Origin of the sequence: Micromonospora sp. NPDC047812, assembly GCF_040704175.1 — a bacterium.
GTDB lineage: Bacteria > Actinomycetota > Actinomycetes > Mycobacteriales > Micromonosporaceae > Micromonospora.
In genome coordinates, this window is the sequence record NZ_JBEYRY010000007.1 from 55,562 (window position 1) to 111,217 (window position 55,656).

57 protein-coding genes (2 of these 57 only partly in view) are annotated in these 55,656 nt (G+C 73.6%); 21 read left to right on the forward strand and 36 right to left on the reverse strand.

The genetic code is table 11. The features are described 5' to 3' along the window. From AB0883_RS23775 to AB0883_RS23805, 7 genes are all read right to left on the reverse strand, one after another. A protein-coding gene (locus AB0883_RS23775; protein WP_366643420.1) for an excinuclease ABC subunit UvrA crosses the window boundary here: on the reverse strand, positions 1-1,069 show its 5' portion. 1,319 nt of this gene lie to the left of the window's left edge; 1,069 of the gene's 2,388 nt are visible here — the first part of the coding sequence; it begins with the start codon at positions 1,067-1,069; its stop codon lies off the left edge, out of view. Between the two features lie 88 nt (positions 1,070-1,157). Then, positions 1,158-1,568 (reverse strand): VOC family protein, encoded by a 411-nt coding sequence (locus AB0883_RS23780; protein ID WP_366643422.1) that lies wholly within the window; start codon positions 1,566-1,568, stop codon positions 1,158-1,160. Positions 1,569-1,573: 5 nt separating this feature from the next. Then, entirely contained in the window at positions 1,574-2,023 is a 450-nt protein-coding gene (locus AB0883_RS23785; protein WP_366643423.1) for a helix-turn-helix transcriptional regulator, read from the reverse strand. Positions 2,024-2,147: 124 nt separating this feature from the next. After that, the gene (locus tag AB0883_RS23790; RefSeq protein WP_366643424.1) at positions 2,148-4,811 is read right to left on the reverse strand and encodes a DUF6493 family protein; all 2,664 of its coding nucleotides are present in this window, start codon (positions 4,809-4,811) and stop codon (positions 2,148-2,150) included. Next, positions 4,808-6,145 carry an SWIM zinc finger family protein gene (locus AB0883_RS23795; RefSeq protein ID WP_366643425.1) on the reverse strand — a complete coding sequence of 446 codons (1,338 nt, stop codon included), beginning with the start codon at positions 6,143-6,145 and terminating at the stop codon, positions 4,808-4,810. The genes AB0883_RS23790 and AB0883_RS23795 overlap by 4 nt, the downstream gene beginning before the upstream one ends. Before the next feature lie 98 nt (positions 6,146-6,243). Next, positions 6,244-6,984 (reverse strand): methyltransferase domain-containing protein, encoded by a 741-nt coding sequence (locus AB0883_RS23800; RefSeq protein ID WP_366643427.1) that lies wholly within the window; start codon positions 6,982-6,984, stop codon positions 6,244-6,246. A gap of 50 nt (positions 6,985-7,034) precedes the next feature. Next, the gene (locus tag AB0883_RS23805) at positions 7,035-7,763 is read right to left on the reverse strand and encodes an SDR family oxidoreductase (protein ID WP_366643428.1); all 729 of its coding nucleotides are present in this window, start codon (positions 7,761-7,763) and stop codon (positions 7,035-7,037) included. Between the two features lie 105 nt (positions 7,764-7,868). Here AB0883_RS23805 and AB0883_RS23810 point away from each other — a divergent pair, with 105 nt between their 5' ends. Beyond that, entirely contained in the window at positions 7,869-8,330 is a 462-nt protein-coding gene (locus AB0883_RS23810; RefSeq protein WP_366643430.1) for a peroxiredoxin, read from the forward strand. A 71-nt stretch (positions 8,331-8,401) separates the two neighbouring features. Next, a complete protein-coding gene (locus AB0883_RS23815; protein WP_366643431.1) occupies positions 8,402-9,091 on the forward strand; it encodes a hypothetical protein in 690 nt (229 codons plus the stop codon). A 109-nt stretch (positions 9,092-9,200) separates the two neighbouring features. Here the strand turns inward: AB0883_RS23815 and cydB are convergent, their stop codons facing one another. Both cydB and AB0883_RS23825 read right to left on the reverse strand, forming a co-directional pair. Beyond that, positions 9,201-10,199: a cytochrome d ubiquinol oxidase subunit II gene (cydB, locus tag AB0883_RS23820; RefSeq protein ID WP_366643432.1), complete on the reverse strand. Its 999-nt coding sequence runs from the start codon at positions 10,197-10,199 to the stop codon at positions 9,201-9,203. Positions 10,200-10,215: 16 nt separating this feature from the next. Further along, positions 10,216-11,631: a cytochrome ubiquinol oxidase subunit I gene (locus AB0883_RS23825; protein ID WP_366643434.1), complete on the reverse strand. Its 1,416-nt coding sequence runs from the start codon at positions 11,629-11,631 to the stop codon at positions 10,216-10,218. Positions 11,632-11,818: 187 nt separating this feature from the next. Between AB0883_RS23825 and AB0883_RS23830 the strand changes: the two genes are divergently transcribed. Further along, positions 11,819-12,598, forward strand: coding sequence for a lysophospholipid acyltransferase family protein (locus AB0883_RS23830; RefSeq protein ID WP_366643435.1), 780 nt, complete (start codon positions 11,819-11,821; stop codon positions 12,596-12,598). A 31-nt stretch (positions 12,599-12,629) separates the two neighbouring features. Here AB0883_RS23830 and AB0883_RS23835 read toward each other — a convergent pair whose 3' ends face one another. From AB0883_RS23835 to AB0883_RS23845, 3 genes are read right to left on the reverse strand one after another with little or no spacing between them, the layout of a single operon-like run. Then, positions 12,630-12,986 carry a hypothetical protein gene (locus tag AB0883_RS23835; RefSeq protein ID WP_366643436.1) on the reverse strand — a complete coding sequence of 119 codons (357 nt, stop codon included), beginning with the start codon at positions 12,984-12,986 and terminating at the stop codon, positions 12,630-12,632. A gap of 21 nt (positions 12,987-13,007) precedes the next feature. Continuing rightward, entirely contained in the window at positions 13,008-14,732 is a 1,725-nt protein-coding gene (locus AB0883_RS23840; RefSeq protein WP_366643437.1) for a hypothetical protein, read from the reverse strand. A 1-nt stretch (position 14,733) separates the two neighbouring features. After that, positions 14,734-15,414, reverse strand: a complete 681-nt coding sequence (locus tag AB0883_RS23845; protein WP_366643438.1) for a hypothetical protein — start codon at positions 15,412-15,414, stop codon at positions 14,734-14,736. A gap of 148 nt (positions 15,415-15,562) precedes the next feature. Between AB0883_RS23845 and AB0883_RS23850 the strand changes: the two genes are divergently transcribed. The 3 genes from AB0883_RS23850 (at position 15,563) to AB0883_RS23860 (ending at position 18,508) form a co-directional block, all read left to right on the forward strand. Next, positions 15,563-16,324 (forward strand): glycerophosphodiester phosphodiesterase, encoded by a 762-nt coding sequence (locus tag AB0883_RS23850; protein WP_366643440.1) that lies wholly within the window; start codon positions 15,563-15,565, stop codon positions 16,322-16,324. A gap of 19 nt (positions 16,325-16,343) precedes the next feature. Continuing rightward, entirely contained in the window at positions 16,344-17,732 is a 1,389-nt protein-coding gene (locus tag AB0883_RS23855) for an MFS transporter (RefSeq protein ID WP_366643442.1), read from the forward strand. Positions 17,733-17,794: 62 nt separating this feature from the next. Then, positions 17,795-18,508, forward strand: a complete 714-nt coding sequence (locus AB0883_RS23860; RefSeq protein WP_366643444.1) for a thymidine kinase — start codon at positions 17,795-17,797, stop codon at positions 18,506-18,508. Positions 18,509-18,512: 4 nt separating this feature from the next. On the opposite strand, the gene AB0883_RS23865 is transcribed toward AB0883_RS23860, so the two are convergent. The 3 genes from AB0883_RS23865 to AB0883_RS23875 all read right to left on the reverse strand — a co-directional run bounded on the left by AB0883_RS23865 (position 18,513) and on the right by AB0883_RS23875 (position 20,687). Beyond that, complete coding sequence (locus AB0883_RS23865; RefSeq protein ID WP_121398318.1) at positions 18,513-18,971, reverse strand: hypothetical protein; 459 nt, start codon at positions 18,969-18,971, stop codon at positions 18,513-18,515. A 115-nt stretch (positions 18,972-19,086) separates the two neighbouring features. Next, complete coding sequence (locus tag AB0883_RS23870; protein ID WP_366643445.1) at positions 19,087-19,734, reverse strand: response regulator transcription factor; 648 nt, start codon at positions 19,732-19,734, stop codon at positions 19,087-19,089. Continuing rightward, entirely contained in the window at positions 19,731-20,687 is a 957-nt protein-coding gene (locus AB0883_RS23875; protein ID WP_366643446.1) for a histidine kinase, read from the reverse strand. The genes AB0883_RS23870 and AB0883_RS23875 overlap by 4 nt, the downstream gene beginning before the upstream one ends. A gap of 570 nt (positions 20,688-21,257) precedes the next feature. Here AB0883_RS23875 and AB0883_RS23880 point away from each other — a divergent pair. Together AB0883_RS23880 and AB0883_RS23885 are read left to right on the forward strand one after the other, a co-directional pair. Then, complete coding sequence (locus tag AB0883_RS23880; protein WP_366643448.1) at positions 21,258-22,556, forward strand: ArsB/NhaD family transporter; 1,299 nt, start codon at positions 21,258-21,260, stop codon at positions 22,554-22,556. 73 nt (positions 22,557-22,629) lie between these two features. Then, the gene (locus AB0883_RS23885; protein ID WP_366643450.1) at positions 22,630-23,115 is read left to right on the forward strand and encodes a TrkA C-terminal domain-containing protein; all 486 of its coding nucleotides are present in this window, start codon (positions 22,630-22,632) and stop codon (positions 23,113-23,115) included. Positions 23,116-23,174: 59 nt separating this feature from the next. Here AB0883_RS23885 and AB0883_RS23890 read toward each other — a convergent pair whose 3' ends face one another. The 6 genes from AB0883_RS23890 to AB0883_RS23915 all read right to left on the reverse strand — a co-directional run bounded on the left by AB0883_RS23890 (position 23,175) and on the right by AB0883_RS23915 (position 28,336). Then, positions 23,175-24,173: a tyrosine-type recombinase/integrase gene (locus tag AB0883_RS23890; protein ID WP_366643452.1), complete on the reverse strand. Its 999-nt coding sequence runs from the start codon at positions 24,171-24,173 to the stop codon at positions 23,175-23,177. 47 nt (positions 24,174-24,220) lie between these two features. Further along, the gene (locus AB0883_RS23895; protein ID WP_366643454.1) at positions 24,221-25,858 is read right to left on the reverse strand and encodes an ABC-F family ATP-binding cassette domain-containing protein; all 1,638 of its coding nucleotides are present in this window, start codon (positions 25,856-25,858) and stop codon (positions 24,221-24,223) included. A gap of 304 nt (positions 25,859-26,162) precedes the next feature. Further along, a complete protein-coding gene (locus tag AB0883_RS23900; RefSeq protein WP_366643456.1) occupies positions 26,163-26,594 on the reverse strand; it encodes an Hsp20/alpha crystallin family protein in 432 nt (143 codons plus the stop codon). Positions 26,595-26,694: 100 nt separating this feature from the next. Further along, entirely contained in the window at positions 26,695-27,177 is a 483-nt protein-coding gene (locus AB0883_RS23905) for a GNAT family N-acetyltransferase (protein ID WP_366643457.1), read from the reverse strand. A 61-nt stretch (positions 27,178-27,238) separates the two neighbouring features. Continuing rightward, positions 27,239-27,757, reverse strand: coding sequence for a DUF2087 domain-containing protein (locus AB0883_RS23910; RefSeq protein ID WP_366643459.1), 519 nt, complete (start codon positions 27,755-27,757; stop codon positions 27,239-27,241). Positions 27,758-27,838: 81 nt separating this feature from the next. After that, positions 27,839-28,336, reverse strand: coding sequence for a MarR family transcriptional regulator (locus tag AB0883_RS23915; RefSeq protein WP_366643460.1), 498 nt, complete (start codon positions 28,334-28,336; stop codon positions 27,839-27,841). A 67-nt stretch (positions 28,337-28,403) separates the two neighbouring features. On the opposite strand from AB0883_RS23915, the gene AB0883_RS23920 reads away from it, so the two are divergent. After that, positions 28,404-29,645, forward strand: coding sequence for an MFS transporter (locus tag AB0883_RS23920; RefSeq protein ID WP_366643462.1), 1,242 nt, complete (start codon positions 28,404-28,406; stop codon positions 29,643-29,645). Between the two features lie 19 nt (positions 29,646-29,664). Here AB0883_RS23920 and AB0883_RS23925 read toward each other — a convergent pair whose 3' ends face one another. Beyond that, positions 29,665-30,057 (reverse strand): LuxR C-terminal-related transcriptional regulator, encoded by a 393-nt coding sequence (locus tag AB0883_RS23925; RefSeq protein ID WP_366643464.1) that lies wholly within the window; start codon positions 30,055-30,057, stop codon positions 29,665-29,667. Between the two features lie 29 nt (positions 30,058-30,086). Here AB0883_RS23925 and AB0883_RS23930 point away from each other — a divergent pair, with 29 nt between their 5' ends. Then, positions 30,087-30,251, forward strand: coding sequence for a hypothetical protein (locus tag AB0883_RS23930; protein WP_366643465.1), 165 nt, complete (start codon positions 30,087-30,089; stop codon positions 30,249-30,251). Beyond that, positions 30,248-31,801: a glycosyltransferase family 39 protein gene (locus tag AB0883_RS23935; RefSeq protein WP_366643466.1), complete on the forward strand. Its 1,554-nt coding sequence runs from the start codon at positions 30,248-30,250 to the stop codon at positions 31,799-31,801. Before AB0883_RS23930 ends, AB0883_RS23935 begins: the two co-directional genes overlap by 4 nt. A 57-nt stretch (positions 31,802-31,858) precedes the next feature. On the opposite strand, the gene AB0883_RS23940 is transcribed toward AB0883_RS23935, so the two are convergent. Continuing rightward, positions 31,859-32,362, reverse strand: a complete 504-nt coding sequence (locus AB0883_RS23940) for a DinB family protein (RefSeq protein ID WP_366643587.1) — start codon at positions 32,360-32,362, stop codon at positions 31,859-31,861. Between the two features lie 155 nt (positions 32,363-32,517). Here AB0883_RS23940 and AB0883_RS23945 point away from each other — a divergent pair, with 155 nt between their 5' ends. After that, complete coding sequence (locus AB0883_RS23945; RefSeq protein ID WP_366643468.1) at positions 32,518-33,978, forward strand: hypothetical protein; 1,461 nt, start codon at positions 32,518-32,520, stop codon at positions 33,976-33,978. Positions 33,979-34,022: 44 nt separating this feature from the next. On the opposite strand, the gene AB0883_RS23950 is transcribed toward AB0883_RS23945, so the two are convergent. Beyond that, entirely contained in the window at positions 34,023-34,787 is a 765-nt protein-coding gene (locus AB0883_RS23950; protein WP_366643469.1) for an MBL fold metallo-hydrolase, read from the reverse strand. Positions 34,788-34,865: 78 nt separating this feature from the next. Here AB0883_RS23950 and AB0883_RS23955 point away from each other — a divergent pair, with 78 nt between their 5' ends. Beyond that, complete coding sequence (locus tag AB0883_RS23955) at positions 34,866-35,489, forward strand: ABATE domain-containing protein (protein WP_366643470.1); 624 nt, start codon at positions 34,866-34,868, stop codon at positions 35,487-35,489. A 168-nt stretch (positions 35,490-35,657) separates the two neighbouring features. After that, positions 35,658-37,508 carry an ABC transporter ATP-binding protein gene (locus tag AB0883_RS23960; RefSeq protein WP_366643471.1) on the forward strand — a complete coding sequence of 617 codons (1,851 nt, stop codon included), beginning with the start codon at positions 35,658-35,660 and terminating at the stop codon, positions 37,506-37,508. On the opposite strand, the gene AB0883_RS23965 is transcribed toward AB0883_RS23960, so the two are convergent. The 3 genes from AB0883_RS23965 to AB0883_RS23975 all read right to left on the reverse strand — a co-directional run bounded on the left by AB0883_RS23965 (position 37,486) and on the right by AB0883_RS23975 (position 39,274). Next, positions 37,486-37,968 (reverse strand): NUDIX hydrolase, encoded by a 483-nt coding sequence (locus AB0883_RS23965; RefSeq protein ID WP_366643472.1) that lies wholly within the window; start codon positions 37,966-37,968, stop codon positions 37,486-37,488. The two genes, AB0883_RS23960 and AB0883_RS23965, sit on opposite strands and share 23 nt — an antisense overlap. A gap of 359 nt (positions 37,969-38,327) precedes the next feature. After that, positions 38,328-38,675, reverse strand: coding sequence for a transcriptional regulator (locus AB0883_RS23970; protein ID WP_366643474.1), 348 nt, complete (start codon positions 38,673-38,675; stop codon positions 38,328-38,330). Then, positions 38,672-39,274, reverse strand: a complete 603-nt coding sequence (locus tag AB0883_RS23975; RefSeq protein ID WP_366643476.1) for a hypothetical protein — start codon at positions 39,272-39,274, stop codon at positions 38,672-38,674. The genes AB0883_RS23970 and AB0883_RS23975 overlap by 4 nt, the downstream gene beginning before the upstream one ends. A 376-nt stretch (positions 39,275-39,650) precedes the next feature. On the opposite strand from AB0883_RS23975, the gene AB0883_RS23980 reads away from it, so the two are divergent. From AB0883_RS23980 to AB0883_RS23990, 3 genes are all read left to right on the forward strand, one after another. Next, entirely contained in the window at positions 39,651-39,980 is a 330-nt protein-coding gene (locus AB0883_RS23980; RefSeq protein ID WP_366643478.1) for a nucleoside triphosphate pyrophosphohydrolase family protein, read from the forward strand. A gap of 95 nt (positions 39,981-40,075) precedes the next feature. After that, positions 40,076-41,026 carry a hypothetical protein gene (locus AB0883_RS23985; protein ID WP_366643480.1) on the forward strand — a complete coding sequence of 317 codons (951 nt, stop codon included), beginning with the start codon at positions 40,076-40,078 and terminating at the stop codon, positions 41,024-41,026. 67 nt (positions 41,027-41,093) lie between these two features. After that, positions 41,094-41,915 carry a M55 family metallopeptidase gene (locus AB0883_RS23990; protein ID WP_366643481.1) on the forward strand — a complete coding sequence of 274 codons (822 nt, stop codon included), beginning with the start codon at positions 41,094-41,096 and terminating at the stop codon, positions 41,913-41,915. Positions 41,916-41,926: 11 nt separating this feature from the next. On the opposite strand, the gene AB0883_RS23995 is transcribed toward AB0883_RS23990, so the two are convergent. From AB0883_RS23995 to AB0883_RS24005, 3 genes are all read right to left on the reverse strand, one after another. Then, positions 41,927-42,292, reverse strand: a complete 366-nt coding sequence (locus AB0883_RS23995) for a nuclear transport factor 2 family protein (protein ID WP_366643482.1) — start codon at positions 42,290-42,292, stop codon at positions 41,927-41,929. A gap of 107 nt (positions 42,293-42,399) precedes the next feature. Beyond that, entirely contained in the window at positions 42,400-42,840 is a 441-nt protein-coding gene (locus AB0883_RS24000; protein ID WP_366643483.1) for a DUF6194 family protein, read from the reverse strand. A gap of 155 nt (positions 42,841-42,995) precedes the next feature. Next, positions 42,996-43,829: a nitroreductase/quinone reductase family protein gene (locus AB0883_RS24005; protein ID WP_366643484.1), complete on the reverse strand. Its 834-nt coding sequence runs from the start codon at positions 43,827-43,829 to the stop codon at positions 42,996-42,998. A 329-nt stretch (positions 43,830-44,158) separates the two neighbouring features. On the opposite strand from AB0883_RS24005, the gene AB0883_RS24010 reads away from it, so the two are divergent. After that, on the forward strand, positions 44,159-44,734 hold the full coding sequence (locus tag AB0883_RS24010) for a maleylpyruvate isomerase N-terminal domain-containing protein (protein ID WP_366643485.1): 576 nt from the start codon (positions 44,159-44,161) through the stop codon (positions 44,732-44,734). Between the two features lie 6 nt (positions 44,735-44,740). Here the strand turns inward: AB0883_RS24010 and AB0883_RS24015 are convergent, their stop codons facing one another. Together AB0883_RS24015 and AB0883_RS24020 are read right to left on the reverse strand one after the other, a co-directional pair. Further along, complete coding sequence (locus AB0883_RS24015) at positions 44,741-45,217, reverse strand: DUF1992 domain-containing protein (RefSeq protein ID WP_366643486.1); 477 nt, start codon at positions 45,215-45,217, stop codon at positions 44,741-44,743. Between the two features lie 60 nt (positions 45,218-45,277). After that, positions 45,278-45,826, reverse strand: coding sequence for a GNAT family N-acetyltransferase (locus AB0883_RS24020; RefSeq protein ID WP_366643487.1), 549 nt, complete (start codon positions 45,824-45,826; stop codon positions 45,278-45,280). Positions 45,827-45,958: 132 nt separating this feature from the next. Here AB0883_RS24020 and AB0883_RS24025 point away from each other — a divergent pair, with 132 nt between their 5' ends. Next, positions 45,959-46,609, forward strand: a complete 651-nt coding sequence (locus AB0883_RS24025; RefSeq protein ID WP_366643488.1) for a LysE family translocator — start codon at positions 45,959-45,961, stop codon at positions 46,607-46,609. Positions 46,610-46,723: 114 nt separating this feature from the next. Here the strand turns inward: AB0883_RS24025 and AB0883_RS24030 are convergent, their stop codons facing one another. Further along, entirely contained in the window at positions 46,724-48,736 is a 2,013-nt protein-coding gene (locus tag AB0883_RS24030) for a beta-galactosidase (RefSeq protein WP_366643489.1), read from the reverse strand. 160 nt (positions 48,737-48,896) lie between these two features. On the opposite strand from AB0883_RS24030, the gene AB0883_RS24035 reads away from it, so the two are divergent. Continuing rightward, positions 48,897-51,236 (forward strand): TIM-barrel domain-containing protein, encoded by a 2,340-nt coding sequence (locus AB0883_RS24035; protein WP_366643490.1) that lies wholly within the window; start codon positions 48,897-48,899, stop codon positions 51,234-51,236. 49 nt (positions 51,237-51,285) lie between these two features. On the opposite strand, the gene AB0883_RS24040 is transcribed toward AB0883_RS24035, so the two are convergent. From AB0883_RS24040 to AB0883_RS24050, 3 genes are read right to left on the reverse strand one after another with little or no spacing between them, the layout of a single operon-like run. Then, positions 51,286-52,257: a carbohydrate ABC transporter permease gene (locus tag AB0883_RS24040; RefSeq protein WP_366643491.1), complete on the reverse strand. Its 972-nt coding sequence runs from the start codon at positions 52,255-52,257 to the stop codon at positions 51,286-51,288. Further along, positions 52,254-53,270: an ABC transporter permease subunit gene (locus AB0883_RS24045; protein ID WP_366643492.1), complete on the reverse strand. Its 1,017-nt coding sequence runs from the start codon at positions 53,268-53,270 to the stop codon at positions 52,254-52,256. Before AB0883_RS24045 ends, AB0883_RS24040 begins: the two co-directional genes overlap by 4 nt. After that, entirely contained in the window at positions 53,267-54,934 is a 1,668-nt protein-coding gene (locus tag AB0883_RS24050) for an extracellular solute-binding protein (protein ID WP_366643493.1), read from the reverse strand. The genes AB0883_RS24045 and AB0883_RS24050 overlap by 4 nt, the downstream gene beginning before the upstream one ends. Before the next feature lie 192 nt (positions 54,935-55,126). Here AB0883_RS24050 and AB0883_RS24055 point away from each other — a divergent pair, with 192 nt between their 5' ends. After that, positions 55,127-55,656, forward strand: the beginning of a protein-coding gene (locus AB0883_RS24055; protein ID WP_366643494.1) for an ROK family transcriptional regulator. 691 nt of this gene lie beyond the right edge of the window; only the first 530 of its 1,221 coding nucleotides appear in the window; the start codon lies at positions 55,127-55,129; its stop codon lies beyond the right edge, outside the window.

Sequence of the window (55,656 nt, forward strand, 5' to 3'; positions counted from 1 at the left end):
AGTCGAGGAGGTGTTGCAGCCCTTTGAGCAGGGGGGCCACCGAGGGTTCGTCGAGTTCGCGTACCCATTGGGCGAGGTCGCTGATCTGCATGGCGCAGACGTCGGCGATGCTCTTGCCGTTGATCTTCGACGAGCGGGCTTCCGGGCTGAGTCGGGTTCCGTCGCAGTCCGGGCAGGTCTGGAAGGTCACGGCCCGCTCGACGAAGGCGCGGATGTGGGGCTGGAGGGCGTCGACGTCCTTGGCGAGGAAGGACTTCTGGATCTGCGGGATGATTCCGACGTAGGTCAGGTTGATGCCGTCGATTTTGATCTTGGTGGGTTCGCGGTGGAGCAGGTCGTGCAGTTCCTTCTTGGTGAACTTGCTGATCGGCTTGTCGGGGTCGAAGTAGCCGCAGCCGCGGAAGATGCGGCCGTACCAGCCGTCCATGCTGTAGCCGGGGATGGTGAGGGCGCCCTCGTTGAGTGACTTGCTGGCGTCGTAGAGGGCGGTCAGGTCGATGTCGTTGACGGTGCCCATGCCCTCGCAGCGGGGGCACATGCCGCCGAGGCGGTGGAACGTCGCCTTCTCGGCCTTGGTCTTGTTGCCGCGCTCGACGGTGATCGCGCCGCTGGCCCGGACGGTGGGGATGTTGAAGGAGTACGCGTTGGGCGAGCCGATGTGGGGTTGGCCGAGGCGGCTGAACAGGATGCGCAGCATGGCGTTGGCGTCGGTGGCGGTGCCGACGGTGGATCGGGGGTTGGCGCCCATCCGTTCCTGGTCGACGATGATCGCGGTGGTCAGCCCTTCCAGCAGGTCGACCTCCGGTCGGGTGAGCGACGGCATGAAGCCCTGCAGGAAGGCGCTGTAGGTTTCGTTGATCATCCGCTGTGACTCGGCGGCGATGGTGCCGAACACCAGCGAGCTCTTGCCCGAGCCGGAGACGCCGGTGAAGACCGTCAGGCGGCGCTTGGGGATCTCGACGCTGACGTCCTTGAGGTTGTTCACGCGCGCGCCCTGCACGCGGATCAGGTCGTGGCTGTCGGCGACGTGCGCGGGTGCCTGGGTGTCCGTCCTCGTGGCGGTGCTCATCGGTGTCTCCATCGTCTGTGGCGCGGGGGCCGGCGTCGCGGTCTGCGTCGAGGTGTTGCCTGGTCGGTGTCTGCGTGCGCCGGAGGGCTCAGCGCAGCTCGTTGATGCGGATGAGGTTGCCCGTGGGGTCACGGAAGGCGCAGTCGCGCACGCCGTACGGCTGCTCGGTCGGCTCCTGGACGACGTCGGCGCCGCTGGCCTGTAGCCGGTCGAAGAGGCCGTCGAGGTCGTCGGTGGCCAGGGTGATGGCGCCGTAGCTGCCCTTGGCGATCAGTTCGAGGATGGTGCGGCGCTCGTCGTCGGTGATGCCGGGTTCGGCGGCCGGCGGGTGCAGGACGATGGAGGTGCCGGGCTGGTTGGCGGGGCCGACGGTGAGCCAGCGCATGCCGTCGTATCCGACGTCGTTGCGGACCTCGAAGCCGAGGGTGTCGCGGTAGAAGCTGAGGGCGGCGTCCGCGTCGGTGTGCGGGAGGAAGGCGTAGTGGATGCTGATGTTCATGCCGGTCAGGCTAGTTGCGGCTGCGTGCGGCGTGCTTCTCGATTCCTGATCGGTCGGGTCACCTGTTTCGCGATGCACGATGGCATCTCCGCCGTCGCCTGGGCTGTCCGGGCGCGGTAGGTGCTCGGCGGCACGCCGACCAGTTCGGTGAAGCGGGTGCTGAAGGTGCCAAGCGAGGAGCAGCCGACCGCGAAGCAGACTTCGGTGACGCTGAGGTCGCCACGGCGCAGCAGCGCCATGGCGCGCTCGATGCGCCGGGTCATGAGGTAGGCGTACGGCGACTCGCCGTACGCCTGCCGGAACTGGCGGCTGAGGTGTCCGGCGGACATGTTCGCGCCCCGGGCGAGCGCCTCGACGTCCAGTGGCTGCGCGTACTCCCGGTCGATGCGGTCGCGGACGCGGCGCAGCCGGGCGAGGTCGCGTAGGTGCTGTTCGGCGGCGTCTCTGCTGGTCACCTGCAAGATCGTGCCACGTGGCGCGGGGGTTGCCCAGCAGGACCGGTTCGGCGTGCCGTCGCGGTGCCGCGACGGCACGCCGTACGCCCCGAGCGGCCGTCCGGTGCTCGGGACGCGCGCCGGGTCAGGCCGTGTCGAGCGCGCGGCGTAGGCGTCGGGCCTCGGTGACGAGGCGGCTCGACCCGCCCCGGCCGGCGACGTCGGCCAGGCCGGGTACCTCGATGCGGACGCCGGTCGTGCCGGCCGTCTCGGCCGCCAGGCTCAGCAGGTCCGGCAGGCCGCGCGGGGGCCTGGGCGAGGCGAGTACCGGGGGCAGTGCGGCGGCTATCAGTCGCCACACGGTCAGCGGTGCTCCGGCCAGGGCGGCGTCGCGTAGGGGTTCGAGTGCCCGGGACAGCTTCACGAGCTGCCCGGCGACGAGTCGGCCCAGTTGTGCGCCCGTGGCGGTGGCGTCGAGCTGTCCGGCTGCGGCGAGGGTGAGCAGGGCGTCCAGGGCGGCGATCCGGTCGGTGCCGTGGCGGGCGGCGAGGCCGTAGGACAGGGCGAGGTCGAGGGCCGCTGTGCCGGGGCCGGTGCTCTCGGCGAGCAGCGGCAGCATGGTCGTGCCGCCGCGTTGGTCCATGTCCGCGGTGGCGGCCACGATCGGCAGGGCGTACGCGGCGACCACCGCCCTGTGCCCCGGCAGGATCGACGGCCACAGGTTCGCCCAGTCGGAGTGTTCGACGCCGATGGGTGGGGGGTCGGCGGTCAGTAGTCCGTACCGGTCGTCGTAGCCGTCGGGTGGGCGCAGTTCGACCGCGATGCGTTTGGGCGGTAGTTGGTCGTACTCCCAGTCGTAGCCGTTCCTGCGGGGCCGCCGGGTGAGGGTGGTGACGCGCGTGACGGGTGGTGGGAGTCCGCCGGCGCGGAGCCAGGCGGCGAGCCGCTCCCCCGCCGGGGTGCCCAGCGCCGCCGCCTTGCCGGCGACCGTGTCGTCGGTGTCGGCGGGCAGGCGCAGCAGGGCCTGGGTGAGGTCCCAGTGCCAGGGCGTGCGGTCGCCGAGGGCCGCGAGGCGCTCGATCAGGGCGAGCGGGTCGAGGGCGCCGTTGGCGTGGGTGGGGGTGGCGAGCAGGCCGGGGTGTCCGGGTTCGTTGAGGTGGGCGCCGATCTCGGCGAGGCGGGCGCGGAGCAGCCGGTGCGGTGCGGGCACCCGGGGGTCGGTGGTGACCAGTTCCGGTTGCGGGGTCTGTCGGTCGGTGCGGCGTAGCGCGGTGAGCAGTGTGTGCCACCGGCTGCGTCGGTGGGCCTGCTGGTCGGTGGTGGCGGCGGTGGTGAGGACGTCGACGACGACCTTGCACAGGCAGAGGGGGTCGTGGCGGTGTTCGTTGCCCCAGGACCAGTGCCGGCGCTCGATGACGGGGGCGAGGGCGGTGTGCACCCGTGCGCCGTCGGTGGCGGTGAGCCGGACCAGCGCGTCGAGGATGCGGTCCAGCGGTGTGCCCTGCGACGGGGTGCCGAGCAGTGCGGCGACCTCCTCGGCGAGTTCGTCGACGTCGGTGATGGGGGCCGGTGCCGGTGCCGGTGGTGCGGGCGGGGGCAGGTCGTCGCCGCGTGGCTGGGCGTTCGCCCGGCTGTTGCCGCCCGCTGTCGGGTCGTGTCCGTGGCGGGTGGCGAGGGCGGTGGCGCGGTCGCGTAGCTCGACGGCGGGGTGTTCGGCGGCGACGGCGATGACCTCGGCGACCTCGGCCGTCCGGTCGCGGTGTTGGCGGGCGAGGCGGTCGAGCCAGGTGAGCTGGGCCTTGACGAGTGCCTTGTCCGGTCGCAGCAGCACGTCCCGGGAGGTGTCGAGGATGGTGTCGATGTCGAGGTCGGGCAGGTCTCGTAGTGCCTTCTGCGCCATGGTGGCGGCCGGGGCCGGCGCGTCGGTGAGCAGGCGGAGGTAGTCGGTGGCGCGGGTGGCGATCTCGGTGGTGGTGGGTTGGAGTTCGGTGAGCAGGATGGTGAAGGCGCGCAGGGCCGCCGCCCGGTCGCCGCGCAGCAGCCGGCCGATCGCGCCGTCGATCAGGATGGTCCGGTCGATGGTCCCTTCGGTGGCGAGCCGGGCCAGCGCGGTCGGCAGGGCGTGGCGTCGTCGTTCGTCCCAGGTCGTGGTGACCTCGTCGAACGTCATGCGTGAGCCGAGGCCGTCGATCTCGAACAGTCGGGGCAGCATGGCGTCGAGGAACGGGTCGTCGCGGAGTCGTTCGATCAGGGTTGCCGGTGGGCCGGCGCGTCGCCGGTCGGGCAGTTGCACCGAGTCCAGCCACAGTTCGACGAACCGGTCGTTGGCCGGTGGTGTCGTCCCGGTGAGGCGCAGCAGCGCGGCGACGAACCGCCAGTGTTCGATGCCCGTCTGCTGGTTGATCTTGGTGGCCAGGCGGTGTGCCAGGTCGCCGAGCCAGGTGATGCCGCGTTCCTCGGCGACCGTGGACATCAGGGCGGCGGCGCGTTCGCCGTGGGGGTTGACGGTGTTGCGGGCGAGGATCGTCGCGGCCTGTGCGGCGGTGGGTAGGCAGCCGACCACGGCGACGGCCAGGGCGGTGCCGGAGCCGGCCGTCCACCAGGTGGTGCGTTGCCGCTGTTTGAACCAGGTCGTCACCTCGGCGCCGATCTCCCGGCGGCGCTGCTCCGGCAGCCCGGCCAGGGCCGCCACGATCTGGGTGGCGGAGGCGTTCTGGATGAGGTCGAACAGGTCGCTGGTGCCGCCGGCGGCCAGTTCCCGTTGCCGCCGTACGGCGCTCTTCATGAACACCTGCTGTGCGTTTCTCACACCTGCTCCTCCGCCCGGTCGACGGTCAGCATCCGGGTGGCCAGGGCGTGCCGGCACGGTCCCCGTTGGCCGCGGTGCTTGGCCCACCAGGGGCAGGTGCAGGTGAGGTCGCCGTCGGGCAGTCGGCGGACCCGGTAGATCTGGTCGCCGCTGCGGACGGTGGCGGTCGTCGCGTCGAGTTCGACGGCTCCGGCGTCGAGCAGCGCCCGGGCGCCGACCAGGCGGGGGTTGTCGCGTTCGGCGCGGTCCGCGTCGTAGGGCATGACCCGGTGGAAGTACGCGGCCTCGGAGACGTCGTAGCCGACGCGGCCGGCGGTGCCGAGTTGGGCTAGCGCGGCGCGGACGCGGGCCGGGTCGAGGCCGGTGTCGGTGGCCAGCCGGTCGACGTCGATGGTGGGGTCCCAGGAGAGTACGGCGGCGACGAGGTCGGCGTCGTCGACGACGTCGTCGCCGGCCAGCGCGGTGAGGGCGGCGCCTTCGCCGGAGAATCCGCGGTACGGCTCGGGTGAGAGGGTGAGGGAGAGGCGCAGGGCGCCGGTGTCCAGTTCCCAGGTGCTCGGGACGGGCGGCGAGCCGGCGGCGACGGTCGGTCCGTACACGCGCAGGGTCTCGGCGAAGCGCAGCATGCCGCGTAGGGCGGTCAGTCGGCTCGCTCCGGCCAGGCAGACGGCGCCGGGGACGGGTCGGGAGGTCAGTCGCAGGGACCGGCCGGCCGGCACCGCCCAGAGGACGGACCGGTCGCTGGTGGTGGGTAGTCGGCGCAGGAACGTGGCCGCCTCGGTGGCGGGGATCTCGGCGCGGGGTTCGAAGGCGGCGGAGAGGATCTGCACCTCGGCGAAGCCGCGCAGCCAGCGCGCCGGGAGGGGGACCTTCTTCTCCACGATCGGGCCGTCCATGGTGGAGACGGTCAGGTCGTCGGGGCCGACGGACAGGTGCAGCGGGTCGAGGCCGCCGACGCGGGCCAGTGCCTCGCGCAGCGGGTTGTTGACGTCGACGTTGGTGGTGCCGTGCTCGATGATGTCGCCGTCGAGGCCGGCGGGCAGGGTGTCGAGGCGGGCGTAGACGCCGCAGCAGCCGGAGAAGGACTCGAACCGGAGCCGGTCGCGGCTGCCGGTGACCACCGGGTCGAGGCTGGCGGGGCTGACGGGTCGGTGGTAGCGGGTCCGGGCGACCTCGGCGACGGCGAGCAGGCCGGCGGCCGCCGCCGGTGGGGTGGTGAGGAAGCCGGTGAAGAACCGGGGGTGGGGTGCGGGCCCGCCGCTGGTCTGCAGGCCGAGGCCGTCGCGTGCGAGGGTGGAGGATCCGAGGTACCGGTACGTCTGCGTTGCGCTCACGTTCGCGGACGGTAGAGGAGCCCACCGACAGCAATCCGGCGGGCGGGCGTGGCCGGCGGGATGCGCCGCCGGGGTGCCGGGTGGGACGGTCGGTGGCGTCAGGGTCGGTGGGGGCGGCGGGCGAGGACGAGGGTGGTGCGCAGGCGCAGCACGACGCTGCCGCCGAAGCCGTCCACGAGGGTGCGCATCGCGGTGGCCGCCCGGGTCTGCTGCGCGGCGGTGCGCTGCCGGTACGGGCCGAAGGTCCGCAGCAGGCGCAGGTAGCCGTCGGTGGTCAGGGTGAGGTCGCGGTGCAGGGTGTGGGCGCGTACGTCGGTGAACAGGCCGCTGTCGGTGATGTCCCGGTGGAACCAGTCGGTGCGGCGGCGGGTGGCGGTGGGGTCGACGCCGCGCAGCGTGGTGTCGACGGCGCGGGCCTGTTCGGGGTCGGCGAAGCCGTACTCGTGGCCGAACACGGCGAGGGTGCCGCCGGGGGTGAGCGCGTCGTGGGCGCGGGGGTTGCGGGTGGCCGGGTCGAGCCAGTGCCAGGCCAACGCGCAGGCGAGCAGGGGTACGCCGCCGGTGGGTGGCTGCCACCGCTCGAAGGTGGCGGTGACGGGGTGGATCTGCGGGAAGGTGGCGGTGAGTCGGGCGGTCATGCGGGGGTCGGGTTCGACGCAGGTGACGGGCGCGCCGAGGCGCAGCAGCACGGCGGTGCCCTTGCCGGTGCCGGCGCCGATCTCGGTGACCGCGGCGGGGGTGCCGCCGTGGTAGTCGCCGATGAGGTCGGCGAGGGCGCTCGGGTAGTCGGGACGTGCGTCGTCGTAGAGGTCGGCGACGTCGCCGAAGACACCGGTCACGGCGCGCATCCTCGCACGGACGGCGACGGTGCGGGGCGCGGCGGACGGGGTCAGAGGCCGCCGGCGACGCGCAGCACGGTGCCGGTGGTGTAGCTGGCGTCGGGGCCGAGCAGCCAGGCGATGGCGCCGGCGACCTCGTCGGGTTCGCCGGGGCGGCCCAGTGGGATGCGGGCGGCGGCCCGGTCGGGTCGGTCGGGTTGGCCGGAGAGGGCGTGGATGTCGGTGCGGATGATGCCGGGGGCGACGGCGTTGACGCGGATGCCGCGCGGGGCGAGTTCCTTGGCCAGGCCGGTGGTGAGGGTGTCGGTGGCGGCCTTGACGGCGGCGTAGTGGACGTACTCGCCGGGGCTGCCGAGGGTGGCGGCGACGGAGGAGACGTTGACGATGGCGCCGCCGCGGTCCATGCGGCGGGCGGCCTGCTGGGCGCAGAGGACGTAGCCGATGAGGTTGACGTCGACGACGTGGCGCAGGTCGGCCGGGTCGAGGTCGACGAACGCGCCGATGGGGCTGGTGACGCCGGCGTTGTTGACCAGGCCGGTGATCGGGCCGAGGTCGGCGGCGGCGTCGAACAGGGCGGTGACCTGGTCGGGGTCGCGGGTGTCGGCGGGCACGGCGAGGCCGCGTACGCCGGTGGCGTCGACGTCGGCGAGCACGGCGGTGGCGGCGGCGCGGTCGCGGCGGTAGCTGAAGGCGACGTGGTGGCCGGCGTGGGCGAGGCGGCGGGCGGTGGCGGCGCCGATGCCGCGGCTGCCGCCGGTGATCACGGTGACCGGTCGCATGTGCCTCTCCCCTGTCGTGGCTGCGCCGCCGACGCTACCGGGGCGGGCTCGTGGGCCGGCGCATAGGCTCGGGCGCGTCGGTGGACGGTGACGTGGAGGTGCACGGTGGCGGGTGTGGGTGTCGGCGACGTGGTGGCGGACTTCGAGCTGCCCGACGAGACGGGTACGCCGCGGCGGCTGTCGGAGTTCCTGGCCAGCGGCCCGGTGGTGTTGTTCTTCTATCCGGCGGCGATGACGCGGGGGTGCACGGCGGAGAGCTGCCACTTCCGGGACCTGGCGGCGGAGTTCGCGGCGGTGGGCGCGACCCGGGTGGGGATCAGCCGGGATCCGGTGGCGAAGCAGGCGGAGTTCTCCCGCCGGCACGGGTTCGACTATCCGTTGCTGTCGGACGTGGACGGGGTCGTGGCGGATCTGTTCGGGGTGCGGCGGCGGCTGCCGTTGGGCGCGTTGAGCACGCGGCGGATGACGTTCGTGATCGACACCGACCGGCGGGTGGTGGAGGTTGTCCACAGCGAGCTGAACATGAACGACCACGCGGACGCGGCGTTGCGGGCGCTGGGGGGTTGATCTTCCGCTTGTCGGCGTGGGCTGGTATCAAGGCAGGCATCTGAACATGTGTACGACGGAAGAGGTTGCTGATGGGTGCCGCTGGCCAGGGTTTGTCCACTGACGAGGTGCAGAGCATCCGGGAGGCGCTGGCGGCGGGCCGCAAGCCGAAGGTGGTGTTCACCGCCTCGGCGGGTCAGATCGCCGGGCAGGTGGGTCAGGTGGTGGAGCTGACCGATCCGGCCGTGTCGGACGAGTTCGTGGTGGTCCGCTTCGGCCGCGACGAGTTGCCCTTCTCCCCCGCCGACGTGGCGGTGGCGCCGCGCGGTGCCGGGCGCAGGGCGGCGGAGCCGCAGCCGGAGCCGCAGGAGCAGGTGCAGGCGGAGCCGGCGGAGCCGGAGTTCGTGCTGGACCGGGTGCCGCAGCAGCGGCGGGAGGAGCCGAAGGTGGAGACGGTGGAGGCGAAGCCGGCGCCGGCGCGGCGGCCGGTGAAGGCGGTGAAGCCGAAGGGCCCGGCGGGGCTGACGGTGACGCTGGCGTACGCCGACGGCGAGTGGACGGTCGCCGCGCAGCAGGGCAGCAAGTCTTTGGCGAAGCCGTACGTGGTGAAGCCGGCCGAGGCGCTGCGGATGGTGGCGCTGGTCGACGTGCCGGGGGTGCAGGAGGCGGTGGAGCAGATCATGGCCGCCGAGCGGGCCGAGGCGGAGCAGCAGGCGGAGAAGCTGCGCGCGGAGCTGGCGGAGATCGAGGCGCGCCTGGCGGAGCTGCGCGAGGCGCACTGACGCGGGCGGTGGGCACGGCCACGGGGCCGGCGCGGCAGGTGTGTCGCGTCGGCCCCGTGGTGGGTGCCGGTGGCGGCGGCGGGGCCCGCGGCCACCCGGCGGGGGTGGGTCAATGCCGCGGGATGTGGGCCACCCCGATGCGCTTGCGGAACACCCAGTACGTCCAGCCCTGGTAGGCCAGCACGATCGGGGTGAACACCACCGCCACCCAGGTCATGATCTTCAGGGTGTAGGGGGTGGAGGCGGCGTTGGTGGCGGTCAGCGTGCCGGCCGCGTCGAGCGTGGAGGGCAGCACGTTCGGGAAGAGTGCCGCGAAGAGCGTCGCCACGGCCAGCGCGATCGCCACGGCAGTGCCGGTGAACGCCCAGCCCTCCCGGCGGGCGCGGGCGGCGGCGAGGCCGCCGAGCAGGGCCAGGGCCGCGCCGACGGCGAACACGACGGCGGCGGTGCTGGAGCGGATGCTCAGCGTCCAGGTCAGGAACGCCACCGCGAGCACGGCGGCGGCCACGCCCACGCGCACCGCGAGGGCGGCAGCGCGCTCGCGGACCTCGCCGACGGTCTTGAGCGCGATGAACACGGCGCCGTGGGTGAGGAACAGCGCCGCGGTGGTCGCGCCGCCGAGCAGGGCGTACGGGTGGAGCAGGTCGAGCAGGCCGCCGACGTACTCGTGCTCGGCGTCGAGCGGCACGCCGCGCAGGATGTTGGCGAACGCGACGCCCCACAGGATCGCCGGCACCACCGAGCCGACGAAGATGGCGGTGTCCCAGCGGCGTTTCCAGGACGCCTCGGGGCGCTTGTGGCGGTACTCGAAGGCGACGCCGCGGATGATCAGGGCGAGCAGGATCAGCAGCAGCGGCAGGTAGAAGCCGGAGAAGAGGGTGGCGTACCACTCGGGGAAGGCGGCGAACATGGCGCCGCCGGCGGTGATGAGCCAGACCTCGTTGCCGTCCCAGACGGGGCCGATGGTGTTGATCAGGACGCGGCGTTCCCGGTCGTCGCGGCCGAGTACGGGCAGCAGCATGCCGACGCCGAAGTCGAATCCCTCGAGGATGAAGTACCCGGTGAACAGGACCGCGACGAGCAGGAACCAGATGGTGGTGAGTTCCACGGTGTGTCTCCGGTGTTCAGTAGGCGAACGCGAGCGGGCGCTCGGCGTCGTCGTGGGTGTCGTCGATGTCGGGGTTCGGGGTGAGGTCGGGCACGCCGGCCTTGGCGTAGCGCAGCAGCAGCTTGACCTCGACGACGGCGAGGGCGGCGTAGATGAGGGTGAAGGCGGTGAAGGAGGTGAGCACCTCGGTCAGCGAGACGCTGCGGGAGACGCCGTCGCGGGTGAGCATCTCGCCGAAGACGATCCACGGCTGGCGGCCCATCTCGGTGAAGATCCAGCCGAAGGAGTTCGCGGCCAGCGGCAGCAGGGGCATGACCAGGCCGGCGCGCAGCAGCCACTTGCTGGTCGGGGTGCGGCCCTTGCGCTGGCTCCAGAGCACCAGCAGGGCGATGGCGGCGGCGGCCATCCCGAAGCCGATCATGAAGCGGAAGCTCCAGTAGGTGACCGGGATGATCGGGGTGTAGCTGCCGGCGCCGTACTGGGCGGCGTACTGGGCCTGCAGGTCGTTGATGCCCTGCACGGTGCCGTTCGGGTCGCCGGTGCCCAGCCAGGACAGCAGGTGCGGGATCTTGAGGGCGAACAGTTCGCGGCTGCCGTCGAGGCTGCCGACGGTGAGTACGGAGAACGAGGCGGGGCTCTCGGTGGTGTAGAGGCCCTCGGCGGCGGCCATCTTCATCGGCTGCACCTGGGTCATGATCTTGCCCTGGATGTCGCCGGTGATGGCGACGGCGGCGGCGGAGACCAGGGTGACCCAGGAGCCGAACTTCGCGGCGAAGCGGTAGGCGGGGGTGTCGGCGGAGTCGCGGTTGCGCACCAGGTGCCACATGGCGACGGCGACCAGCAGCGAGCCGGCCACCAGGAACGCGCCGGCGATGGTGTGCGGGAAGGTGATCATGGCGACCCTGTTGGTCAGCACGGCCACGAAGTCGGTGAGTTCGGCGCGGCCGGTGTCGGGGTTGATCCGGTAGCCGACCGGGTTCTGCATGAACGAGTTCGCCGCGAGGATGAAGTACGCGCTGAGGTTGCTGCCGATCGCGGCGGCCCAGATGCTGGCCAGGTGCAGCCGCTTGGGCAGCCGGTCCCAGCCGAAGATCCACAGGCCGATGAAGGTGGACTCCAGGAAGAACGCGACCAGCGCCTCGATCGCCAGGGGGGCGCCGAAGATGTCGCCGACGAAGCGGGAGTAGTCGCTCCAGTTCATGCCGAACTGGAACTCCTGCACGATGCCGGTCACCACGCCCATCGCGAAGTTGATCAGGAAGAGCTTGCCGTAGAACTTGGTGAGCTTCAGGTACTTCTCGTCGCCGGTGCGGTGCCACATCGTCTGGAGGATCGCCACCAGCACGGACAGGCCGATGGTCAGCGGCACGAAGAGAAAGTGGTAGACGGTGGTGACACCGAACTGCCAGCGGGCGACGTCCAACGCGTCCACCAGTAACCCCCAGGCTGTGCATACTACGAGACGTAGTAAATACTACTGCGCGTCGTAGAGAATGCGGCAGGGGCGGGGGTCCCGAAGCGACCCGGGACCAATGACCCTGATCACCTCTGCCGGACGGCCCGGCGGCGCGCGCCCCGCGCCACGCGGGGACGCCCGCGCGTGCGACCATTGCGCGCTGATGGACACCACCCGCCCGACCTGGCAGCCGCCGCTGATCTGGCGTGCCGCGCAACTGCTCGCCCGCGTCGTCGTCGCGCTCCTGGCCCGCCTGGAGGTCAGCGGCGACGTGCCCGAGGCGCTGCGCCGGGGCCCGCTGATCCTGGCCGCCAACCACATCAGCCCGTTCGACCCCGTCGTGCTCGCCGCCGCCTGCCGCGCCCGGGGCGTCGCCCCCCGGATCATGGCCACCGGCGGACTGTTCCGCACCCCCGTCCTCGGCGCCGCGATGCGCCGCGCCGGGCACCTGCGTGTCGACCGGGGCACCGCCGCCGTCGGCCGCGCCCTCGACGACGCCGCCGCGGCGGTCTCCGGCGGCTCCGTGATCCTGGTCTACCCCGAGGGCCGCATCGGCCTGGACCCCGGCATGTGGCCCGAACGCGGCAAGACCGGCACCGCCCGCCTCGCCCTCGCCTGCGGCGCGCCGGTGATCCCGGTCGCCCAGTGGGGCTCCCACGAGGTGCTGCCCTACCGCGCCCCGAAGGGGCTGCTGCGCGGGGTCGCCCGCGCGGTGTGGCGCCGCCCGGTGCTGCGCGTGCACTTCGGCGAGCCCGTCGACCTGACCGACCTCGCCCACGGCGCGCCCGGCGCCGCCCGGCAGGCCACCGACCGGATCATCGACGCCATCACCGACGCCCTCGTGCCGCTGCGCCCCGACGAACCGGAGCGCCCCCGCCACGTCGACCCCGGCCGCCCGAGCGACACCAGCCGCGCGCACCGCCGGCACCGCCCGCCCGGCTGACCCGCCGCACCGCCGATGCCCACGCGCGCCGTCAGAGCGCCTGCGCCAGCCGCAGCAGCTCGCCGACCGCCGTCGCGACCGGCGTCACCGGAGCCGCCACCACCGCCAGCCGCTGCAACAGCCCGGTGAGCCGGCCCGGTTCGGCGTCCGGACGGGTCAGCTCCGCGCGCACCTGCGCGGCCGTCACCCGGGCCGGCTCCGACAGCTCGCCCCCGTGCCGGTCGAGCACCTCGAGCAGCTGCCGGACCAGCGCCGTGGCGTCGACACCGGCGGGCGCGGCGGCCCACAGGCTGCCGCCGCTGGCGTACGCGCCCGGACCCACCGCCTGGTTGCCCACCTGGCTCACCCCGCCGGACTGCTGGATGCCGTAGTTGGTCGCCTCGGGCATGCCCTTCCTCTCCCCTGCGATTCAGTCGTCACGCGGCCGACGGCTGCGCGACGGCGCCCCGTCGGCCTCTTGCTCGGCGCGGGCGCCCTGGCCCACCGCCTGGTTGCCGACCACACTCAGGCCGCCGGTCTGGATGACGCCCTGGTTGAGGATCGTCGTCTGCCGGTTGCGGAACTCGGCCGTGTCCACCCCACGGGCGTCCAGGAAGTCCAGGATGGCGGCCAGCACGTGCCGCTCGACGACCTTCAGGTGCTTGGCGGCGTCGAGCACCTGGAAGTAGTTGTGGTACTCGGCGCCGGAGGCGACCTCCCGCACGCCGACCCGGGCACCGTAGTCGTAGCCCAGGTCCTCGCGGGCCAGTTGCCGCAGCCGCGCCTGACGCCGCCCACGCGCGGCGCCCCGCACCAGGTCGCGCAGCAGCCGCAGCGGCGCGCCGAGCGCCGTGGGCAGCAACCGCTCGGTGCCGGTGGCCAGCACCTGCGCGAGCTGACTCACCGGCAGCCACTCGGTCAGCCGGTCCACGTCGTGGTACCCCTGCCGCGGCGGCTCCAGCACGGTGCGGGCGCACTCCAGGTAGAGCACCTGACCGTCGGTGGAGAAGTGCAGGAACGTGGAGGCGACGACCTCCCCGCCCCAGGACGGCACCAGGGCGCACAGGTAGTGCCGCGCCGCGCCCTGCGGGCGGCCGGCGACCTCGCGCACCTCGTCGTCGGACCACCGCTGGCGCGGCATCCGCTCCCGGTGCGGCAGCAACCGCGCGTCGCCGGTGAGCCGGTCGCCGCAGACGAACACCCGGTCCTCGAGCAGCAGCCCCGCGAGCCGCTCCGGGGTGGGATCGCCGGCCTGGTCCAGCCGGATCGCCGCCAGCCGGGCCCGCACGTGGTCGATGAGCTCCACGACGGTGAACTGCGCGGGGGCGGACACCTCGCCCGCGGGGGCGGACACCTCGCCCGTGGGGGCGGTCTCGACCGGCCCGTGGGCGTCCGCCAGGATCGGCAGGGCGAACGACCACCCCGCCACCGGCGTGCCGTGCCCGACGAACGGGGTGTAGCCGCCGTAGACGGTCACGTTGCCGCCCTGGGCGCGGTCGACGGCGGCCAGCCGCTCGGCGTCGCGCGCCGGCAGCGACGCCACGTCGGGCGGCCCGGGCCGGAACCGGGTCCGGCGCAACCGGGTCACCAGCAGCCGCCGGGTGCCCAGCAGGTGCCCCACGAGCACCAGGTAGGCGACCAGGCCGGCCGGCAACGCCAGCCACGGCCGACCGACGACCCAACCGGGCAGGCCCGCCGGGTCGTCACCCGGCGTGGCCGCGCCAAGCTGGAAGACCAGCACGAGCGAGACCGTCGCGATCGCGACCATCGACAGGAACGGGCCCACCGGGCCGTTGCGGCCGGGCCGCAGCGGGGCCAGCGAGCTGCCCACCGCCATCGTGACCCCGACCAGCACCGTCGCCAGCGGGGCGAGCAGCACCGCCAGGCCACCGGCGACCAGCAGCCCGACGTCACGCAGACGGCGCCGACGGCGGGCGGACAGGCAGTGCCGCAGCACCGTGCCCAGGTCGAAGCCCACCGACGGGGCGACCGCGCGCAGGTCGTCGTCGAACACCTCGGCGAGCACCCGTTCGGTGAACGTGTCGTCGGTGTGGGCGGCCGCGCACAGGTAGCGGGTGGCCTCGCTGCCGGCGTCCGGATGCGAGCGTGCCGACGGCGCCTCGTCGCGCGGGCCGCTGTGCTGCCGTACCACCATGTCAGCCACCTCCGTGCCGGGTCGCCGGGAACCCCCCACGGCGCGGCCCCGGCCCGCGCACCGCCGCCCAGGCCAGCAGGACACCCACGACGAATCCGCAGTACAGCGCCCCGGAGATCGCGCCGAGCACCGTCGAGGTCAGGTCCACGCCGCGCAGCATGCCGCTGTCTGTGAGGACGTGCGTCGTCACGCCGCCCACCGCCGCGAGCACCGCCGCCGTCACGCTCGCGCCGATCACCGCGAGCACCCGGTGCGTACGCCGCGGCGAGAGCGCCGGGGTGGCCAGCCGACGCAGCAGCGCCACCGCGATCACGACGAACAGCACGGTGCGGGCGTTCTCCGCCAGCCACCAGGCGACCTGGTCGGCCCGCAGCGGCCGCACGTCCCACCTCGGCCAGCCCAGCCCCGCCAGGGTCGCCTCGCCCAGCGCCCCCATCAGCCCCGGCAGTCCGTCGCCCCGGGGCAGTCGGTAGCGCCAGTCGATGATCAGCCGGGCGGTCCACGGGTTACCGGCCAGCAGGACCAGCCAGAGCAGCGGACGGGCCTCCGGCGGGAGGCGCCGGGGCGGGCGCTCCGACGGCGGCAGCGCGATGCGGGCCGGCAGCGGGTCCAACGCCCGGGCCGTCACCCCCGGCGCGGGCGCCGGGGGCTCCTCGGCCCCTCCCCGCCGGGGAGGAGGCATCCATGGCATCACCCGGACATCTTCACCACACCGCAGCGCGACACCGTCGTCACTGTCCGACATCCGCCAGCCGCGCGTCGGTGCGGCGGCGTGGCGGTGGCAACCGGGCGGCCACCCGGCGGCCAACGGGGGCGGGCATACTCCCCGCGTGACCCACGCCTACCTCGACGGCCCCGCACCGCTGGCGTTCGCCCACCGGGGCGGCGCCGCCGAGGGCGACGAGAACACCGCCGCGGCGTTCGCCCGGGCGATCGGGCTCGGCTACCGGTACGTCGAGACCGACGTGCACGGCACCGCCGACGGCGTCGCGGTGGTCTTCCACGACGCCACGCTGACCCGGGTCACGGGCGAGCCGGGGCGCATCGCCGACCTACGCTGGGCCGACCTGGCCGCGGTACGCGTCGGCGGCGCCGCCGTCGTCCCCCGCCTCGACGAGGTCCTCGACGCCTGGCCGCAGGTGCGGTTCAACATCGACGTCAAGGCCGACGGCGGCGTCGAGCCGACGGTGGCCACCGTCGCGCGCGTCGGGGCCGGCGACCGGGTGCTGCTGGCCTCGTTCAGCGACGCCCGGCTGGCCCGCCTGCGCGCCCTGACGCAGGGGCGCGTCGCCAGCAGCCTCGGCATGCGCGGGGTGGCCCGGCTGCGGATGGCGTCGCTGACCGGGCGGGCGTTGCGGCTGCCCCCGTCGGTGGTCGCCGCGCAGGTGCCGGTGCGCTACGGACGGGTGCCCGTGGTGGACCGTCGGTTCCTGCGCCACGCCCACCGCCTCGGACTGCACGTGCATGTCTGGACGATCGACGAACCTGCCGAGATGCACGAGTTACTCGACCTTGGAGTGGATGGCATCATGACCGATCACGTCGGCGTGCTGCGCGACGTCTACCGCAGCCGCGGCCACTGGGCCGCCTGAACCCGTTCGAAGGACCCCGATGGCCGAGACCGTCACCCCCGCCGTGGACGACACCCCCGCCCCGGCGAGCACCCGCCGCGAACGCAGCGGCTGGTACTTCTACGACTGGGCGATGTCCGCCTTCTCCACCACCGTCATCACCGTCTTCCTCGGCCCGTTCCTGACGACCGTCACCGAACTCGCCGCCGGCTGCGAGCTCGGCGCCGACACCTGCGAGGGCTACGTCCACCCGCTGGGCATCAAGGTCGCCGCCGGCTCGTACTTCCCGTACCTGGTGTCGCTGTCGGTGTTCCTCACCGTGTTCGCGCTGCCTGTCGTCGGCGCGATCGCCGACCGCTCGGCGCACAAGAAGCGGCTGCTCGCCGCCGCCGCCTTCACCGGCGCCGGGGCCACCGTCGGCATGCTCTTCGTCACCGGCGACCGGTACCTGCTGGGCGGGGCGCTGTTCATGGTCGCCAACATCGCCTTCGGTGCCGGTGTCGTGGTCTACAACTCGTTCCTGCCGCGCCTCGGCGGCCCTGACGAACGCGACGGCATCTCCAGCCGGGGCTGGGCGCTGGGCTACCTGGGCGGCGGCCTGCTGCTGGCGCTCAACCTCGTCGCGGTCAGCATGCTCGGCGAGGAGGGCAACCACCAGCGCACCCTCGACCTGGCCCGCTGGTCGATCGTGTCCGCCGGCGTGTGGTGGGCGGTGTTCACCCTGATCCCGCTGCGCTGGCTGCGCGAGCACCCCACGGCCGCCGCGCTGGCCGGCGGCAACCCGCTCACCGACGGGTTCCGGCAGCTCGGCCGCACCCTGCGCGAGATCAAGGCGTACCCGCTGACGCTGTTCTTCCTGCTGGCGTTCCTGGTCTACAACGACGGCATCCAGACCGTCATCGCCCTGGCCAGCCAGTACGGCACCGAGGAGCTGAAGCTCGGGCAGAGCACCCTGATCGTCACCATCCTGCTGGTGCAGTTCCTCGCCTTCGGCGGCGCGCTGCTGCTCGGCGCCCTCGCCAAGCGCATCGGCGCCTGGAAGACCGTGCTGATCAGCCTGGTGCTGTGGACCGGGGTGATCCTCGGCGCGTTCCGGCTGCCCGCCGAGGCGCCGCTGCCGTTCATGATCCTCGGCGCCGCCATCGGCCTGGTGCTCGGCGGCAGCCAGGCGTTGAGCCGGTCGCTGTTCAGCCAGCTCATCCCCGCCGGCAAGGAGGGCGAGTACTACGGCTTCTACGAGATCAGCGACAAGGGCACCAGCTGGCTCGGCCCGCTGGCCTTCGGCATCGTGTTCCAGCTCACCAACTCCTACCGGGTGGGCCTGGTCTCCCTGCTGATCTTCTTCGTCGTCGGGTTCCTGCTGCTGCTGGCCGTGCCGATCCGCCGGGCGATCGTCGCCGCCGGCAACACCCCGCCCCGGGTGCTCTGAGCGACGCGCGCCCGTCCGCGCCGGCCGGATCAGCCGACGTCGATCGGCTAGGCTGCCCGACCGTGACCCACCACGCCGCCGCCCCGACCTGCCTGGCGCGCCCGCCGCTGGGCCCCGACGACTCCCCCGCCGGGTGCGCCGCGGCGCGGGGCGTGGACGGGCGTCCGCTGCACGCGGCGGCGTTGAAGTTCTTCTGGGGGCCGATGGACTGCGGCAAGTCCACGATGGCGTTGCAGATGAACCACAACCACTCCCGGCAGGGCCGCCGCGGCCTCGTCACCACCCGCATCGACCGCTCGCTCGGCCCGCAGGTCACCACCCGCATCGGCCTGGCGCACGAGGCCGTCGAGGTCACCGACGAGCTGGATCTGCGCACCCTCGTGCGCGACACCTGGGCCGAGGGCGTCCGCGTCGACTACCTGATCTGCGACGAGGCGTCGTTCTACAACCTGGAGCACATCGAGCAGATGGCCGAGCTGGTCGACAGCTACGACGTCGACGTGTACGCGTTCGGGCTGGCCACCGACTTCCGCTCGTGCCTGTTCCCGGCCGCGCAGCGGCTGTTCGAACTCGCCGACGAGGTGGCCCGCATCCAGGTCGAGGTGCTCTGCTGGTGTGGCCGGGAAGGGCTGCTCAACGCCCGCGTCGTCGACGGCCGGGTGGTCCGTGAGGGCCTGCAGGTCGTCATCGGCGACACCGTGGACAGCGCCGAGGTGCGCTACCAGGTGCTCTGCCGCCGGCACTACCGCGCGGGCGAACTCGGCCCCCGCCGCTGAGGAGTCAGTACGGGTCACCGCACACCCGCCAGTCGCCGTCCTCGCGTACCACCGACAGCTTCCGCTCCTCGGTGAGGCCGCTGTCGCGGGTCAGCCGCACCGTCACGGTGCCGCGCGGGCTGCCACCCCGCGTCGCCACCGACACGTCGACGATCTCGTAGCCGTCGACCACCGGTGGGGTGCGCAGCCAGCTGGTGAACCCGATGGGGCTCCACCGGCTGCGCGTGTCGGCGCAGAGCCGCTCGTACGCGCCGTCGGTGTCGCCCGCCGCCACCGACCGCAGGAACCCGTCGGCGGTCTCCCGCACCGGGCCGCTGGCCTGCGTGACCACCTGCACGTTCCAGGCGCCCAGCCCGGCCACCCCGACGCAGCACAGCAGCACGGTCACGCCCGCGAACACCAACCCGGTACGCACCGGGCGGCCCCGACGGGCCGGCCGGCTCCACGGCTGCTCAGCGCCCACCCGTCGACCGTAGAGAACTGGCGGGCCTGCCCGCAGGAAAGTCGGCGCTGTCGTCCCCGTGCCGGCCGGCCGGGTCGCGGTCGCCGCCGGAGCCCGTCGTCCCCGCCGCGCGCGGTCACGGCTCGATGAGCCCGGCCCGGATGGCGTAGCGGGTCAGTTCCAGCCGGTCGCGCAGGCCGAGCTTCTGCAGCAGGTTGGCCCGGTGCCGTTCGACGGTCTTGACGCTGATGAACAGCAGGCGGGCGATCTCCTTGGAGGAATGGCCCTCGGCGACGAGCTTGAGGATCTCCTCCTCGCGCTCGGTGATGGCCCTGGCCGGCAGGCTCTCGCCCCGGGCGCTGCGCTCCAGGTAGGTGCGGATGAGGGCGTTGATGGCGCCGGGGTAGAGGAACGGCTCGTCGCGTACGGCGGCGCGGCAGGCCTCCACCAGGTCGCGGTCGGCGACGGACTTGAGCACGTAGCCGTTGGCGCCGACCTTGAGGGCCTCGAAGAAGTACTGCTCGTTGTCGTACATCGTCAGGATGAGGATGCGCAGGCCCGGTTGCTGCCGGGACAGCTCCCGGGCCGCCTGCAGGCCGGTCAGCCGCGGCATGGCGATGTCGAGGATGGCCAGGTCGGGGCGCTCGGTCTGGGCCAGGGCGATGGCCTCCGCGCCGTCGCCGGCCTCGGCCACGACGGTCAGGTCCGGTTCGCTGTCGAGGATGAGGCGCACGCCACGGCGCACGAGGGCGTGGTCGTCGGCGAGCAGGATGCGGGTGGTCACGGCCGGGCCTCCCGGTCGCCGACCGGCACCCGCAGCCGCACCTCGGTGCCGCCGTCCGGGCCGGGCCCCACGCCGAGCTGGGCGCCGATGAGCAGGGCCCGCTCCCGCATGCCGCGCACGCCGGCGCCCTCGGCGGCGTCGCCGATGCCCCGGCCGTCGTCGCGGATCCGCAGCTGCACGTGGCCCGGTCGGCGGGTCAGCGACAGCTCGACGGTGGCGGCCCGCGCGTGCCGGACGGTGTTGGTGAGGGCCTCCTGCGCCACCCGGTAGATCACCAGTTCGGCCTCGCCGTCGAGGGCGGGCAGGTCCGCGTCGAGGTGTTGGCGCACCGACAGGTCCGTGTGCCCGGTGACCTCCGTGACGAGCGCCTTGAGGGCGCTGGTCAGGCCGAGTTCCTCCAGCACGCCGGGACGCAGCCGGCGGGCGATGCGGCGGATCTCGTCGAGGCTGTCGCGGGTGGTCTCCTGCACCTGGGCGAGTTGGGCGCGGACCGGTTCGGGCGCGTGCCGGGCGACCTGCTTGAGTTCGAGCAGGACCGCGGTCAGCGTCTGGCCGACCTCGTCGTGCAGTTCCTGGGCGACGCGCCGGCGCTCGGCCTCCTGGGCGGACAGGGCGCTGGCCGCGCTGGAGGCCCGCTCCGCCTCCAGCCGGTCGATCATGGCGTTGAAGGCGCGGATCAGGTCCGCGATGCCGGCCTGCCCGGCCGGGACCGGGCGGGGTTCGGGCTGCAGCAGGTCGATGGTGGTCATGGCCCGGGTCAGCCGGTGCAGCGGCGCGAGGCCGACGCGCAGCAGCGCGGCGTTGGCGACCAGCATCGCGGCGAGGCCCACGGTCAGCACGACGGCCTCGGTGAGCAGCACGGGGGTGGACACCGTGACCGGGCCGAGCAGCAGCAGCGTGGCGGCGACGAGTACGGCGGCGTTGAGCAGGAAGATCCGCCAGAACAGCGACACGACGGTACCTCCCCTCCCGGGCCGGGTTCGACGCCGTCCGACGCCGGCGCTCGTCCGCCGTGCGGGACGCGACGGGCCGGCACGTGCCGCGGCGGTGATCACCTCATCATGGCCAGCCTGTCGGCCGGGGCGCGTCCTGTAAATGCGTGCCGGCACCCATTATCCGCCGCGGGTCCGCCGGGCCGCCGACGAGCCGGCACCGAGCAGACCGCCGACGAGCCGGGCAACGAGCGGGCCGCCGACGAGCCGGGCGCCGAGCGGGCCGCCGACGAGCCGGGCGCCGAGCGGGCCGGCGGCAAATGGGTGTCAGCCCCGATGTCGGCCCGCAGCGCACCGATGACCATGAACGCGAGCCCGGGGCCGGGAGCCGCGCCGGGCTCCGATGCCTCGTGCCCGGCTCCCACCGTCGCCGCCCGCGCGGGCGCTCCCCGTCGCGGCGCGCCGAACCCGGGAGGCCCCTGTGAACCGTCATCCGATGGTGACCGAACCCGCGCCACCGGAAGCCCGGACGCTCACCCGCGCGCACCGGCGCGTCGGGGTGGAGCACGGTCCGCCGCCGGGCGGGTGCCCGTGAGCGCGTGGCCCGCCCTCGCCGCGATCGTCATCTTCACGGTCGCCTTCGTCTTCATCGCCACCGAGAAGATCAACCGGGTCGCGGTGGTGCTGGGCGCCGCCGGCCTGATGGCCGCGCTCGGGCTGGTGCCCGGCTCGGACGTGTTCTACTCGCACCACGCCGGCATCGACTGGGACGTCATCTTCCTGCTCCTCGGCATGATGATCATCGTCGGGGTGATCAAGCAGACCGGCGTGTTCGAGTTCATGGCGATCTGGGCCGCACAGCGCTCGCAGGGGCGGCCGTACCGGCTGATGGTGCTGCTCGTCGCGATCACCGGTATCGCCTCGCCGGTCCTGGACAACGTCACGACGGTGATGCTGGTCGCCCCGATCACCATCTCCGTGTGCCGCCGACTGGGCATGCCCGCCGCGCCGTACCTGATCGCCGAGGTGCTCGCCGCCAACATCGGCGGCGCGGCCACCCTGATCGGCGACCCGCCCAACATCATCATCGGCAGCCGCGCCGGACTGAGCTTCAACGACTTCCTCTGGCACATGGCCCCGATCACGGTGGTGATGTTCCTGGCGTTCCTGGTGCTGGCGCGGGTCATGTTCCGCCGCGCGTTCGTGCACCGCCCCGAGCGGTTCGAGGCCGTACGCGACATGGACGCCCGCGCCGCCATCACCGACCCGCGGATGCTGATCCGCTGCCTGGTCGTGCTCGGCCTGGTGATCGTCGCCTTCACGCTCCACACGGTGATCCACATCGACGTGGCCGTCGTCGCGCTGCTCGGTGCCGGGCTGATGGTCCTGGTGTCCAGGACGGACAGGTCGACCTATCTGGGCGAGGTCGAATGGCCGACGCTGGTGTTCTTCACCGGCCTGTTCGTGATGGTCGCCGGCCTGACCGAGACCGGCGTGATCAGCTGGATCGGCGAGCGGGCCAGCGCCGCCGTCGGCGACAACTACTTCGCGGCGGCGACGGGTCTGGTCTTCGGCTCGGCGGTGCTCGGGGCGTTCTTCGACAACATCCCCTACGCGGCGACCATGGCGCCCATCGTGGAGGGCCTCGTCGCGGGGGCCCCGGACCCGGGTACCGGCCAGGCGCTGTGGTGGTCCTTCGCCCTGGGCGCCGACCTGAGCGGCAACGGCACGGCCGTGGCGGCCAGCGCCAACATCGTCGTACTGGGCATCGCCGCCCGCGCCAAGGAACCGATCAGCTTCTGGCAGTTCACCCGGTACGGCATCGTCACCACGATCATGACCACGCTGATCGCCTGGGTGTACGTGTGGCTGCGCTACTTCGTGGCGTAGCCGAGCCCCGGCGCGCCCACGCCGGCGACCGGCCAGCCGGCCGGTCCGCCGGGCAACACGACAGGAGGCAATGATGCAGATAGAACGCGTGCCGCTGCCCGGTATCGGCGTCGGCTACACCCTGCACACCGGACAGGGACAGGTGATCGGGATCGTCTGCCATCGCGGCGGCCGGCGCGACGTCGTCGTCTACGCGCCCGGTGACCCGGACACCGTGGAACGGTCCGTGACCCTCAGCGCGACCGAGGCGCAGGAGGTGGCCGAACTGCTGCACCCCGTCGCCACCATCGACCACGTCACGCACCTGAAACGGCACCGGGAGGCGATCAGCGTCGTCGAGCTGCCGGTAACGGCCGCGTCGCCGTACGACGGTCGGACCCTGGCCGAGGCGGTCGCGCGCGTCCACGGGGTGAGCGTCGTCGCCGTCGTGCGCGACGGACGGACGATCACCGCACCGGGGCTGGGGCACGTCCTGGCCCACGGCGACGTCCTGATCGCCGCCGGGGGCCAGCAGAGCATCGAGGCGCTGAGCCGGGCGCTGGTCCACACGGACCCGTAGGCCGCGGGTTGCCGGCCGGTGGCTGCCGCGTCCGCGCGGCGTCCACCGGCCACCGCGGCTCAGCCGCGGCGGCGGGCCCGGGCGGCCCAGATGGCGTACGCGGGATCGCGGTCGAGGTTGTGCCGGTCCCGGTCGTAGCGGCGGGTGGTGCGCGGGTCGGCGTGGCCCATCGCGTCCTGCACGTCCTCCAGGGGCACGCCCTCGGCGCGGGCGGTGGTGGCGAACGCGTGCCGCAGCGAGTGCGGCGACAGCCTCGCCCAGGCCGGGATGCCGGCCGTCCGGGCCAGCCGGCGCACCAGCCGGAACATCGCGTGCCGGTCCAACCGGGCCCCGCTGGCGGTGACCAGCAGCGGACCGGTCAGCTCGTGCACCGCCACGCCCTGCGCGGCGGCCCGCTGGGCCAGGTACGCGTCGACGGCGTACGCGGTGCCGGGGGTCAGGGCGCGACGACGCGACTTGCCGCCCTTGCCGACGAACCGCACGCTGCGGTGGCCCCGCTCGGCGCCCAGGTCGGCCAGGTCGAGCGAGACCAGCTCCCCCACGCGCAGTCCGAGGTCGGCCAGCAACGCGATCGCCGCCCGGTTGCGCGCGGCGGTCGGTCCGGTGTCGGCCTCGGCGGCGGCGAGCAGCGCGTCGACCTCCTCGGGGGTGAGACCGACCGTCGCGGAGTGGTCCCGGTCGATGCGGGGGCGGTCGGCGCCGGCGACCGGATTCGCCTCGACCGCGCGCAGCTTGACCAGGAAGTCGTACCAGCTGGACAGGGCGGAGAGCCGGCGCGCGACGGTGGCGGGGGTGAGCGGCTTGCCGGTCCGCGCGCCGAGCGTGGCCTCCAGCGCCCGACCGTACTCGTTGACGTGCAGGAAGTTCGCCTGCAACGGGTCCAGTTCGCGGGCGGCGCACCACGCGAGCCAGCCGGCGACGTCGCGCCGGTACGCGTCGCGGGTGTGCTCGGACAGCCGCCGGTTGCGCAGCCACGCCTCGGTGAAGTCGACGGGTCCCCCGGGCAGGGCCAGCGGGGTGGGCCGGCTTGGCCGCGCCGGAGCGTTCGGGGAGAGCATGTGAAAAAGGTTCTCAGCTTCGGGTCGGGAACGGGAGGAGGCGCGCCCTACGCGATCGTGGCCACCGCCGGCTCCTCGACGATCCGCCGGTCGGCCAGCCGCCAGCGCCGGTCGATCCCGACCGCCTCGGCGAACCAGGCGTCGTGGCTGACCATCACCAGGGTGCCCCGGAACTGCCGCAGCGCCTCCTCCACCACGTCGAGGGCGTCGAAGTCGAGATAGTTCGTCGGCTCGTCGAGCAGCAGCACCTCGGCCGGGCTGTTCACCAGCACCGCGAGCAGCAGCCGGCGCAGCTCACCCGCGGAGAGCGCCCGCAGCGGCACGTCCCACCGCTCCGGGCCGAACAGGTGGGCGTCGAGCAGCCGTTCGGCGTCGTCGACGTACACGGGTACCCGGGAGCGGAAGTAGTCGCGCACGGTGACGTCGGTACGCAGTGCGTCGTGGGTCTGCGGCAGCATGGCGACCGGCTCGTCGGCGACGACCTCGCCCCCGGCAGGGTGGTCCTCGGCGGCGAGGGCCCGCAGCAGGGTGGTCTTGCCAGCGCCGTTCGCGCCGGTGAGCAGGATCCGGTCGCCGGCGCGGACGCTCAGGTCGACGCGGTCGAGCAGCACCCGGCCGCCGGCGCGCAGCGTCAGGCCCCGCGACCGCAGCACCTCCCGCCCGCCGGTGCCCTGCTGGGGGAACGCCAGCGTCAGCGGCGGCCGGGTACGGGGCTCGGCGAGCCAACGGATCGAGTCCATCTGCCGGCGCAGCCGCCGCTCGCGGGCCTTGGCCTTCCTCGCCACCTTCTTGGCGTAGCGGCGCTGCTGGTCGGCGCCGAGGCCGCTGCGCACGGTCTCCTCGACTCCGCGGGCCTGCTCCTTGGTGCGGTCGATGTCGGCAAGCCAGCGCCGGTGGTCCTTCTGCTGCGCCTCGTAGTCCAGCAGCAGCCGCTGCCAGCGGCGCGTCTTCTCCGCCCGGTAGTCGCTGTAGCCGCCAATGTAGGTCTGCGGCGCCTCGTGGATGCCGTCCAGCTCGACGATCCTGGTCACCGTGCGGTCCAGGAACGCCCGGTCGTGGCTGACCACCAGCACCGCGCCTGGAAATGCCGCCAGCCAGTCGCCGAGCCAGGCGATCCCGTCGGCGTCGAGGTGGTTGGTCGGCTCGTCGAGCACCAGCAGGTCCGGGGCGTGCAGCAGCACCCGGGCGAGGGTGAGCCGGGCCTGCTCGCCGCCGCTGACCCGGCGCAGCGGGGTGTCGTCGCGCAGATGGTCGACGTCGAGGCGCTGGCGGACCTCCGTCAGCCGGGCCTGCGCCCGCCAGCCGTCCAGCGCCGCCCAGCGTTCCTGTGCGTCGCCGTACTCGGCGAGCGCCGTGCCGTCGCCGTCGACCATCCGCCGTTCCAGATCACGCAGCAGTGCGGCCAGGGGTTGCAGCTCGCCGAGCCCGGCGGCGAGGAACTGCCCGACGGTGGCGTCCGGGTCCGGCACCTGCTGGGCGAAGTAGCCGACCCGCACGCCGGGAGCCAGGGCGACGTGCCCGCCCGACGGTGGTTCCTCGCCGGTGAGCACCCGCAACAGGGTGGACTTGCCCACGCCGTTCGGGCCCACGAGGCCGACCCGGTCGCCGGCGTTCAAAACCAGATCGACGTCGGTGAACAGCGGCTCGGTGTCGTAGTGCTTGCTGACGGACGCGACCTTCAACACGGGGTGCTCCTCCGCGGGACGACGGGCGGGGCCGTCGACGCCCGGGCGGGCGGACGGTCGGAACCGGCGGCGGCGGGGCGCTGCCCTGCCGCATCCTGCGGGATCACATCGTCCGGTCGACTCCTGACGGTTCGGCTGTGGGACCGCCGTCGAGTGTGGCACCGGCCCACGGCCCCCGCCACCGATTTGCCCCTCCCGGCGCGACGCCGCGTACACACCTGTCGTCGCCGGCTCTCGGCCGCGCCCCCGCACACGCCACGGGGGCGGGCGACCGCGCCGGCCGTCCCGCCCCCGTCCGCCGGGATCAGGCGTTGATCTCCTTGCGGCCGTTGCCGGTGGCGGTGGCCGTGACGGTGACCCGGCGGGGCTTGGCCCGCTCCGCGACGGGGATCCGCAGGGTCAGCACGCCGTTGTCGTAGCCGGCCTCGAGCTTGTCGGTGTCGAGGGTGTCGCCGAGGAAGAGCCGGCGGGTGAAGGTGCCCATCGGGCGTTCGGCGGCGACGAGCTCGACGTTGTCGCCGGCGGGCCGGCGGCGCTCGGCGCGCACGGTCAGCACGTTGCGCTCGACGGTGCAGTCGATGCTGTCCGGGTCGACGCCGGGCAGGTCGAACGCCGCGTAGAACCAGTCGCCGTCGCGGTAGGCGTCCAGGGGCATGACCGCGGGGCGCGCGGCGGTGCCGAAGAACTGCTCGGTGATCCGGTCGAACTCACGGAACGGGTCGGTACGCATCAACATGGCCTGCCTCCTCGGTTCTCCTGGCCGAAGGTCCTTGAGTTGAGCCGATATGACTCAACTTCCTCTTCTGTATTTAGCGCGTTCCGGCCGCGTCGTCAACTCACAGGACCTTCTCGAACCAGTGCTCGGCGTAGGGGCCGTCGTTGTACGCCGGGATCTCCCGGTAGCCGTGCCGGGCGTACAGGGCGCGGGCCTCGACCAGGTCGCCACGGGTGTCCAGTCGGATCCGGTCGGCCCCGGCGGCGCGGGCCCGCTCCGCCACGGCGGCGAGCAGGACCGCCCCGCCGCCGTGGCCGCGGTGCGCGGGGCGCACGTACACCCGGGTCAGCTCCGCCCAGCCCGGCCGGTACCGCAGCCCGGCGCAGCCGGCCGGACGACCGTCGCGGTGCGCGACCAGGAGGATCCCGGTGGGTGCGGCCAGGTCGTCGCTCGGCTCGTCGGCCATCGCCGCCGCGACCTCGCCCGGCCTGACCGGGCGGCCGTGGTAGCGGCGGACCATCTCCTCGAAGTACTCCTCGAGCAGGGTCGTCGCCTCGGGCCGGTCCGGAGGGGTCGGGGCAGTCGTCCAGGCAGTCGCGCTCACCCGTCGATCCTCGCCCCCGGGTCAACGGGATATCCGCCGGTCACGGGTTCGGCGCGGACGGTCAGTCGCCGATGCGCCAGTAGACGCCCTGCTCACGGGCCAGCAGCTGCTCGTCGATCAGGTACCGGCGCAACGCCGCGTGGTCGGAGCCGCCGCGCTCGCACCAGCGCCGCAACACCTCGTCCACCTCGCGCTCCGGATAGCGCACCCCCGGCTCGAAGGACTTCGCCACGTGCGCGAGGACCACCCGTCGCCGGCCGCGCTGCGCCGGCAGGCCGGTCAGCCTGTCGTCGTGCACGAAGGTGCGCAGCACGCGGTCCGTGGAGTCGCCGGCCGGACGGGGCGGCGCCGGCGTCCGGGCCGCCTCCCGCAGCCGCTCGGCGTCGACCCGCAGGTCACCGTCGCCGCCGGTCACCAGGCCCGCGTCGACGAGCCGGCGGATCGCGGTCAGCACCTGCCGCGCCGGCAGGCCCGTCCGGTCGGCCACCGCCGGGGCGTCGGCGTCGCCCAGCACGATCGCCGCGAAGACCTGCCGCCGTACGTCGTCGGCGAGTGCCCCCGCCAGAGCCTGCGCTGTCATGCGGCCACCCTGTCAGCCGCCGTACGCGGGCCGCACCCCCATTTCCGCCGGAGGTGGCGCACCCCCGCGAGCCCGGTGGTGCTACTCGCCGACCGCCTCGGCGCGCAGCACCACCCGGCGCAGCAGGTCGGACAGCTGCCGCCGCTCGTGCGGGGCGAGCGCGGCCAGCAGCCGGTGCTCCTCTGCGCCCCGGACGTCCATGGCCCCGTGCCAGGCCGCCTGCCCCGCCTCGGTCAGCTCCACGTCGACGCGCCGCCGGTCGGTGGTGGACGGGATCCGGCGCACGAAGCCGCGCCGGAGCAGCGCGTCAACGCGGGCGGTGACGGAGGCGGGCGCCATCGCCAGGTCGCGGGCCAGGTCCGAGGGGGCCGCCCGGCCGCCCCGCCCGGCCAGGGCGTGCAGGGTGTCGTACTCGTGGCCGTGCAGGTCGAGGCCGACCAGGGTCCGCTCCTTGACCTCGCGCAGGTGGCGGGTGAGGAACTGGATCCTGGTCACCGCTCCTTCGACGTCGGGGTCGAGCGTCGGGAGGATCGGCAGCCAGCGCTCGACGTGCCGGTCGACGTGGTCGCGGTCGCTCATGCGGCCAGCCTATGCGACGTCAAACTATTCGTTGTCTAAAAGTTCGATGTCGAAGTACATTGCCCGGGTGACCCATCCCCTGCGCGTACGCGAGTTCCGGCTGCTCTTCCTCGGCCGTACCGTCTCCACCGTCGGCGACGCGGTCGTGCCCGCCGCGCTCGCCCTGGCCGTGCTGCGGGCCACCGGCTCCACGGGCGCCCTCGCCCTCGTGCTGGCCTGCGCGTTGGTGCCCCGCCTGCTCCTGCTGCCCCTCGGCGGCGTGCTCGCCGACCGCCTCGACGCCCGCCGCGTCGCGATCCTCGCCGACCTCGTACGGTGCCTCGCGCAACTCGCCGTCGGCGTCGAACTCCTCGGCGCCGCGTCGCTCGACGTGATCGCGGTAGCCGCCGCCGTCGGCGGCGCCGCCGGCGCGTTCGCCCTGCCCACCGCCTCGCCCCTGGTCGCCGGCACGGTCGAGCCGGCCCAACGGCAGCAGGCCAACGCCCTGATGGGCGTCACCGCCAACACCAGCCGCCTCGCCGGCCCGGCCCTCGCCGGCGCGCTCATCTGGGCCGCCGGGCCCGGCTGGGCGTTCGTCCTCGACGCCGCGACGTTCGCGCTCAGCGCGCTGCTGCTCGCGCTCGTCCGGGTCCGCCACGTCCCGATGCCGCGACGGAGCGTCCTCGCCGACCTCGCGCACGGCTGGCGGGAGGTCCGCAGCCGCGACTGGTTCTGGACCAGCCTGCTCGGCCACGGCGTGTGGAACGGCGCCGCCGCCGTCCTGATGACCCTCGGCCCGGCGGTCGCCGTGCGTCGCCTCGGCGGCGAGGGCGTCTGGGTGCTGATGCTCCAGGCCGGCGCGGTCGGCATGCTCGCCGGCTCGCTGCTCGCCGCCCGGATCCGCCCCCGCAGACCGGTGCTGACGGCCAACCTCGGGCTGGCCAGCTACGCCGCGCCGCTGGCACTGCTCGCCGTCGCCGCGCCCGCCCCGCTGGTCATCACCGCCTACGGGGTCGCGCTGAGCGCCATCGGCTACCTCAACCCGGTGTGGGAGACCGTCGTGCAGGGACAGTTCCCGCCGCACGTCCTGGCCCGGGTCACCTCGTACGACTGGCTGGTCTCCCTCGGCGCGATGCCGCTGGGTTACGCCCTCGCGCCGATGGCCGCCCGGGCCTGGGGGGAGTCCGCGCCGCTGCTCGCGGCGGGCGCTCTGGTCCTCGTCGCCTGCGCCGGCACCGCCGCCGTGCCCGGCGTACGGCGGCTCACCTCGTCACCGGTGCCGCCCGCCGACGAGACGAGCCGCCGCGCGGTGAACGCACCGAGCGCGTGACCGGCCGGCACGGCCCCCCTCACAGACGGATCAGTCCGCGGGCCCTGGCGGCGGCGACGGCGGTACGGGAATCGACACCGAGCTTGCCGTGGACGTGCACCAGGTGCGTCTTGACGGTCGCCGGGCTGGGGTGCAGCCGTCGGCTGATCTGCTGGTTGGACAGCCCGTCGGCGACGAGTTGCAGGACCTCGGTCTCGCGACGGCTCAACGCGGTGCCCGGGGCCCGCAACCGGCCCATCAGGCGACGGGCGACGGCCGGGGCGAGGGCGGACCGGCCGGCGGCCGGCGCGCGCACGGCCGCGGCGAGTTCCTCGGGCGGGGCGTCCTTGAGCGTGATCGCCCACCTCGCCGGCGGTTTCCGCCGCGCCGGGCGCGCCCGCGCCGCCGAACTGCTGGCGGCGGTGGGGCTCACCGAGCAGGCCGACCGTCGCCCGCGCCCTGATGAACAACCCGGCGGTCCTGCTGGTCGACGAGCCCACCAGCGCGCTGGACCACGGGCGCGGTGCGGCGATCGTCGAGCTGGTCACCGACCTCACCCGGCCGCGCGACACCGCCACCGTCCTGGTCACCCACGGCCGGCCTTCACGGGCGATGATGGAGAGGTGACCGAACCCGTCGCCGACCCCGCCGCGCCGGCGCGGCGGCGTGCGACGCCCACGGATGAGCGGCCCACCGCCGCCGGCCCTCGCGCCACCGGCCCGTGGGCGGTCGCCACGACGACGACGGCGGTGCTGCTCCTGCTCTCCGGCCGCTACGGTCATCACCGCGACGAGCTGTACTTCCTGCTCTGCGGCCAGCACCTCGACTGGGGCTACGTGGACCAGGGCCCCCTGGTGCCGGCGCTGGCCCGGCTGGCCGACACGATCGCCCCGGGCAGCCTGGTGGCGCTGCGCACCCCGTCGGCGGTGGTCGGCGGCGTGGCGGTTCTGCTGGTCACCGCGATCGCCCGCGAGTTCGGCGCCGGTCGCGGCGCGCAGACCTGGGCCGCCTTCCTCGCGGCCACCGCCGGCATCGTGCTCGCCGGCGGGCACCTGCTCAGCACCACCACCGTCGACCTGCTGGTCTGGCTGACGGCCGCATTCTGCGTGGTGCGGCTGCTGCGCACCGCCGACAGCCGGTGGGCGCTCGGCGTCGGGCTCGCGCTCGGCGTCGGGATGCTCAACAAGCTGCTGCCGGCACTGCTCGCCGTGGGCCTGCTGGCCGGCATCACCATCGCCGGGCCGAGGCGGCTGCTGCGCGACCGGTGGGTGCTCGTGGCCGTCGCCGTCTTCCTGCTGCTCGCCGCGCCGAGCCTGATCTGGCAGGCAACGCACGACTTCCCGCAGCTGTCGGTGGCCGCCGCGATCGCCGACGGCGACAGCTCCTACAGTGGCCGGCTCGACGCGCTCGTCCTCCAGTTCGTCATCATCAGCCCGTTCACGGTCCCGATCTGGGTCGCCGGGCTGGTGGCGCTGCTGCGGCGGCCGGCCTGGCGCGCCTGGCGGCCCGTCGCATGGGCCTGGCTGGTGGTCCTCGGCATCGTGCTGCTCGCCGGCGGCAAGGGCTACTACGACGCCCCGCTGTTGCTGGTGCTCACCGCCGCCGGAGCCGTCGTCGTCTCAGGCTGGGCGTCGCGAGGTCGCGCCGTCGCCCGCCGAGGCCTGCTGGTGGTCGGCGCCGTGCTCACCGCCGCCAGCAGCATGGTGCTGCTGCTGCCCGTGCTGCCGACCGACCGGCTTCCCGGCTTCGTCGTCGCCGCCAACTACGACGCCGGCGAGACCATCGGCTGGCCCGCCTTCGCGGACTCGCTCGCCGCCGTCCATCGTGGTCTGCCCGTCGACCAGCGGCAGCGCGCCGTGATCCTCGCCGGCAACTACGGCGAGGCCGGCGCCGTGGCGCGGTACGGTCCGGCGCGTGGACTGCCGCGCGCGTACTCCGGCCACAACAGCATGGTCGACTTCGGCCGTCCGCCGCAGGACGCGGACGTGGTGATCGCGGTCGGGTTCGCGCGACCGGACCGGCTGCGGGGCTGGTTCACCGAGGTCACCCTCGCCGGGCGGGTGGACCAGCGCGTCGCCGTCGACAACGACGAGAACGGCGGCCCGATCTGGGTCTGCCGCGGCCTGCGACGTCCGTGGGCCGAGATCTGGGACACCGAGGTACGCCACCGAGGCTGACCGCCTCCACGGCCGCTCCCGGCGAGATCGGCCGCCCGGCCCGGGTAGGAGCCCGGGTCACTTCCCGACCGGGCCCCCGGCGAGTTCGGCGACGATGTCCAGGTGCCCCAGGTGACGGGCGTACTCCTGGAGCAGGTGGAACAGCACCCGTTCCAGCGTCGCCGGATCGGCGCCGTCCCACCGGGGACCCGGCGCGCCGACCGCCGTCAGGTCGTTGGCCCTCACCACCGCGGTCGTGTGCGCGCCCTGCGCGCGCAGGGCGGCCAGCACATCTACGACGCTCTCCTCCGGTCCCACGTACCACGCGTCGCCCCGCCGGTCGCCCCACGGCTGCGCGACGTCGCGGCCCTGGAAGCCCCACTCGATCCAGCGCAGCTCCACATACCGCAGGTGCGTGAGCAGTTCCAGCGGGGTCCAGCCCGACGGCAGCCGACTGCGGCGCAGCTCCTCCTCCGGCAGCGCCGACACCTTGGCCAGCACGCTGTCACGGAAGAAGTCGAGGTAGCCCAGGAACACCTCGGCGCGGTTGGCGGCCGGGACGGTTGGCGAGGGGAACGGCATCGTCACAGGACCAATTGTGTGCCCAGCGCCTATCCGGCCCGGGCGGGGCCGCGACCGCACGCCACCACCCGCCGTGCCCGAGGGCCAGCGCTGCACGGCGTCGCCCGGTGCGGCAGAGTGACACCGTTGGCGGCAGGCGAGGGAGGGTGGTGCGCGTGGAGGGTCCGACCGGGGTGGTGTTCCCGAACACCGACGCGGGACGCAGCACGTCCGCGCTCGGGCGGGCGGTCGTGGCCGACGCCCTGCGCGCCGTCGATCCGGTCGGCGCGCGCTCGGCGGAACACGAGACGAACTGGCGCCACGGTTACCTCGGGCACTTCCGACGGCTCGTCGAGGCCGGACTGCTCTCCCGCGAGGCCGCGGTGACGATCGCCCGCGACGGGCTCGCCTCGCTGCACCGCCGGATGACCGTGCTGCGCGCCGACGGCACCGAGATCGGCCTCGCCGACGCGTTCGACACGCCCGCCGAGGTCGCGCCGCTGCGGACGGCGACGGTCGCCGGCACCGGCGAGGTCGACCGGGAGTTGTCCCTGCCGTACCGGGGCCGGCGGCTGCGCGGCGACGACCTGCGCCGCCGGCTCGACGCGTGGGTGGGCGCCGGCGTCGTCGAGCCGTCCTGCGTCGACGCGGTACGCGCCGTCATGGCCAACCCGGACTGGCTCGACCTGCGCGACCAGCGCATCGTGGTGCTCGGCGCGGGCGCGGAGATGGGCCCGCTGCCGTCCGTGCTGCGCTGGGGCGGCGACGTCGTCGCGGTCGACCTGCCACGCCCGGAGATCTGGCGGCGGCTGCTGGACACCACGCGCCGCTCCGGCGGCCGGCTCCACCTGCCCGTCCCCGCCGGCACCGACCCCGACGACGGCGCGTTGGCCGCCCGCGCCGGCGCCGACCTGCTGCACAACCTTCCGCAGGTGGCCGACTGGCTGCTCGGCGTCGACGGCCGGCTCGTGCTGGGCAACTACGTCTACGCCGACGGCGCGACAAACGTCCGCGTCGCCACCGCGGTCGACGCGCTCACCCTGCGGTTGCAGGAGTGCCGCGACGACGTGGCGCTCGCGTTCCTGGCCACCCCCACCGACGTCTTCGCCGTCCCCGGCGACGCGGTGCGCCACGCCGAACGCGGCTACGCGGCGCGCGGCATCGTCCGCCGGTCGCTGCGGGTCGCCTCCGGCGGCCGGCTCCTGCACCGCAACTACCCGCCGGGCGTCGACCCGGGCGTCAACGACAGCCTCGTCCCCCAGCAGGGCCCCAACTACGCGCTGGCGAAACGCCTGCAACGGTGGCGGGCGACGGTGGCCCGAGACGCCGGGGCGACCGTGTCGTTCACCGTCGCCCCGCCCACCCGGACCCGCTCGGTGCTGCGCAACCGGGCGCTGGCCGCCGCGTACGCCGGCGCGCACCGCTTCGGCATCGAGGTGTTCGACCCGGCGACCAGCAACACGCTGATGGCCGCGCTTCTGGTGCACCACCTGCGTACGGGCGGCCCGGCACTGCCGCACCCGTGGCAGGACGAGGCGTACGGCGCCGCGCACGGTGGACTGTGGCGGGTGCCGTACGCCCCGCGCAGCGCCCTGGGCCTCGCCGTCCTGCTCGGACTCGGCGGCGCGCGGACCTGACCTGCCCCGGGCCGCCCTCCGGGCGGACGCCGACGGCGCTCAGCTCAGCCGAGCTGGAGACGGTCGGCCAGGCCGGCCCGGGTGAACGCGTCGACCACGTCGTCGCGCCCCTCGGTGAAGTGGGCCCAGCTGTCCACGTGCACGGGCACGACCCGCCGCGCGCCCAGGATGCGGGCCGCCTCGGCGGCCTGGGCGCCGTCGAGGGTGAGCAGCGCGCCGTCGAACATGGGGGTACGCACGGCCCCGGCGAACAGCACGGCGGTGTCGACCGGCCCGAAGCGCTCGGCGATCTGCCGGACCAGGTCCAGCGAGGCGTTGTCGCCGCTGACGTAGACCGTGGGCAGGTCGGCGGCGGTCAGGACGAACCCGACGACCTCGCCGGTGAGCGGCTCGCAGCCCTCCGGGCCGTGCCGGGCGGGCACGCCCGTCACGGTCACGGTGCCACCGCCGGGGCGGTCCAGCTCGACGGACTCCCACGCCGCCAGGCCCCGCGCGGTGCCGCCGAGGCGACCCGCCCCGCTGGGGGTCGTGACGGTCAGGGCGACGTCGGCCAGCAGGGCCCGACCGGCGTGGTCGAGGTTGTCGGGGTGCTGGTCGTGGGAGAGCAGCACCGCGTCGACGTGGCCGAGGTCGGCCGGGCCGGCGGTGGCGGGGGCCGTCTTGGTGAGGACCATGCCCGGACCCAGGGGATAGTCGCCGGGGGCGTCGAAGGTCGGGTCGGTCAGGAACCTGAGCCCGCCGTACTCGATGAGGGCGGTCGGGCCGCCGAAGACGCGGACGGGGACGGTCGTCGTGCTGGTGTCGGTCACCACTGTTCCTCACGGTTGGAGATTGGCTTTGCCGTGAGGAACCGTAATCGACTCTCACGGATAAACGCAAGATGTACCATGAGAACCGTGACGGAGTTCGCGACCACCGAGGCCAGTGGCCCTCCCGCGCTGCCACCGGCGCCGGGAGCGGAGCGGCACGTCGCGCTGGACTTCGCCAACAGCGCCCCGACGCTGCCGGGTGGCCAGTCCCTCGACCTCCTCGGCACCCCCGAGGCCGCCGCGCGATGGCTGGCCGAACGCCAGCTCGCCCCGCCCGAGGCGGAGCTGCGGGAGGTGTGCGCGCAGCGGTTGCGCGCGCTGCGCGATCAGATCCGAGCCCTGATCGCCTCCCGGATCGACGTGCGACCCGCCCCCGTCGGCGCCCTGCGCGCGGTCAACGACGCCCTGACCACGGCTCCCGCCGCCGACCTCCTGCACTGGGACGAGGCGCGCGGCCTGCACCGCGCCCCGGCGCACCCCGTCACGCAGATCGTCGACCACGCCATGGCGGTCCTGGCGGCCGACGCGGCAGACCTGCTCAGCGGCCCCCACGCCGACCGCCTCGCCGCCTGCGGCTCCGCCCCCTGCACCCGCTACCTGCTGCGCACCCACGCCCGCCGGCACTGGTGCTCGGTCCGCTGCGGCGATCGCGCCCGCGCGGCCCGCGCGTACGCCCGCCGCACCCGCCTCGAGGCGCCCTGACCCGGGCGGCCCTTCGGCAGGCCCCCGCCGCTAAATGGAAGGCGGCGCCCCCGCGGCGTCGCCTAGCCTCGCGAGGACATTCACCCGACGCGAAGAGGAGATCGATCATGAGGACGTCCGGCGGTTTCCCCGGCTCCCCGTCCGTCTCCCCCGCCGGAAAGGCGCTTCGTGTTCGGTCTGTTCGAAAACCCTGTTGATCCCTTCCCGCCCGGCGACGACCGCACCCCGGCCGCCGGCGCCGGGCGGTTCCTGCTGGAGGAGCTGCGACCGCTACGGCCGGTCGTGACGGCGGCCGTCGCCACCACCGTCCTGGCGGCCGCGATCGAGGTCTGGCTCATCGGGTACGCCGGACGTCTCGTCGACACCCTCGCCGCCGCGAGCCCGCAGCGGCTCTGGGCCGACCACGGCACCGAACTGCTCACCGTCGCCCTGTTCGTGCTGCTGGTCAGGCCGCTGATCCACGTGGTCGGCGAGGCGCTCGACGACATCGCGTTCCGCGCCAACGCCCGCCCCCTCGCCCGCTGGCGGGCACACCGGCACGTGTCCCGGCAGTCCGTCGGCTGGTTCCGCGACGACCTCGCCGGACGCATCGCCACCTCGGTCCGCGACGGTGGCGATGCCGCCAGCACCGCCGCGTACTCGGTCGTCCACACGCTGGTGTTCGTGATCGCCTACACCGCCGGCTCGGTGTGGCTGATGTCCACGATCGACGTGCGCCTGCTGCTCCCGCTGGGCGCCTGGATCCTGGCGTACGCGATGCTCATGCGGTGGGTGGTGCCGCGCTACCGGCGCGCGTCGGAGCGCCTGCAGGACGCGGAGTCCACGCTGACCGGCCTGCTCGTCGACTCGTACGGCAACGTCGACACGCTCGCGTTGCTCGGCGGCCGGGACACCCGCACCGAGCACGACCGCCGGGTGTTCGCGCTGTCCCGGCGCGCGCACCTGGACCTGCAACGGGTCGAGGTGACGATCAACGGCACCATGATGGCGCTGAGCAGCGCGCTGCTCGTCGGACTCGTCGGATACGGGATCGTGCTGTGGCGTACCGGTGCCGCGCCCCTGGGCCTCGTCGCGGCCGCGCTGGCGCTCAGCTTCCGGATCACCGCGATGGCGGAGTGGCTCCTGGACGCCGTGTCGTCGCTGTTCGGGTCCGTCGGCGCGCTGCGGCGGGCCCTGCGGACCGTCGCGCAACCGCTCGCGGTCGCGGACAAACCCGGGGCAACCGAGCTGCGGGTCCGGGGTGGAGCGATCACCTTCGCACAGGTCAGCCATCACTACGGCCGCGGCGGGGGCGGGCTCGACCGGCTCAGCCTCGACGTCGCCGCCGGTGAGCGCGTCGGCATCGTCGGCAGGTCGGGTGCGGGCAAGTCCACGCTGGTGGGTCTGCTGCTGCGATTCCACGACGCGGAGTCCGGCACGATCATGATCGACGGCACCGACGTCACGGACGTGACGCAGGAGAGCCTGCGCGGCCAGATCGCCATGGTCGCCCAGGAGGCCACCCTGCTGCACCGCTCGGTCCGGGAGAACATCGCCGGCCCCGGTGACGCCGACGACGCGCGGATCGAAGCAGCGCTACGCCGGGCGTCCGCCGACCGGTTCGTCGCCACGCTCAGGGACGCGGACGGCCGGACCGGCCTGGACGCACACGTCGGCGAACGCGGCGTACGCCTGTCCGGTGGCCAGCGGCAGCGGATCGCGCTGGCCCGAGCGTTCTACCGCAACGCGCCGATCCTGGTCCTGGACGAGGCCACGTCCGCACTCGACTCCGAGGCGGAGGCCGCCATCCACGACACCCTCAGCGAGGTGATGACCGGCCGTACGGTGATCGCGATCGCCCACCGGCTCTCCACCATCGCCCGGATGGACCGGATCGTGGTCCTCGACGCCGGCCGGATCGCCGAGCAGGGCACCCACGCGAAGCTGCTGGAACGCGGCGGGCTCTACGCGGACCTGTGGTCGCGGCAGTCCGGCGGATTCCTCGGCACGGCCGCGGTCAATGCCGCAGCGGTCCCGTGACCTCGATCGGCTCCACGTGCCCGGTGAGCGGCATCCGACGGTGCAACTCGAGCCCGACGTCGATGACGACGGAGCGGTCCAGGGCACTCACCCGCGTCATCGGGATCCACCGCGCCAGGTCGGTCGAACCGCCCGTCTCATCACGAAGCTCGCCGCCGGTGACGCCTACTTCGTAGAAGACGCCCACGCTGTGCAACTCGGCGCCGTCGGGGCCGCCCCACTCGACGCGCCTCACCCGCGAGTCCACACCGAGCAACCGCTCGACCTGAACCTCGTAGCCCGTCTCCTCGGCCACCTCGCGGACGACCGCGTCGAACGGATCCTCGGCGTGCTCGACCTTCCCGCCGGGCAGCGTCCAGTGTCGCTGGGATCCGTCGGGCGAGACGTACCGGGCAAGCAGCAGATGTCCGTCCCGCAGACACACCCCGTACGCGGCGACCCGCAGCCGTTGCGCGACCACCTGAGCTCTCCTTCTCACCACGAGTCGCGGCGCTCGCCACGACGACCGACCGTTCGCCGTCCGGCACCTGTACCTCAGGCGCGGCACCGCCAGGGTAGTCGCGTGGAGCGGGACGACCGGCGCCGTCACTCCTCGTCGTTCGGCGCGGCGGCGACCGCGTACGCCGAGCACCGGTGCCGCGCTGGCCGTAGCGATGGACCAGGCACAGGTCGTCGATGATGCCGGCGACCGGGGCGGTCACGGCGCCCTCCTGCTGCTCTGGAGTGGCACCGGCCGGACGGCCGACGCCTTCGGGCGCGCGGGCGCCGTGCGCCGGGGTGGCGGGGTGGCGGGGACGGCTGGTCGGCCGACGGTTGTCGCTACTGCCCGTCGGTCGTCTCGACGCGGGCGATGAGCTGCTTGAGTCGCGCGATCTCGTTGGCGAGCGCGGTGGTGCCGGTGGCGGTGAGGGTGATCCAGGTGCGGCCGCGTCGGCCCTCGTAGCCTTTCTGGATCTCGATCAGGCCGGCCGTTTCCAGCACGCTGAGGTGCTTGGAGAGATTGCCGGCGGTCAGCTCGAGGTGGGTGCGCAGGTAGCCGAACTCGACCCGGCGGGCCTCGTGCGCGATGGTCAGGATGCCCAGCCGTGCCCGCTGGTGCACCACCTCGTCCAGCCCGGTGACCGGGTGTCCCGCGTCCGGATCCGGGACGCCGGTCGTGGCCGTCACCGCTGCCGCCTGCGGGCCGCCCTGAAGAACCCGGCCGCGCCGAGCAGCAGCAGCGCGCCGCTGATGACTTGCGGTACCGCGAACCGTGCCTGAAGTCCCCAGCCTGCCAGTCCCCAGCCCTCGTTCATCGGCAGCACCAGCAGCACCAGGGCCAGGTAGGCGAGGGTGAACAGCAGCAGCCCGATGTTGCGCTCGATCCGGGCCAGCACCACCAGCGCGATCCCGATCATGCTCCAGGGTGAGACCAGCCGGTCCAGGATCAACCCCCAGTACGGCAGCGGCTGCTGCGGCAGCGGGTGCTGCGGAAAATACAGGGCTGCGGCTACCCACGCGGCGGTGAACACGACGGTCGTCGCGACGCCGGCGACCGCGTACGGCAACGCCCGGGCACCCAGGCCCCGCGCCCGGGCGGCCCGCACGTAGCAGACGGCGATCGCCGTGTAGGCCAGCAGGAACGCCGCGGGCCAGTAGAACAGCACGCCCCGCCGGGCGAACTCGCAGCTGGTGTCGGGGTGGCAGCGCACCATCATGCCGAGCCAGTCGAACGGGATCCCGACGAGCGTCACCGCGCCTAGCACCAGCAGTGCAACCCAGGTCATCCGTTGGTCGAGGCGCACCTGGAGCGCCAGGGAGCGAACGTCAGACAGCAGTCGGCGGGGATCGCCACCGCCAGGAACCGGACCAGTAGTCATGCCGACAGGTTTCCACAGCAAACCTGTCGGCGCTAGTGCCAACTTGGCGCTGAGACGTCAGATGGTCCGCGGCGGGCGGGCTGGCCCCAGCCGCACATAACAGTCATTATGATGTGCGGTCGATTTGCGGCTTTCGTGCAGGCTCTTTACAGGTTTGTCATTACCGGTAATCCGATAATCAACGGGGGCCGACCGTCTCGTCTCAGGGAGCTGAGGCAGCGCCTTGCCGCGGTCATCGGGAGCCGGCTGGCGAGTGGGAGGGGCTCGTCCATACTGGTCCGCCATGGACCTGGACGAGTATCAGCGCGAGGCCCTTCGTACGGCCGCCCCGCGTGACAAGAAGAACGAACTGCTCCACCTCGTACTCGGACTGGTCGGCGAGTCTGGTGAAATCGCCGAGAAGTTCAAGAAGTGGGTCCGGGACCTCGACAGCGACGAGTCACGGATCGACCGGGCCGACATCGCCAAGGAACTCGGTGACGTCCTCTGGTACGTGGCGGTACTTGCCGACTACCTGGATCTCACGCTGGACGACATCGCGACCGCCAACCTGGCCAAGCTGGCCAGCCGCCAGGGCCGTGGCGTGCTGGGTGGCAGCGGCGACAACCGTTGAGTCGGGGATTACCCGTGTAGGCAGTGGGTCGGCTGGAGGACCTGAGCCCGACCTGCGGCGGCCCGACGGTCACCCCGCCTGGCTACCATGCTGCCATGATCGAGGAACTGGTCCGGGCGGCCGGAGCCGGCGACGACGCCGCGCTCGAGGAACTGATCGAGATCGCCGCCGCCGAGCCGGCGCGCCTCGTCGGACACCTGAGTCAGCTGCTCGACGCGGGCGTACTCTGGCCGCCGACCTTGTATCGCAGCGCGACCGCAGACGTGGTCCGCCGGATCATCGACGACGTCGATGCCGGCCGGGCGCCGCACCGGCTCAATCATCTGTTGCTCATCCTCGCGCACGCCTCCGACCCGCGCGCTGAGCAGGCCCTGCGGAGATGGCAGGAGCAGCCGCCGGCCGGTGCGGACAAACTGCACGTCGGGGCGCTGGCCTACGCCCACCAGGCCGGTTGGACGGTCGCTCCCGACGGCAGCCGCCGGGAGCTGTGCGCACCTACGGCGTACCGGTTGATTCCGAACGAGGTGCCAAGGCCCGCCGACGGCCCTGCCTGCCCGTGGTGCGCCTCTCCGCTGTGGACCATCGCCGACCTCGACACCGACACCCCGGAGGTGGGTGAGGTCTTGGCCCACACCGGCTGGTCCGGCCGGCTGAGGATCGTGACCTGCCACATCTGCGCCTGCTACACGACGCTGTGCTGCGAGGTCACGCCCGACGGCGACGCCGTCTGGTGGTCGGGCAACTGCCGCCCGGACTACGCGCCGGTCACCACCGAGCCGGAGGACCCCCCGGCCGTGCTTCCGGCCGTCGGCCCCCGCCGGACCTCACCGTTCGAGGCCAGCGCGTGGAACGAAGGCGGCTCCACCCTGGGCGGCCATCCCGACTGGATCCAGGACGCCGAGCACGTCGACTGCCCCGCCTGCCGGCAGCCGATGGACTATCTCGGCCTGGTCGGCGGAGCCGACGTGGACTTCGGTGAGGGCGCCTACTACCTGCACCTGCACGCGCCCTGCGGCGTCGCGGCGGTGAACTACCAGCAGAGCTGATCACTGCGGCCCGTACGAACACCCCGGCCGGCGTCGGTACGGTGAGGTGATGACGACGGAACCCCGAGTGCTGATCTCGGCCGACATGGAGGGAATCTCGGGGATCGTCCATCCGACCGAGACGAATCCGGGTGGCTACGACTACGAACGCTCCCGCAGGCTGATGACGGCCGAGGTGAACGCGGCCATCCTTGGTGTGCTCGACGCGGAGCCGGACGCGGACGTGCTGGTGGCGGACGCGCACGGGCCTTTCCGCAACCTCCTGCCCGAGGAACTCGACCGCCGGGCGCGACTCGTCCGCGGCAAGCCCCGCCCCCTGAGCATGGTCGCGGGGCTCGAGATGGGCGCCGAAGCGCTGCTGCTCGTCGGGTACCACGCGCGTGCCGGCGCGGGACCGGCGGTGCTGGCCCACACCATGAGCGACGCGGTGCTCGACGTGCGACTCAACGGGCGGCCGACGGGCGAGATCGGCATGAACACCGCAGTGGCGGGTCACTTCGGTGTGCCGGTGGTGCTGATCAGTGGCGACGACGTCGCGTGCGCCGAGCTGCGCGACTTGGTCCCCGACGCGGTGACCGTCGAGGTCAAGCGCGCGCTGGGCCAGGCGGCTGCGGTGACGCTGCACCCCGGGGCGGCCCAGGAGCGCCTTCGGCGGGCAGCCGCGACGGCGGTGGGACGGCGCGCGGAGGTGCCGCCGCTGGTCCTCGCCGGGCCCGTCGACGTCGAGGTCGATCTGTGCAGCCCGACGACCGTGGACCAAGCGACGCTGGTGCCTGGTTTCGCCCGCGCCCCCGGCGCGCGTACGGTGACGTTCACCGGCCGGGACATGGTCGAGGTATACCGAGGGGTGCAGCTGCTCGTGCAGCTCGGCCAGATCAAGCCCGGCTGACCGCTCACGCGTCAGCGGTGGTCGTTCTCCTTCAACTCGATGACCCAGGCGCGCCGCTCGGCGATCTTGCCGTCGCGCATGACGAACACCTCGGCCATCGACATGCGCATCTCCTCGCCGGTGTCGCGTCGCACCGAGCCGACGAGTTCCGCCATGACGGTGTCGCCCTGCTCCACCATGCGTACGACCTCAAGGTGGGGCGGCGGCACGAAACCCGGCCCCTCGATCGCCGCGTCGTACGCCTCCTTTCCCTTGAGCTGGAAGGCGCCGAACACCGTCCACTCGATGTCGTCGGTGAGGCAGGACAGGATCTGCGCGTGGTCGTTCTTCCGGAAGCCGTCCAGGTAGGTCTCGACGGTCTGGGTGTTGCGCGACATCAGGCGGTGTCCCCTCGTCTCGGCGGGCCTGCCCCGACGGCAGACCTGCCGACGCTAACCCCGAGGTGTGACGGCCGGCCCGTGGGACGCGCCGGCCGTCACGCAGCTCAGGACGAGGCCCGCCGGGACCGGTGGTTGGCGTGCTTGCGGGCCGCGAAGTCGTACGCCTCGGCCAGTAGTTGCCGCACCGTGTCCACGCTCGCCTCGCCGGGGTTCACGACACACACCCAGTGCTGCGGGGCGTAGACCGGATGCGGCAGCACGGTGTCCGTCACCGTGTGGTCGACGTCCGGCCCGTGCCGCTGCGCAAACAGCGCCCCGTACGTCGAGCGGGTCAACCCGATGTTGAGCCGCCACGCACCCGGCCTGTCCAAGGCGGAGGCGTCGTCGTAGTGGTCGCCGGTCACGATCGTCGCGAACGGCAGCTGTCGCTCGGCGGGCAGGTCCCGACCCGGGTCGTAGATGTAGAAGGTGTCCCCGTTCGCCTCCACGGCGTTCACCCCGTCGAAGGTCTCGCGGACGTACCGCTTCATGTCCTCAACGTCCATGCCTCAAGTTTTTCATTGAAGTGCTTCTTGAGGCTTACGTCCTATTTCCGCCAAACGTGCGCCGTGAACCCTCAAATCGGGGTGACACCAGCCGTGCCGGGCTCCGCCCGCGACCGGGGCCGGCTCGCGGGCGGATCCGGTCGCGGGCGCTGCCGTCAGCCGGCGCCGTCGAGGACGGGGATGAGCTGCTCCTCCTCGTACGTCAGGTGGGCCTCCAGTTCGGTGGTGAGACGCTCGACCTCCCGGCGGGCCTGGGCCGGGTCGGCGTCGGGGTCAGCGACGACCTGCTGGAGGCGTTCGACGAGCGCCGCGATGCGACGGTGTTCCTCGCGCAGCCGTGCCAGCGTCGGGGCGAGGTCCGGACGCTGCCCCTCCAACCCGGTGAGCATCCCGTCGTCCTCGTTGCGGTGATGGTGGTGCAGGCCGTGGCAGAAGGTCAGGCAGTTGACCCGCAACTGCGCGCCCAGGCCCGGCCCGGAACGGGCGACCTCGTCGCGGATCAACGCCAGCTCCCGACGGAACGCGTCGTGGATCAGCCTGAGCGCCGCGCCCCAGGACGCCGCCTCCGGTGGCCCGCCCGCCACCTGGTGCAGGGCCACCACGGGGATCACCCGTGTCGTCTTCGCCTGGTACGCGGCCCATCCGGGGTCGGCCTCCACGGCCCGGGCGAAGATCTCGTCGCGTTCGGCGCCGGTCAGCACGACCGCGCGGGCCTGGTAGGTGAAGACCCCGTCCTCGACGGTGGCGAGCGGGTCGGCGAGCAGGTTGTGGTACCAGTCCGGGTGCTTCGGACCGCCCCCGGCCGAGGCGATGACGAGGATGCGTTCCTCCCCGTCGGGCAGGTAGCCGACCGGGGTGGTGTGCGGGGCGCCGGAGCGGGCCCCGGTGGTGGTGAGCAGGATCAGCCGGGCCCCCTCGAAGGGGCCGCCGACCCGGCCGGAGTTGGCACGGAACTCGTCGATGATCTGCTGGTTGAAGTCGTTGGGCAATGCTCTGCTCTCTGCTCGGGCAGGAGGTTGCGGCCACGGTGGATCGCCCGCCCGGCGACCGGTGGCGGCGAGGATGCGGGTACGCCGGCGGACGGCCGGCGTGGACGGTGAGGCGAAGCGTGACGCGGTGGACGTGGCGTCGACACCGGCAGGTGCGGGGCGTCGGCGGGCCGCGGGCCCGCCCCCGGCTCACCTGGCGGCCGGGTGCCCTGTCCGCTCGTGGCCCATGGCCGACCCGGCAGTCACGGATCTGACCCTAGTGCCGGGGGTCACGGCGGGCAAGCGTCATCCGGTTGCCGCAGCCGTGGTGCGGATGGCACGGTCGGGAGATGCCCGAGCTGACCGGCGTCGACGTGGACCGCGCGGTGACCGAGATGACCGCCGTTCTCGGCCCGCACACCGGGCGGGACTGGGGCGTGCCGGCCGGCGGACTGGAGTGGAGCTGCTGGAGCACCGCCGCGCACGTCGCGCACGACCTGCTGGCGTACGCCGGCCAGGTCAGCGGGCGACCCGACGACGGCTACCTGCCGTTCGACCTGGTCGTCTCCCCCGCCGCCGGCCCGGCCGAGGTGCTGCGGGTCGTCGTCGCCTGCGGTGGCCTGCTGCGGGCGGCCGTCGACGCCGCCGGGCCGGACACGCGGGCCTGGCACTACGGTCCCTGCGACCCGGCGGGCTTCGCGGCGATGGGGGTGGCGGAGACGCTGCTGCACACCGACGACATCGCCCGCGGTCTCGGGGTGCCCTGGCAGCCGCCGCAGCGGCTCAGCGCCGCCGTGGTGCGGCGGCTGTTCCCGGACGCGCCCGCCGGGCCCGCGCCGCAGGTGCTGCGGTGGCTGACCGGCCGTGGCGAGCTGCCCGGCCGCGCCCGGCGTACGTCCTGGTCGTGGCGGGCGGCGGTGGACTGACGGCGGCTACGCCGCCCGTCGCCGCCAGGGCGGTCGCCAGCCCCGCCGGCGCGGTGCGGCCGGCGGCGCCGGGGGCGGGGTCGGGGGCGCCGCGGCGGTAGCCTCCCGCTCGGTCCGCCAGCGGCGGACCACGTCGTCGGCGTTGACCGGGCGCACCGCGACCCGGGGGCCGGTGGGCGTACGCAGCCAGGAGAGGATCTGGGCGTTGAGGTCGGCGACGAACGCGCGCACGGACTCCTCGGTCGGCAGGTCCCGCACCTCGTCGGGCACCTGTTCGATGCGGCGGCGCAGTTGCAGTGGCGTCGGCAGCAGCAGATCGGTGGGGAGCTTCTCGCGCTCCAGGAAGCTCTTGATCCACCACGACTCGTCGTAGGGCTGGCCGCGACCGGGGATGGGCTTGCCCATGCCCGGCAGGTTGTCGAACTCGCCCTGCTCCTGCGCCGCGCGGATGCGCGCCTCGACCGTCGCTTCCCAGCTGTCCACCTGCCGACACCTCCCCCGGCCCCACGGTAACGCGGCCACCGCGTCGGGGCCGACGGAAAGTCAGCGCCCCGCCCGGGCCGGACATTCCCGGGCGTGCCGGTGGCCGTCATGGGGGAACGGCGGTCGCGCCGGCAGCACCTCCTGAAAGAGGTAGCCGGCCTTCTCCGCGACGCGACAGGACGCGGGGTTGTCGACCTGGTGCAGCAGGTCCAACCGCCGCAGGCCGGGGAACCGGGCGAACGCCCAGTCGGTGACCGCGGTCAGGGCGTGCGCGGCGATGCCCCTGCCCCGCGCGGGCGCGGCGGTCCAGTAGCCGACCTCGGCGTCCCCGCCGCCCTCGGTGACGTTCTTGAGGATCACCTGTGCCACCAGGGTCTCGCCGGCCGGGTGCGGCTCGAGCACGGCGAAGCTGAACCGGTTGCCGTCCTCCCAGTCCCGGTGTGCCGCGGCCAGGAACCGGCGCGCCTCGGCGGCCGTGGTCACCGGCGCCCGGGTCCAGCGCCGCAACACCGGGTCGCGGTACGCGTTGATCAGGGCGTCGGCGTCGTCGTCGCGCCACGGGCGCAGCAGGAGTTCCGGCAGGGTCGGGGTGGCCGGGGCGTGCAGCATCGGCATAGTGTGCCCGTCGCCGCGTCGGCGGTGGGGGCGGGCGCCCGGCTCGCGGCACGCCGAAACGGGTCGGCGGCGCGGTGACGTACGGCGTAGGGTCGGCGCGAGTCGGGTGCAACGGGGGAACGCGGCATGGTCGGTACGGGTGCGTTGGTGGGCATCGCGCTGGTGGCGCTGGGGATGGTGTTGACCCCCGGCCCGAACATGGTCTATCTGGTGTCCCGGTCGGTGACGCAGGGCCGGCGGGCGGGGCTGGTGTCGCTGCTCGGCGTCGCCGCCGGATTCGGTGTCTACCTGGCCGCCGCGGTCGCCGGCATCGCGACGGTGTTCGTGCTGGTGCCCGCCCTGTACACGGCGGTCAAGCTGGCCGGCGCGGCGTACCTGCTGTGGCTGGCGTGGCAGGCGCTGCGACCGGGCGGGCAGTCGCCGTTCGCCCCGGCGCCGCTGCCGCCGGACCCGGCCCGGCGACTGTTCACCATGGGTCTGGTCACCAACCTGCTGAACCCCAAGATCGCGATTCTCTACGTGTCGCTGCTGCCGCAGTTCATCGACCCGGCCCGTGGCCACGTGGCCGCGCAGAGCCTGCTGCTGGGGCTGACCCAGATCGCGGTGGCGCTGACGGTGAACGCGCTGATCGTGCTCAGCGCCGGCGCGCTCGCCGGGTTCTTTGCCCGCCGGCCGCTCTGGCTGCGGGTGCAGCGCCTGGTGATGGGCACGGTGCTGGCGGGGCTGGCGGTGCGCATCGCCGCCGACCGGTCGCGCGCCGCCGTCGCCATGCCCTGACCGCGAGCCCGCCGGAAGCCCACGCGCCGGACCGGCCGGCGAGCGGCGTCGGGGGTTCGCCGGGCGGCGGGGCAGCCGTCGGCGCGATCCGGGGCGCCACGGCAACCGGCGGCATCAGTTCTCCCGGAGCACGGCGGCGCCCCCGGCGGGCAGGTGCACCTCCGTGGCGGCCGTCGCGCCGGTGAGCAGGTCGACCCCGGCCGCCGGGACCCGCTGCGGCCGGTCGGTGTGGTTGAGCAGGAACAGCCAGCTCGCCCCGGCGGCGCGTCGCCGGATCGCCTCGACCCCGGCCGGCGCCGCCGGGCAGACGGGTGTCGCGCCGGCCGCCCGCGCCGCGTCCGTCACCAGCCGGCGGTAGGTGGCCTCGTCGGGCCGGGTGGACAGGTACCAGGCCGTGCCGGCGCCGCTGCGGTGACGGGTGACCGCCGGCAGCCCGGCGAGCGTGCCACCTGCGTACGAGGCCACCGGCTGCGCGCCGGCGAGGCGTACGGTCTCGGCCCAGAGGCGACCGGTTCCGCCGTCGGACAGGGGCACAGTCTCGCCGTCGGCGAGCGGGTGGAACTCCTCGACGCGTACGCCCAGCACGTCGCGGAACGCCCCGGGGTGACCGCCGAGCCGGACCCGGGCGTGCTCGTCGGCGACTCCGCTGAGCCAGGTCACCAGCAGGTGACCACCGCCGTGGACGTACCCGCCCACCCAGTCGGCGGTGGCGTCGGAGGCCAGGTAGAGGGCGGGCAGCACCAGCAGCCGGTACCCGTCGATCCGGTCGCCGGGCAGCACCATGTCGGTGCCGAAACCGGCGTGCCACAGCGCCCGGTGCGCCGCGGCCACCTCGTCGCCGTGGCGCAGGTGCGGCGACGGCATCCCCGGGTGGCCCAGGGCCCAGCCGCTGGCGGCGTCCCAGGCGATGGCGACGGCGGCGTCGACCGCGCCGTCGTCGACCTCCGAGATCCGCTCCAGCGTCGCGCCGAGGTCGACGGCCTCCCGGAACACGCGGGTGTCGGGGCCGGCGTGCGGCACCAGCGCGGAGTGGAAGCGTTCCGCCCCGCCCGCCGGGGCCCGCCACTGGAAGAACATGGCGCCCCGCGAGCCTCGGGCGACGTGGGAGAGGCTGTGCCGGGTCATCCGGCCGGGTTCCTTGGCGTGCATCCGCCCGCCGCTGTGGATCTGGTTGGGGGCGCTCTCCATCAGCAGCCACGACGCCGGCCGGTCGACGTCGCCGGTGCGGCGAGCCGCGCCGTGGCGGGCCCAGCCCCGGGCCAGGTCGGCGGCGAGGGCGGTCTGTTCCTCGGCGCCGCCGTCGACCGCGTCCGGGTAGTGGTCGATCGCCACCATGTCCACCTCGGCGGCCCAGCGGGCGTGGTCGACGGGCACCCAGTCGGCGAGGACGTGGTTGGTGGTGACCGGGACCGCCGGGTTGGCCGTGCGCAGCAGGTCGCGCTGCTCGACGTACGCGGCGAGCAGGGTGTCCGACCAGAAGCGGCGGAAGTCCAGCAGGTGCCCCGGGTTGGCCAGGTACTGCGTGGCGCGGGGCGTGTCGATCTGCGTCCAGTCGGTGTAGTGCTGGCTCCAGAAGCTCGTGGCCCAGGCGGCGTTGAGCGCGTCGAGGTCGCCGTGCCGGTCGGCCAGCCAACGTCGGAACGCCCGCGCGGTGTGCGCGCAGTGGCACGTGGTGCCGTACTCGTTGTGCACGTGCCACAGCGCGAGCGCGGGGTGGTGGGCGTAGCGGTCGGCGAGGGCGGCGGCGATGCGCCGGGCGGCGGCCCGGTAGGCGGGCGCGGCGGCGCAGTAGGTGTCCCGGCTGCCGTGGTGCAGGCGGACGCCGTCGGCGGTCACCGGCAGCGCGTCGGGGTGCGCCAGCGAGAACCAGGGCGGGGGCGACGCCGTCGGGGTGGCCAGGGCGACGCCGATGCCGCCCTGGTGCAGCAGGTCCAGCACCCGGTCCAGCCAGTCGAAGGTGTACCGGCCGGGCTGCGGTTCGAGCCGCGACCAGGCGAACACGCCGACGGTGACCAGGTTGACCCGGGCGCGACGCATGAGGGCGACGTCCTCGCGCCACACCTCGGCCGGCCACTGTTCGGGGTTGTAGTCGCCGCCGTAGCGGAGTCCCGCGCCGTCACCCCACATCGTCCACCGCCAGTTTGTTGGGGAAGCGTCCAAAATATTGATCAGTTTTCGGCCTGTCAACGCCGATGCCGAGCCGACGTAGTGAAGGTTGTCGTTGACAGTTAGTTGGGAAGGCAAAGAAACTGACGGGACCGTCGGAACCATCCCGGAGGAGACGCCGATGCCCTACCGACCGCCGTTGGTCCCGTACGAGACCTTCGTGGCCGACCCACCCGACCTGCCGGTGCGCGGCCCCGGCGAGGACGGTGCCGCCGTCGTCGGTCGGGCCGAGGTCGTCGCGACCGACCCGCACGGGGTGACGTTCAAGGCCGCCCTCTCCGACGGCGCGAGCATGGTGGTACGCGTCGACGCCGCCGGCGAGGGGGTGATCCGGGTACGCCTGTCCGACGACCCGCAGGCCCGCAGCCGCTCCGCCCGGGCGCTGCCGCTGGTGCACCCCGGCACCCACCCGGCCACCGTCACCGTCGACGACGCCCGCGTGCGGGTCGACGCCGGCGCGGTGGTCGCCGAGATCCGGCTGGACCCGTGGCACCTGCGCTTCCTCGGCGCGGACGGGCGGCTGCTGCTCGACCAGGACCCGGGCACCCGCGACATCAGCGGCCGGCGGCGCACCCTGCCGTTCGGCCGGTCCACCGTCGACGGCGCGCCCGTCGCCTGGCACGAGAGCTTCGTCGCCCCCGGCGACGAACGCTTCGTCGGCTTCGGCGAGAAGTTCACCCCGCTGGACAAGCGGGGGCAGCGGCCGCTGATGTGGAACTTCGACGCCTTCGGTGGCGAGTCGGACCGCTCCCACAAGAACGTGCCGTTCTACCTGTCGGACCGCGGCTACGGCGTGCTGGTCGACAGCGGGCTGCCGGTGCAGTTCGACGTCTGCCAGTCCACCCACAGCAGCGTGCAGCTCCTGGTCCCCGACGACCTGCTCGACTACTACGTGCTGGCCGGCCCGACACCGGCCGAGGTGCTCGACCGCTTCGACCGGCTCACCGGCCGGCCGTACCTGCCGCCGAAGTGGGCGTTCGGCGCCTGGGTCTCCTCCGGCTTCTTCCCCGACTCGCAGGAGCGGGTGCTGGAGCGGGGGCGTCTGCTGCGCGAGCGCGGCATCCCCTGCGACGTGCTGCACCTGGACTGCTACTGGCAGGTCGCCGGGCGTTGGTCGGACCTGCGGTGGGACGACGAGGCGTTCCCCGACCCCGCCGCGATGCTGCGTACCCTCGCCGCGCAGGGTTTCCGGGTCTGCCTCTGGATGAACCCGTACCTGATGACCGACAGCCCGCTCTACGCCGGGGCGGCCGAGGCCGGGTACTTCCTGCGCCACGCCGACGGCAGCCCGTACGTCGCCGACGTCTGGCACGGCAGCCACCCCGCCAGCGCCATCGTGGACTTCACCAACCCGGCGGCCGTCGAGTGGTTCACCGGGCTGCTGCGGCCCCTGCTGGAGCAGGGGGTGGCGGTGTTCAAGACCGACTTCGCCGAGGGCGTGCCCGTCGACGCCGTCGCCCACAACGGGATGACCGGCGTCGAGCTGCACAACGTGTACGCGCTGCTGTTCAACGACGTGGTCGCCCAGGTGACCGAGGAGGTGACCGGGCACCGCACCGTGTGGGCGCGCTCGTCCTACCTGGGCGGGCAGCGGCACAGCGCCCAGTGGAGCGGCGACGTCAACGCCACCTGGCCGGGGCTGGCCAGCACCCTGCGCGGCGGGCTGTCGCACGGGCTGTCCGGCGTGCCGTTCTGGAGTCACGACACCGGCGGCTTCCACGGCACCCCGACGCCGGAGCTGTACGTCCGCTGGACCCAGTTCGGCGCGCTGTCGCCGCTGGTGCGCCTGCACGGCACCACCAGCCGGCTGCCGTGGGACTTCCCCGCCGAGACCGAACGCGACGCGGTGGCCGCCCTGCGGCTGCGCTACCGGCTGATGCCGTACCTGTGGTCGGCGGCGGTGGAGTCGGCCGCCGGCGGGGCGCCGATGATGCGCGCGCTGCTGGTGGACACCCCCGACGACCCGACGGCCTGGACCGCGGACCTGCAGTTCCGCCTCGGCACCGACCTGCTGGTCGCCCCGGTCACGGACCCGTCCGGGCGGCGCGACGTCTACCTGCCGGTCGGCGACGACTGGGTCGACGCCGCCACCGGCGAGCGGCACCCCGGCGGGCGGCACCTGCGGGTCCACGTGCCGCCGCACCGGCTGCCGCTCTACGTCCGGCACGGCGCGCTCGTGCCGGTGGTCGCGCCCGGCGCCACGGTGGGCGACGGGCCGTTCCGCGACGTGACCCTGGTGAGCTGGGGCGGGGTCGACGCCCGCAGGGTGCTGCACGACGTCGACGGCGACACGGTCGTGGCGGCCGTCCGCGACGGCGACACCCTGCGCGTGGACACCGACGGGCCGCTGCGGGTGACGCGCGTCAGCGTCGTCGGCGCGGACTCCCCCGCCCGGCTGCTGCTCAACGGCGAGCCGGTGACCCCGGCGCCCTTCGACGGATGGCTGCCCGACCCGGCCTGACGCGCCGCGGCGCCCGACCCGCGACGGGTCGGGCGCCGCGCGGGTCCGCTCAGCCCTTCACCGCGCCGGTGATGACGCCCTTGGTGAAGTGCCGCTGCACGAACGGGTAGACGATCACCGCCGGAATCACGGTCACCACCACCACCGCCATCTTCACCGCCAGCGTCGGCGGGTACGCGGTGACGCCGGGCAGGCTGACCGCCGCCCCGGACACGTTCGGCGACTGTCCGGCGAGGATGTAGCTCTGCAACACCCGCTGGATCGGGAACTTGTCGTTGTCGTCGATGTAGAGCACCGCGTTGAAGTAGGCGTTCCAGTAGCCGACGGCGTAGAAGAGGCCGACGACGGCGATCACCGCCTTGGACAGCGGCAGCACGATGCGCACCAGGATGTGGAACTCCCCGGCGCCGTCGATGCGGGCGCTGTCGAGCAGCTCACCGGGGACGTTCATGAAGAACGCCCGGATCACCACCAGGTTGAACACGCTTACCGCGCTGGGCAGGATCAGCGACCAGATGCTGTCCTTGAGCCCGAGGCCGGTGACCACGAGGTAGCTGGGCACCAGGCCGGGGAAGATCAGGAAGGTCAGCAGGAAGAAGAAGAGCAGTCCCCGGTGCCCCACCGACCCGGGCCGGGACAGCCCGTACGCGGCGAGGACGGTGAGCACCAGGCTCACGGTGGTGCCGAGCACCGTGACGAGGGTGCTGATCCACACCGCCTGGGTGATCTGCCCGCCGCTGAAGATGGTGACGTACGCCGACGGGTCGATCTCGCGGGGCACCATCACCATTCCGCCGGCGGCGTCGATCGTGTCCCGCGAGGCGAGGCTGGTCACCAGCACCGCCCACAGCGGCACGAGCACGGCCGCGACGAGCAGCGTGAGCACCGCGCCCTTGGCCACGGTGCCCGGCACCGTGGGCGGCTCCTCCCAGGGGGGTCGCCGGGACCGTCGCCGCCGCGGCGACGGGTCGGGGTTCGGGCGGGCCGGCACCGGTCCGGCGCCACTGAGCTGCGCGGTCATGATTTCGCGTACACCCCCTGCTCGCCGAGGCGGTGTGCCACCTTGTTGGCGGTGAGGATGAGCACCAGCCCGACCACGGCCTTGAACAGCCCGGCGGCGGCGCCGAGGCCCCACTGCTGCGTACTGATGGCCTGGTAGTAGACGAACGTGTCGAGCACCTCCGCGGCCTCCCGGCCGACCGCCTCGCGTTGCAGGATGAACTGCTCGAAGCCGACCGACAGCGCGTCGCCGAGCCGCATGATGAGCAGCAGCACGATCACCGGGCGCAGGCCCGGCAGGGTGATGTGCCACAGTCGCCGCCACCGCCCGGCCCCGTCGGCCGCCGCCGCCTCGTAGAGGTTGGGGTCGATCGCGGCAAGCGCGGCCAGGAAGACGATGGCGCCCCAGCCGATGTCCTTCCACACCGCCTCGGCGGTGACCAGCACGATGAAGGTGTCCGGGTCGGTCATCACGTCGAAGGGCTGCATGCCGGCCTCGCGCATCTCCTGGGCCAGCAGCCCGGCCCCGCCGAGCATCTGCACGAAGAAGGTGACCACCAGCACCCAGCTGAAGAAGTGCGGCAGGTAGACCACGCTCTGCACGAAGCCCCGGACCCGCCCGGAGACCAGGCTGTTGAGCAGGACGGCCAGCAGGATCGGCAGCGGGAAGAAGAAGACGAGCTGGAACGCGGTGATGCTCAGGGTGTTGCGGACCGCGTCCCAGAACAGCGGGTCGCCGAAGAGCGCCTCGAAGTTGCCGAAGCCGATCCACTCGCTGTGCCAGAACGCCTCGACGGGGTCGTCGCCGACGAACGGGTTGTAGTCCTGGAAGGCGATGACGTTGCCCAGCGTCGGCAGGTAGTGGAAGACCAGCAGCAGCGCGGCGGCCGGCGCCGTCATGGCCAGCAGCGGCCAGTCCCGGCGCAGCCGGTCCCGCAGGGTGCGTCGGGGTCGCACGGGCGGGGTGTGGCCGGGTGCGGCCTGGCCGGTGGCCGCCGGCGCGTCGACCGCGCCGGCGGTGCCCGGGCCGCTCATCGGCCGTTGTCGGCGAGCGCCTTCTCGTGGAACGCGCGCCCCTCCTCACCTCCGGAGGCGAGGAACTCCTTGCGGACCTGTTCCAGGTCGCCGACGGGGCGGCGGCCCCGGAGGATGTCGCGGATCTTGTCGTCGGTCGGCTGGATGATCTTCGACCAGTTGGCCGGCAGTTCCAGCTTGATGCCGGCGAACAGGTCCTTCTCCATCCGGGCGATGTTCTTCTGGTAGTAGCCCAGGTAGTCGCGCACGTAGTCGGGCGTGTCCCCGCTGCGCACCTTGACCGGGACCCGGCCGCCGATGTGCGTGTACTGCGCGCCCAGTTCCTTGCGACCCAGCTCGGTGGGGATGGGGCTGCCGTCGGCCGAGCGGGTGAAGTGCCTGCCCTCCACGCCGTACTCGCGCAGCTCGAACTCCCGGCTGCCGAAGGGCGCGGCGCACCAGTTGAGCACCCGCAGCAGCTCCTCGACGCGCTCGGCGCCGAGGCCCTTCCGGACGAAGGTGTAGAACAGCGGCTTCTCGCTGCCCCAGATGACCGGCTGCGCCCCGGCCGCGCCGAAGACGGGTAGCGGCTGCATGTCGAAGCTCGGCAGCTCCTTGACCCGCTCGCCCTGCATGCCCTGCCAGGCGCCGAGGCCGTCCTGGTACATGAGGATCTTGCCGGCCTTGAACAGCTGCTTCTCGTCGGCGCCCTTGCTGGCCACGGTGTCGGGGTGCACCAGCCCGTCGGCGAACAGCTTGGCGGTGAACTCCAGGGCGGCCGCGAAGGCCGGGTTCTCGAACTTGTGCTCCAGGCCGCCGTCGGGCTTCTTGCGCCAGGTCTGCTGGCAGCCGAAGAACTGCTGCACCATCTCGAAGACGCTGCCGAAGGCCCACACGCCCTTGGCCGGGTCGGTCACCCTGCGGCCGAACTCGTGCAGCTCCTGCGGCGACGACGGGGCCGCCAGGCCGGCCGAGGCCAGCAGGTCCGCGCGGTGGAACAGGGCGTACGCGAAGGGCCCGTCGGTCGGGAACGGCACGGCGTACAGCCGCCCGCCCCACACCGAGTACTCCCAGGCCCCGGTGGGCAGCGCGGCCAGGTAGGGGTACTTCGCGGCGGCGTCGCCCTTGAGGTGGTCGGTGAGGTCCTCGAACAGCGCCTTGACCGCGTCGGAGAACCGGGCGACCTTGTCGACCTCCCAGTTGGGGGCGCTGAGCAGCTCCGGCACGTCGCGGGCGCCGAGCATCGCGTTGAGCTTGTCGGCGTACGTGGTGCCGTCCTGAAGGCTCGGGTGCACCTCGACGCCCAGCCTGGCGTTGACCGCCGCGAGGTAGGAGTTGCGGCCCGCCGTCGGCGGGGCGGGGCCCCACCACGGGCTCATGGTGCGGATCGGCGGCCCGCCCCGGCCGGGCTGCTCGGTGACCGCGTCGACGAGGCTGCGCGGGTAGCTCAGGTAGCCGTCGGGGATCGGCCCCTCGCCGGGGATGTCCGGCGGGAGCAGCTCGGCCGACTTGTGGGTGGGCAGCACCGAACGGATGGCGTCGGCCTTCGTGGCGCTGCCCTTGCTCCCGGCCTCCTTGCTGCAACCGGCCAGGGTGGTGCCGCCCATCGTCGCGGCGGCGCCGAGGCCGAGCAGGCGCAGCAGGGACCGGCGGTCGGTGGATACGCCCGGCAGGGACGGCTTCACGGCGCACTCCCTTCGTCTTCGGTGGCGGTTTCGCGGACCGCGCGTGTCCGGCTAGAATTAGTTGGGGTTCTAGCCGAACAAACTAATCGACGGTGATCCGTCCCACAAGACAGCGGCCCCGGCGACGTACGCGATGATGGGGCGCGCGGCACCACCGGGATCGCGCACCGTCGCCCAGGGAGCGGACAGATCGTGATCAGCAGCCACAACGAACCGCGGCCGAGCGACCTCGGCGACGTCCGGACGGCCAACCGGGCCGTCGTGCTGCGGCACGTCCGCCGGCACGCCCCCTGCTCCCGGGCCGACATCGCGGCGCACACCGGGTTGAACAAGGCCACGGTGTCCAGCCTGGTCGGCGAGCTGATCGAGCGGCGGCTGCTGCGCGAGACCGGGCTGACCGAGAACCGGGTCGGACGCCCCGCGACCATGCTCGTCCTCGACGGCGCCCCGTACGCGGCCCTGGGCATGCAGATCGCCGCCGACGAACTGGTGGTGGTCGCCGTCGACCTGGCCGGCACCCGGCTGCTCACCTGGCGGCGTGCCTTCGCCGCGCCGTCGTCCTCCCCCGCCGAGACGGTCCGCGCGCTGGCGGCCCTGGCCCGGCGGGCGATCACCCGGCTGACCGGGCAGGACCGCCGCGTCCTGGGCCTGACCGTGGGCGTGCCCGGCCTCGTCGACGCCGACGGCGCCGTCCCCCGGGCCACCGCGCTGGGCTGGCGGGA

Coding starts and splice junctions, on each gene's coding strand:
- AB0883_RS23780 (WP_366643422.1), bottom strand. CDS start 1,568: ATGAACATCAGCATCCACTACGCCTTCCTCCCGCACACCGACGCGGAC.
- AB0883_RS23805 (WP_366643428.1), bottom strand. CDS start 7,763: ATGCGACCGGTCACCGTGATCACCGGCGGCAGCCGCGGCATCGGCGCC.
- AB0883_RS23815 (WP_366643431.1), top strand. CDS start 8,402: ATGGGTGCCGCTGGCCAGGGTTTGTCCACTGACGAGGTGCAGAGCATC.
- AB0883_RS23830 (WP_366643435.1), top strand. CDS start 11,819: ATGGACACCACCCGCCCGACCTGGCAGCCGCCGCTGATCTGGCGTGCC.
- AB0883_RS23835 (WP_366643436.1), bottom strand. CDS start 12,986: ATGCCCGAGGCGACCAACTACGGCATCCAGCAGTCCGGCGGGGTGAGC.
- AB0883_RS23840 (WP_366643437.1), bottom strand. CDS start 14,732: ATGGTGGTACGGCAGCACAGCGGCCCGCGCGACGAGGCGCCGTCGGCA.
- AB0883_RS23845 (WP_366643438.1), bottom strand. CDS start 15,414: ATGCCTCCTCCCCGGCGGGGAGGGGCCGAGGAGCCCCCGGCGCCCGCG.
- AB0883_RS23855 (WP_366643442.1), top strand. CDS start 16,344: ATGGCCGAGACCGTCACCCCCGCCGTGGACGACACCCCCGCCCCGGCG.
- AB0883_RS23885 (WP_366643450.1), top strand. CDS start 22,630: ATGCAGATAGAACGCGTGCCGCTGCCCGGTATCGGCGTCGGCTACACC.
- AB0883_RS23890 (WP_366643452.1), bottom strand. CDS start 24,173: ATGCTCTCCCCGAACGCTCCGGCGCGGCCAAGCCGGCCCACCCCGCTG.
- AB0883_RS23900 (WP_366643456.1), bottom strand. CDS start 26,594: ATGTTGATGCGTACCGACCCGTTCCGTGAGTTCGACCGGATCACCGAG.
- AB0883_RS23910 (WP_366643459.1), bottom strand. CDS start 27,757: ATGACAGCGCAGGCTCTGGCGGGGGCACTCGCCGACGACGTACGGCGG.
- AB0883_RS23915 (WP_366643460.1), bottom strand. CDS start 28,336: ATGAGCGACCGCGACCACGTCGACCGGCACGTCGAGCGCTGGCTGCCG.
- AB0883_RS23930 (WP_366643465.1), top strand. CDS start 30,087: ATGAACAACCCGGCGGTCCTGCTGGTCGACGAGCCCACCAGCGCGCTG.
- AB0883_RS23940 (WP_366643587.1), bottom strand. CDS start 32,362: ATGCCGTTCCCCTCGCCAACCGTCCCGGCCGCCAACCGCGCCGAGGTG.
- AB0883_RS23955 (WP_366643470.1), top strand. CDS start 34,866: ATGAGAACCGTGACGGAGTTCGCGACCACCGAGGCCAGTGGCCCTCCC.
- AB0883_RS23975 (WP_366643476.1), bottom strand. CDS start 39,274: ATGACCTGGGTTGCACTGCTGGTGCTAGGCGCGGTGACGCTCGTCGGG.
- AB0883_RS23980 (WP_366643478.1), top strand. CDS start 39,651: ATGGACCTGGACGAGTATCAGCGCGAGGCCCTTCGTACGGCCGCCCCG.
- AB0883_RS23985 (WP_366643480.1), top strand. CDS start 40,076: ATGATCGAGGAACTGGTCCGGGCGGCCGGAGCCGGCGACGACGCCGCG.
- AB0883_RS23995 (WP_366643482.1), bottom strand. CDS start 42,292: ATGTCGCGCAACACCCAGACCGTCGAGACCTACCTGGACGGCTTCCGG.
- AB0883_RS24000 (WP_366643483.1), bottom strand. CDS start 42,840: ATGGACGTTGAGGACATGAAGCGGTACGTCCGCGAGACCTTCGACGGG.
- AB0883_RS24010 (WP_366643485.1), top strand. CDS start 44,159: ATGCCCGAGCTGACCGGCGTCGACGTGGACCGCGCGGTGACCGAGATG.
- AB0883_RS24020 (WP_366643487.1), bottom strand. CDS start 45,826: ATGCTGCACGCCCCGGCCACCCCGACCCTGCCGGAACTCCTGCTGCGC.
- AB0883_RS24025 (WP_366643488.1), top strand. CDS start 45,959: ATGGTCGGTACGGGTGCGTTGGTGGGCATCGCGCTGGTGGCGCTGGGG.
- AB0883_RS24030 (WP_366643489.1), bottom strand. CDS start 48,736: ATGTGGGGTGACGGCGCGGGACTCCGCTACGGCGGCGACTACAACCCC.
- AB0883_RS24035 (WP_366643490.1), top strand. CDS start 48,897: ATGCCCTACCGACCGCCGTTGGTCCCGTACGAGACCTTCGTGGCCGAC.
- AB0883_RS24040 (WP_366643491.1), bottom strand. CDS start 52,257: ATGACCGCGCAGCTCAGTGGCGCCGGACCGGTGCCGGCCCGCCCGAAC.
- AB0883_RS24045 (WP_366643492.1), bottom strand. CDS start 53,270: ATGAGCGGCCCGGGCACCGCCGGCGCGGTCGACGCGCCGGCGGCCACC.